47 protein-coding genes, 4 tRNA genes and 1 other annotated feature are annotated in these 53,166 nt (G+C 45.3%); of the genes, 24 read left to right on the top strand and 27 right to left on the bottom strand.

The window, feature by feature from the left end; genetic code table 11:
• Positions 1 to 100: 100 nt before the first annotated feature.
• From KI743_RS21325 to uvrY, 9 genes are all read right to left on the bottom strand, one after another.
• Entirely contained in the window at positions 101 to 1,345 is a 1,245-nt protein-coding gene (locus KI743_RS21325) for a carboxynorspermidine synthase (protein ID WP_150872030.1), read from the bottom strand.
• An 8-nt stretch (positions 1,346 to 1,353) separates the two neighbouring features.
• Complete coding sequence (locus KI743_RS21320; protein WP_285468072.1) at positions 1,354 to 4,275, bottom strand: pyridoxal phosphate-dependent class III aminotransferase; 2,922 nt, start codon at positions 4,273 to 4,275, stop codon at positions 1,354 to 1,356.
• Between the two features lie 755 nt (positions 4,276 to 5,030).
• A tRNA-Gly gene (locus tag KI743_RS21315) sits at positions 5,031 to 5,106 on the bottom strand.
• A gap of 30 nt (positions 5,107 to 5,136) precedes the next feature.
• Positions 5,137 to 5,223 (bottom strand) — tRNA-Leu (locus tag KI743_RS21310).
• A gap of 77 nt (positions 5,224 to 5,300) precedes the next feature.
• Positions 5,301 to 5,376, bottom strand: a tRNA-Gly gene (locus KI743_RS21305).
• A gap of 25 nt (positions 5,377 to 5,401) precedes the next feature.
• A tRNA-Cys gene (locus KI743_RS21300) sits at positions 5,402 to 5,475 on the bottom strand.
• Between the two features lie 269 nt (positions 5,476 to 5,744).
• Positions 5,745 to 6,302, bottom strand: a complete 558-nt coding sequence (pgsA, locus tag KI743_RS21295; RefSeq protein ID WP_032549299.1) for a CDP-diacylglycerol--glycerol-3-phosphate 3-phosphatidyltransferase — start codon at positions 6,300 to 6,302, stop codon at positions 5,745 to 5,747.
• 46 nt (positions 6,303 to 6,348) lie between these two features.
• On the bottom strand, positions 6,349 to 8,181 hold the full coding sequence (uvrC, locus tag KI743_RS21290; RefSeq protein ID WP_285468070.1) for an excinuclease ABC subunit UvrC: 1,833 nt from the start codon (positions 8,179 to 8,181) through the stop codon (positions 6,349 to 6,351).
• A 15-nt stretch (positions 8,182 to 8,196) separates the two neighbouring features.
• On the bottom strand, positions 8,197 to 8,841 hold the full coding sequence (gene uvrY / locus KI743_RS21285) for a UvrY/SirA/GacA family response regulator transcription factor (RefSeq protein WP_032549301.1): 645 nt from the start codon (positions 8,839 to 8,841) through the stop codon (positions 8,197 to 8,199).
• A gap of 439 nt (positions 8,842 to 9,280) precedes the next feature.
• Between uvrY and KI743_RS21280 the strand changes: the two genes are divergently transcribed.
• The gene (locus tag KI743_RS21280) at positions 9,281 to 11,644 is read left to right on the top strand and encodes a DNA polymerase II (RefSeq protein ID WP_285468069.1); all 2,364 of its coding nucleotides are present in this window, start codon (positions 9,281 to 9,283) and stop codon (positions 11,642 to 11,644) included.
• Between the two features lie 64 nt (positions 11,645 to 11,708).
• On the opposite strand, the gene KI743_RS21275 is transcribed toward KI743_RS21280, so the two are convergent.
• Positions 11,709 to 12,476: a nucleotidyltransferase domain-containing protein gene (locus tag KI743_RS21275; RefSeq protein ID WP_285468068.1), complete on the bottom strand. Its 768-nt coding sequence runs from the start codon at positions 12,474 to 12,476 to the stop codon at positions 11,709 to 11,711.
• 137 nt (positions 12,477 to 12,613) lie between these two features.
• Here KI743_RS21275 and yeiP point away from each other — a divergent pair, with 137 nt between their 5' ends.
• From yeiP to KI743_RS21260, 3 genes are all read left to right on the top strand, one after another.
• Positions 12,614 to 13,183, top strand: coding sequence for an elongation factor P-like protein YeiP (yeiP, locus tag KI743_RS21270; protein ID WP_032549304.1), 570 nt, complete (start codon positions 12,614 to 12,616; stop codon positions 13,181 to 13,183).
• A 9-nt stretch (positions 13,184 to 13,192) separates the two neighbouring features.
• Positions 13,193 to 13,522 (top strand): HI1450 family dsDNA-mimic protein, encoded by a 330-nt coding sequence (locus KI743_RS21265; RefSeq protein WP_032549305.1) that lies wholly within the window; start codon positions 13,193 to 13,195, stop codon positions 13,520 to 13,522.
• Between the two features lie 98 nt (positions 13,523 to 13,620).
• Entirely contained in the window at positions 13,621 to 14,103 is a 483-nt protein-coding gene (locus KI743_RS21260) for an RNA methyltransferase (protein ID WP_032549306.1), read from the top strand.
• 194 nt (positions 14,104 to 14,297) lie between these two features.
• Here KI743_RS21260 and rluB read toward each other — a convergent pair whose 3' ends face one another.
• The 3 genes from rluB to KI743_RS21245 all read right to left on the bottom strand — a co-directional run bounded on the left by rluB (position 14,298) and on the right by KI743_RS21245 (position 17,036).
• Complete coding sequence (gene rluB / locus KI743_RS21255; protein WP_032549307.1) at positions 14,298 to 15,338, bottom strand: 23S rRNA pseudouridine(2605) synthase RluB; 1,041 nt, start codon at positions 15,336 to 15,338, stop codon at positions 14,298 to 14,300.
• A gap of 160 nt (positions 15,339 to 15,498) precedes the next feature.
• On the bottom strand, positions 15,499 to 16,119 hold the full coding sequence (locus tag KI743_RS21250; RefSeq protein WP_032549308.1) for an L-threonylcarbamoyladenylate synthase: 621 nt from the start codon (positions 16,117 to 16,119) through the stop codon (positions 15,499 to 15,501).
• Positions 16,119 to 17,036: a PHP domain-containing protein gene (locus tag KI743_RS21245; RefSeq protein ID WP_285468066.1), complete on the bottom strand. Its 918-nt coding sequence runs from the start codon at positions 17,034 to 17,036 to the stop codon at positions 16,119 to 16,121. Before KI743_RS21245 ends, KI743_RS21250 begins: the two co-directional genes overlap by 1 nt.
• Before the next feature lie 118 nt (positions 17,037 to 17,154).
• Between KI743_RS21245 and KI743_RS21240 the strand changes: the two genes are divergently transcribed.
• The 7 genes from KI743_RS21240 to trpA all read left to right on the top strand — a co-directional run bounded on the left by KI743_RS21240 (position 17,155) and on the right by trpA (position 24,268).
• Positions 17,155 to 17,280, top strand: a complete 126-nt coding sequence (locus KI743_RS21240; RefSeq protein WP_032549309.1) for a trp operon leader peptide — start codon at positions 17,155 to 17,157, stop codon at positions 17,278 to 17,280.
• Positions 17,227 to 17,341 (top strand) — a sequence feature (Trp leader region). It overlaps the preceding gene by 54 nt.
• Positions 17,342 to 17,466: 125 nt before the next feature.
• A complete protein-coding gene (locus KI743_RS21235; RefSeq protein WP_285403812.1) occupies positions 17,467 to 19,062 on the top strand; it encodes an anthranilate synthase component 1 in 1,596 nt (531 codons plus the stop codon).
• A gap of 2 nt (positions 19,063 to 19,064) precedes the next feature.
• Positions 19,065 to 19,673 carry an aminodeoxychorismate/anthranilate synthase component II gene (locus tag KI743_RS21230; protein ID WP_152468520.1) on the top strand — a complete coding sequence of 203 codons (609 nt, stop codon included), beginning with the start codon at positions 19,065 to 19,067 and terminating at the stop codon, positions 19,671 to 19,673.
• A 9-nt stretch (positions 19,674 to 19,682) separates the two neighbouring features.
• A complete protein-coding gene (gene trpD, locus KI743_RS21225; RefSeq protein ID WP_285468065.1) occupies positions 19,683 to 20,681 on the top strand; it encodes an anthranilate phosphoribosyltransferase in 999 nt (332 codons plus the stop codon).
• A gap of 24 nt (positions 20,682 to 20,705) precedes the next feature.
• Entirely contained in the window at positions 20,706 to 22,133 is a 1,428-nt protein-coding gene (gene trpCF / locus KI743_RS21220) for a bifunctional indole-3-glycerol-phosphate synthase TrpC/phosphoribosylanthranilate isomerase TrpF (RefSeq protein WP_285468064.1), read from the top strand.
• A 138-nt stretch (positions 22,134 to 22,271) separates the two neighbouring features.
• On the top strand, positions 22,272 to 23,462 hold the full coding sequence (gene trpB / locus KI743_RS21215) for a tryptophan synthase subunit beta (protein ID WP_032549317.1): 1,191 nt from the start codon (positions 22,272 to 22,274) through the stop codon (positions 23,460 to 23,462).
• Positions 23,462 to 24,268, top strand: a complete 807-nt coding sequence (gene trpA / locus KI743_RS21210; RefSeq protein ID WP_285468063.1) for a tryptophan synthase subunit alpha — start codon at positions 23,462 to 23,464, stop codon at positions 24,266 to 24,268. The genes trpB and trpA overlap by 1 nt, the downstream gene beginning before the upstream one ends.
• Positions 24,269 to 24,359: 91 nt before the next feature.
• On the opposite strand, the gene KI743_RS21205 is transcribed toward trpA, so the two are convergent.
• A complete protein-coding gene (locus tag KI743_RS21205) occupies positions 24,360 to 25,154 on the bottom strand; it encodes a slipin family protein (protein WP_285468062.1) in 795 nt (264 codons plus the stop codon).
• A 66-nt stretch (positions 25,155 to 25,220) separates the two neighbouring features.
• Complete coding sequence (locus KI743_RS21200) at positions 25,221 to 26,657, bottom strand: nodulation protein NfeD (protein ID WP_285468061.1); 1,437 nt, start codon at positions 26,655 to 26,657, stop codon at positions 25,221 to 25,223.
• Positions 26,658 to 27,187: 530 nt separating this feature from the next.
• On the opposite strand from KI743_RS21200, the gene KI743_RS21195 reads away from it, so the two are divergent.
• Positions 27,188 to 28,387: a dicarboxylate/amino acid:cation symporter gene (locus tag KI743_RS21195; protein WP_253895403.1), complete on the top strand. Its 1,200-nt coding sequence runs from the start codon at positions 27,188 to 27,190 to the stop codon at positions 28,385 to 28,387.
• A 126-nt stretch (positions 28,388 to 28,513) separates the two neighbouring features.
• Here KI743_RS21195 and KI743_RS21190 read toward each other — a convergent pair whose 3' ends face one another.
• The 6 genes from KI743_RS21190 to hisC all read right to left on the bottom strand — a co-directional run bounded on the left by KI743_RS21190 (position 28,514) and on the right by hisC (position 34,847).
• Complete coding sequence (locus KI743_RS21190) at positions 28,514 to 29,095, bottom strand: TetR/AcrR family transcriptional regulator (RefSeq protein WP_285468060.1); 582 nt, start codon at positions 29,093 to 29,095, stop codon at positions 28,514 to 28,516.
• A gap of 283 nt (positions 29,096 to 29,378) precedes the next feature.
• On the bottom strand, positions 29,379 to 29,774 hold the full coding sequence (locus tag KI743_RS21185) for a phosphate ABC transporter substrate-binding protein (protein WP_285468058.1): 396 nt from the start codon (positions 29,772 to 29,774) through the stop codon (positions 29,379 to 29,381).
• A gap of 11 nt (positions 29,775 to 29,785) precedes the next feature.
• Positions 29,786 to 31,036, bottom strand: coding sequence for a hypothetical protein (locus tag KI743_RS21180; RefSeq protein ID WP_285468057.1), 1,251 nt, complete (start codon positions 31,034 to 31,036; stop codon positions 29,786 to 29,788).
• Positions 31,037 to 31,048: 12 nt separating this feature from the next.
• On the bottom strand, positions 31,049 to 32,668 hold the full coding sequence (locus KI743_RS21175) for a methyl-accepting chemotaxis protein (RefSeq protein ID WP_285468056.1): 1,620 nt from the start codon (positions 32,666 to 32,668) through the stop codon (positions 31,049 to 31,051).
• 270 nt (positions 32,669 to 32,938) lie between these two features.
• The gene (locus KI743_RS21170; protein WP_285468055.1) at positions 32,939 to 33,712 is read right to left on the bottom strand and encodes an ABC transporter substrate-binding protein; all 774 of its coding nucleotides are present in this window, start codon (positions 33,710 to 33,712) and stop codon (positions 32,939 to 32,941) included.
• A 10-nt stretch (positions 33,713 to 33,722) separates the two neighbouring features.
• Positions 33,723 to 34,847: a histidinol-phosphate transaminase gene (hisC, locus tag KI743_RS21165; protein ID WP_285468054.1), complete on the bottom strand. Its 1,125-nt coding sequence runs from the start codon at positions 34,845 to 34,847 to the stop codon at positions 33,723 to 33,725.
• Between the two features lie 181 nt (positions 34,848 to 35,028).
• Here hisC and KI743_RS21160 point away from each other — a divergent pair, with 181 nt between their 5' ends.
• The 6 genes from KI743_RS21160 to KI743_RS21135 all read left to right on the top strand — a co-directional run bounded on the left by KI743_RS21160 (position 35,029) and on the right by KI743_RS21135 (position 38,607).
• Positions 35,029 to 35,916 (top strand): LysR substrate-binding domain-containing protein, encoded by an 888-nt coding sequence (locus KI743_RS21160; protein ID WP_032549328.1) that lies wholly within the window; start codon positions 35,029 to 35,031, stop codon positions 35,914 to 35,916.
• Positions 35,917 to 36,270: 354 nt separating this feature from the next.
• Complete coding sequence (locus KI743_RS21155; protein WP_032549329.1) at positions 36,271 to 36,519, top strand: hypothetical protein; 249 nt, start codon at positions 36,271 to 36,273, stop codon at positions 36,517 to 36,519.
• Between the two features lie 109 nt (positions 36,520 to 36,628).
• A complete protein-coding gene (locus tag KI743_RS21150) occupies positions 36,629 to 37,195 on the top strand; it encodes a septation protein A (RefSeq protein WP_285468052.1) in 567 nt (188 codons plus the stop codon).
• A gap of 118 nt (positions 37,196 to 37,313) precedes the next feature.
• On the top strand, positions 37,314 to 37,709 hold the full coding sequence (gene yciA / locus KI743_RS21145) for an acyl-CoA thioester hydrolase YciA (RefSeq protein WP_150871970.1): 396 nt from the start codon (positions 37,314 to 37,316) through the stop codon (positions 37,707 to 37,709).
• Between the two features lie 204 nt (positions 37,710 to 37,913).
• Entirely contained in the window at positions 37,914 to 38,210 is a 297-nt protein-coding gene (locus tag KI743_RS21140) for a YciI family protein (protein WP_032549334.1), read from the top strand.
• 1 nt (position 38,211) lies between these two features.
• The gene (locus tag KI743_RS21135) at positions 38,212 to 38,607 is read left to right on the top strand and encodes a GspS/AspS pilotin family protein (RefSeq protein ID WP_032549335.1); all 396 of its coding nucleotides are present in this window, start codon (positions 38,212 to 38,214) and stop codon (positions 38,605 to 38,607) included.
• A 103-nt stretch (positions 38,608 to 38,710) separates the two neighbouring features.
• Here KI743_RS21135 and metE read toward each other — a convergent pair whose 3' ends face one another.
• Positions 38,711 to 41,026, bottom strand: a complete 2,316-nt coding sequence (gene metE / locus KI743_RS21130) for a 5-methyltetrahydropteroyltriglutamate--homocysteine S-methyltransferase (protein WP_285468050.1) — start codon at positions 41,024 to 41,026, stop codon at positions 38,711 to 38,713.
• A gap of 270 nt (positions 41,027 to 41,296) precedes the next feature.
• On the opposite strand from metE, the gene KI743_RS21125 reads away from it, so the two are divergent.
• Positions 41,297 to 42,208, top strand: coding sequence for a LysR substrate-binding domain-containing protein (locus KI743_RS21125; RefSeq protein WP_150871962.1), 912 nt, complete (start codon positions 41,297 to 41,299; stop codon positions 42,206 to 42,208).
• Positions 42,209 to 42,341: 133 nt separating this feature from the next.
• Here KI743_RS21125 and KI743_RS21120 read toward each other — a convergent pair whose 3' ends face one another.
• Both KI743_RS21120 and KI743_RS21115 read right to left on the bottom strand, forming a co-directional pair.
• Entirely contained in the window at positions 42,342 to 42,542 is a 201-nt protein-coding gene (locus KI743_RS21120; protein WP_150871959.1) for a DUF4250 domain-containing protein, read from the bottom strand.
• Positions 42,543 to 42,703: 161 nt separating this feature from the next.
• Positions 42,704 to 43,384: a hypothetical protein gene (locus tag KI743_RS21115; RefSeq protein ID WP_285468048.1), complete on the bottom strand. Its 681-nt coding sequence runs from the start codon at positions 43,382 to 43,384 to the stop codon at positions 42,704 to 42,706.
• Positions 43,385 to 43,630: 246 nt separating this feature from the next.
• Between KI743_RS21115 and KI743_RS21110 the strand changes: the two genes are divergently transcribed.
• Entirely contained in the window at positions 43,631 to 46,000 is a 2,370-nt protein-coding gene (locus tag KI743_RS21110) for a YgiQ family radical SAM protein (RefSeq protein WP_285468046.1), read from the top strand.
• A gap of 134 nt (positions 46,001 to 46,134) precedes the next feature.
• Here the strand turns inward: KI743_RS21110 and KI743_RS21105 are convergent, their stop codons facing one another.
• Genes KI743_RS21105 through KI743_RS21095 form a run of 3 tightly spaced genes read right to left on the bottom strand, consistent with a single transcriptional unit; the run spans position 46,135 to position 49,065 of the window.
• Positions 46,135 to 46,596, bottom strand: a complete 462-nt coding sequence (locus KI743_RS21105; protein ID WP_285468044.1) for a GtrA family protein — start codon at positions 46,594 to 46,596, stop codon at positions 46,135 to 46,137.
• Positions 46,574 to 48,049, bottom strand: a complete 1,476-nt coding sequence (locus KI743_RS21100; protein WP_285468043.1) for a glycosyltransferase family 39 protein — start codon at positions 48,047 to 48,049, stop codon at positions 46,574 to 46,576. The genes KI743_RS21105 and KI743_RS21100 overlap by 23 nt, the downstream gene beginning before the upstream one ends.
• On the bottom strand, positions 48,046 to 49,065 hold the full coding sequence (locus tag KI743_RS21095; protein WP_285468042.1) for a glycosyltransferase family 2 protein: 1,020 nt from the start codon (positions 49,063 to 49,065) through the stop codon (positions 48,046 to 48,048). The genes KI743_RS21100 and KI743_RS21095 overlap by 4 nt, the downstream gene beginning before the upstream one ends.
• Positions 49,066 to 49,194: 129 nt before the next feature.
• Here KI743_RS21095 and KI743_RS21090 point away from each other — a divergent pair, with 129 nt between their 5' ends.
• The 4 genes from KI743_RS21090 (at position 49,195) to KI743_RS21075 (ending at position 53,061) form a co-directional block, all read left to right on the top strand.
• Positions 49,195 to 49,872 (top strand): response regulator transcription factor, encoded by a 678-nt coding sequence (locus KI743_RS21090; RefSeq protein ID WP_285468041.1) that lies wholly within the window; start codon positions 49,195 to 49,197, stop codon positions 49,870 to 49,872.
• Entirely contained in the window at positions 49,869 to 51,140 is a 1,272-nt protein-coding gene (locus tag KI743_RS21085) for a HAMP domain-containing sensor histidine kinase (protein WP_285468040.1), read from the top strand. The genes KI743_RS21090 and KI743_RS21085 overlap by 4 nt, the downstream gene beginning before the upstream one ends.
• 145 nt (positions 51,141 to 51,285) lie before the next feature.
• Positions 51,286 to 52,212, top strand: coding sequence for a pyridoxal-phosphate dependent enzyme (locus tag KI743_RS21080; protein ID WP_285468039.1), 927 nt, complete (start codon positions 51,286 to 51,288; stop codon positions 52,210 to 52,212).
• Positions 52,213 to 52,323: 111 nt separating this feature from the next.
• Positions 52,324 to 53,061, top strand: coding sequence for a dienelactone hydrolase family protein (locus KI743_RS21075; protein WP_285468038.1), 738 nt, complete (start codon positions 52,324 to 52,326; stop codon positions 53,059 to 53,061).
• Positions 53,062 to 53,166 lie beyond the last annotated feature (105 nt).

The raw sequence follows: 53,166 nt of genomic DNA, 5'->3' as shown, positions 1-53,166 counted from the left end.
AATCAGAAATACCAAATACCAACAACCTATCCATAAGAATCAAGTAAGGGGAACAAACACTGTCCCCCTTATATAATCACTCTAACAAAAGGCTAGCTTCTTATTTAAGCTTATGAATAACAGGTTGACCTGGCTCTAGCTCTTGAACGTGCCAATCTAGACCGATACCCGGCATAGTTTCTAGGAACGGGTCTGGGTTCAGCTGTTCCATGTTGAACACACCTTTGTCCGCCCACTCACCACGGAAGAACTGAAGTGCAGCTGTGATTGCTGGTACACCAGTTGTGTAAGAGATCGCTTGGTGCTCTACATCTTCGTATGCCACTTCGTGGTCTGCGTTGTTGTAAATGAAAACGCTGCGCTCTTTACCGTCTTTCTTACCTTGTACCCATGTACCGATACAAGTTAGACCTGTGTAGCCCGGTGCAAGTGATGTAGGATCTGGTAGCAATGCTTTAAGAACGTGCAGAGGCTGAACCACTGTACCATCGTGCAGTGTTAGCGGATCTGGGCTCAGTAGGCCGATATCACGCATGCAGTTGAAGTAGTTTAGGTACTTGTCGCCAAAGCCCATCCAGAACTCAATGCGTTTTGCAGGGATGAACTCTTTCATTGAACGAACTTCATCGTGCGCCATTGAGTATACTTTGTGAGATCCACAGTTCGGGAAATCAAACTCTAGCATACGTGAGTGACATGGAACCTGTTTCCACTCTTCGTTTTCCCAGTAAAAAGAATCGCCTTGGATCTCAAGCATGTTTGTCTCTGGATCGAAGTTAGTTGCGAACTTCTTACCGTGGTCGCCAGCATTAACGTCCATTACATCGATAGTGTCGATCTCATCGAACAGGTGCTTAACCGCGTAAGCAGCAAATACTGAAACCACACCTGGATCGAAACCTGCACCAAGAATACCTGTGATGCCAGCTTCTGCGAACTTCTCACGGTAGCCCCACTGCCAATCGTAAGCTTGAGGAACTTGCTGACCTTCAGAACATAGGTCAACCGCTACTGACGTATCTAGGTAAGATACTTTTGCTTGATAACACGCTTCCATGATCGCCATGTTTACCCATGGAGGACCTGCGTTGATCACTAGATCAGGCTGAACTTCTTTGATTAGAGCAACAAGTGCATCAACGTCATCTGCGTTTACAGCGCGTGCTTCTAGTTTCTTAGTTGAATCTTTAAGGTTGTTTTTACCTTTAATCGATTCGATGATCTTTTCACATTTCGCGATAGTACGAGATGCGATAGTAATGTCACCCAGAACGTCGTTGTTTTGTGCCGCTTTATGTGCAACAACCCAACCTACGCCGCCTGCACCAATTTGTAGAATTGCCATAATATTTATTACCCTTGTTGTTCTGCTAGCTCAGCCGCTAGATTATGAATTTTTGTAATTAGAGATTCGAAGTCTGCCATGTCTAAGCATGGATTTAGGATGGTGAACTTCAACGCGCTCTTACCATCAACCATTGTTTCGCCCAGTACAGCGACTCCACGAGTCAGAGCCTCTAACCTTAATGTTTGGTTAAACGTGTCTAAATCCGTGACATTGCTATTAATCGCTCTAAACAGCACTGTCGATAATGCTGGTTCGGCTAATAGTTCAAAACCTTCGTGGTTTTGAATTAGATCGGAAACCTGAAGTGTTTGCGCCAACAGGTGATCATACATCTCACCCAGTTGTGCCTGCCCAACGCTCTGCATCGTCATAAAGACTTTGAGCGCATCAAAACGCTTGGTCGTTGCAATCGACTTATCAACCAAGTTCGGCAGTTCATCGTGCTCACGGTTTAAATAGTCAGCATGATGCAGTAGAAACTGGAAGTTTTGCTTATCTTTCAGCAATAGCGCGCCACAGCTGATCGTTTGGTAGAACAGCTTGTGGAAATCCACACTGACAGAATCCGCTTTCTCAATGCCTTTGAGGCGAGATTTGTGGCTGCTGAGGATCAAGGCGCCACCGTAAGCACTGTCGACATGGAACCACAGCTCTTGTTGCTGAGCGATCTGCGCAATCGACTCTAAGTCATCAATCGCTCCGTGATCGGTTGTACCTGCCGTGCCTACGACTGCGAATGGAATCAGGCCGTCGTCTTTTAGCTCTTTAATCGCTTTCTCTAACAATTCGGTTTTAATGGTACCGTTACTGTTAGTATCAACACAGCGCACCGAACTTTCGCCCAAGCCTAACAAAGAAGCCGATTTTTGGACTGTAAAGTGAGATTTTTTAGAGCAAAGGATACGTAATTTTTGTGCGTACTCTGGGAGACCGAGTTTTTGAATCGAGTGGTTATCGATTTTGTTCGCGATCCAGTCGCGTGCAAGTAGCAGCCCCATTAAATTACTTTGGGTACCGCCGCTTGTGAAAATGCCATCGCTATTTTCGCCCAGTTCGTACTTGCCGCACATCCAATCAATCACTTTCTGCTCAACATAGGTTGCCGCAGATGCCTGATCCCACGAGTCCATTGATTGATTAAGTGCCGCAATCATAGACTCAGCAGCGACAGATGCCATCAATGGTGGTGTATGCAGGTGTGCAATACAGTCAGGGTGTTGAACAAAGATGGAGTTCTTAGCAACCAAGTCAGCCGTATCTTCTACCACATCAACCAGTGAACCTTGAACGTTATCAAGATCGACTGCGTTAATTGCGGCTTCTAGTAGCTTAGGCTCGAGACCAGAATATGGGGCATCCACTTGTTCGAACACCGACTTCATTGCTTGAGTAGTTTGATTAAGAACCTTTTCAAATTCGTCGCTGCCACCTACACCTGTATGGATGAAGTGTTTTTTCCATTCACCGTTCGCACTGCCAGATTCAACATGGCTACCACCTGCTGCAAGAATCGCTTCTTCCATCACGCGAAGGGCAAAATCAATCTGTTCGAAGCTGATGATCATTGGAGGAAGAAAGCGAATAACAGAGCCTTCACGTCCACCTTTTTCAACCATCAAGCCGCGCTCAAGTGCTGCTCGCTGGATTTTAAGAGTCAGCTCGCCGTCAGCAACTGGCTCACCAAAACTGTTCTTCTCACCGTTAGGGTTTTGAATCTCAACACCTAACATCAAGCCTTTTCCACGAACTTCAGCAATACAGTCAACACGTTGCTGTAGCTTTTCTAAACCGTGGCGAAGATATTGACCCGCAATATTCGCGTGCTCAACAAGGTTGTCTCGCTCAATAATCTCTAATGCTTTCGCACCCGACACCATTGCCAATTGGTTACCACGGAAAGTACCGGTATGTTCACCCGCTTTCCAAGTATCAATACTCTTATCGAAAACCAGCAGTGACATTGGTAGGCCGCCACCTATCGCTTTAGACAGACATAGGATATCTGGATTAATACCAGACTCTTCGAATGCAAAGCGATGACCTGTTTTGCCTACACCACATTGGATTTCATCAAAAATTAGTAGGATGCCGTGCTCATCACAGATGCGTCTTAAACCACGTAACCAAGAGGCAGGCGCTGGAATCACACCACCTTCACCTTGTACTGGCTCAACGATCATCGCGGCAGGTTTCATGATACCCGCTTCGTCATCCGCGAGTAGGCGTTCGATGTATCGAAGACTTGCCTGAGCACCTTGCTCACCACCAAGACCAAATGGGCAACGAAGGTTGTATGGGAATGGCATAAAGTGCACATCAGACATCAAGCCGCTACGACGCGCTTTCGTGCCTAAGTTACCCATCATGCCCATAGTACCGTTGGTCATCCCGTGGTACGCGCCACGGAAAGCAAACATCGTGTTGCGACCAGTAGTCTGTTTCGCCAACTTGATAGCAGCTTCAACCGCATCAGCACCAGATGGGCCACAGAATTGAATCACTGAATTTTCAGCAAAGTCTTGTGGTAAGAACCCTTTAACACGATTGATAAAAGTTTCTTTCGCTTGAGTTGTGATATCTAAGGTTTGATACGGTAGACCTGAATCCAACTGAGCTTTTAATGCTTGGTTAATCTCTGGGTGGTTATAACCCAGTGCTAACGTCCCTGCACCGGCAAGGCAGTCTAGGAAAATTTGTCCACGGGTATCTTCAACCAGAGCGCCATATGCTCGTTTTATTGCAATCGGTAGACGTCTTGGGTAAGAACGGACTGCCGATTCGTTTTGCTCTTGTTCAAGCAAAATAGCGTCTGGGGTAAGATCATAAGTGCCTTCAACAACTGGAACTGAAGTTGAAAACGAGTGTGCGATAGTATTTGTATCGACTTCAAAGGCGGTAGTCATAAAAAATCCCTTGAATGTATTCATACTCCCTCCTAACAGCACATTGCTAGAAGTGAGGTATAGCTGTACGCCCGCGTAAGTCAAATGACAAACACGACAAAGCGCCGTCTAACGACAGCAAAATTTACTTAGCGTAAAATCAAGGTTCAGTAATGCTACTGTTTTGAAGGATCGGGCAAAGGTGAAGTACCGGCCCAATTGGATGTGAAAAGCTGATTCGCAGTGTTGTGTTAAGTGAGTTCAATGTTGGGTTTCCCATTAACATGGCATCAAGCGCCATAAGTATCCCGTCTATCAGTTAAAGAACTAACTGATACCTACCCTACGCAGTGTCACAATCAGCCTGAATGGTCACCGCGCGTATCCCCCAGAAGCAATCGTTGTCCATTCCGAGATTGGGCGGGAAGGTAACATAGTTTTTAACACACTATCAATAGTTTTTAATATTAGGACTATAAATACGAGGGATGAGTAAACTCGTCGCGAAACGGAATAGATCCCCGGCTCACTCGTACCTCATGCCCGAGGATGACGAAAATAACTCACAATCAGCTGTCATTTCCTAGAGCGAAGGACGAGTTCATAGGGAATCTAAAACAGCGCGTGAATTTTTCAAACATCGAAATACAAAAAGGCTCACCGTTTCCGATGAGCCTTTCTTAATTTGAAGCGACGCGGCCGGCTAGGACACGAGGTCAAGTCGTGACCTAATGGCCAAATAGCTTTACGATCTCCCGGATGCAAAAAAGGCTCATCATTTCTGATGAGCCTTTTCAATTTGGAGCGACACACGAGGTTCGAACTCGTGACCTCAACCTTGGCAAGGTTGCGCTCTACCAGCTGAGCTAGTGTCGCATTTGCTAAACTAAGTTTAGACTTTATAGATGGTGCCCCGGGCCGGACTTGAACCGGCACAGCGCGAACGCCGAGGGATTTTAAATCCCTTGTGTCTACCAATTCCACCACCAGGGCACGCAATTCTTTATTGCGATGCCGTTACGATTCGTAAACACCATCTAAATGTCGATGCCAATCAACATTACAAAACTTGGAGCGACACACGAGGTTCGAACTCGTGACCTCAACCTTGGCAAGGTTGCGCTCTACCAGCTGAGCTAGTGTCGCATAGTATTCAAACTCAAGGTTTGAATGGAGGCGCCTCCCGGAGTCGAACCGAGGTCCACGGATTTGCAATCCGCTGCATAGCCACTCTGCCAAGGCGCCTTAGTAACTCCAATCGAATCGCTCATTGCCATCCTCTTGGGTACGGGATGCATTCTACGGAATCACACGATTGAGTCAACACTATTTTTGTATTTTTAATTCGTTTGAATAGTATTTATACGAAAAGGGCTAAATAGCTAACTTAATGTACAAAAAGGTCGAAGGAATAGGCGATTAAAGTTGATCACCGTCACACTGTCACGTCATATGATTACGTCGATGGTGAAATTCAAAGATCAAAAAAGCGAGCCTAAGCTCGCTTTTCTCAATTAATGATGTTGTTCATCCAACAAATCATCTTTGGCTGCCATTAAATATTGAGCCATTGACCAGTATGTCAGGATAGTTGCGATATAAAGCGCGGCGTAACCGACCCAAATCATCCAGTCGTCATAGCGCCAAATCAGAACCCATAAGGCAAACATCTGAGATACAGTTTTAACTTTGCCTACCCAAGAAACCGCAACGCTTGCGCGCTTACCAATTTCTGCCATCCACTCTCGAAGTGCTGAAATAATAATTTCACGTGCAATCATGGTGACTGCTGGAATCGTCACCCAAATTGAGTGGTAGTGTTCAGTAATCAGAATCAGAGCCGTTGCTACGAGAACTTTATCGGCAACAGGGTCGATAAAGGCACCAAAACGAGAAGTTTGGCCTAGCTTACGCGCTAGCATGCCATCGAGCCAGTCAGTAAATCCGGCCACCCAAAAAACCATCGCAGCTGCAAAAGGAGCCCATTGATAAGGTAGGTAGAAAACGATAACGAATACTGGGATTAAGAAAAGTCTCAGTAGGGACAAAATGTTGGGTATATTCAAACGCATATTATTAGGCTCTTATCCATTGCGCGTTTATGGTGCGGGATTTTTACTATTGTTTCAATGCTTGATAAATGTTTTCTGCCAAAGAATGACTAATGCCCGGCACTTTGGCTATTTCTTCAACACTTGCACGCTTAAGCTCTTGCAGTCCACCCATATATTTCAACAGAGCTTGGCGACGTTTTGGCCCCACCCCTTCAATTCCTTCAAGCGCACTCGTGCGACGTGTTTTACCACGTTTCGCCCGGTGACCAGCGACTGCATGGTTATGGCTCTCATCACGGATATGTTGAATTAAGTGCAAAGCTGGCGCGTCAGTTGGCAAATTAAACTCTTCACCTTCCAGAGTGATTAGGGTTTCAAGACCCGGCTTACGGGTAACCCCTTTTGCAATACCCATCATTCTTGGTCGAACAGGCCAATCACCCCAGTATTGCGAAATAATCTCATGAGCACGGTTCAGTTGCCCTTTACCACCATCGATAAAGATAATGTCGGGAATCTTATCCACATCCAATTGCTTGGAGTAACGACGCTCTAACGCTTGCCCCATTGCAGCATAATCATCGCCTCCGGTGATACCCGTGATGTTGTAACGACGGTATTCCTGCTTCACTGGACCTTCTTGGTTGAATACGACACAAGAAGCGATAGTGCTCTCACCCATGGTATGACTGATATCAAAACACTCCATGCGCTTGATGGCATCCATAGACAAGACATCTTGAAGCTCTTTAAAGCGCTGATTAATCGTCATCTTATGATTAATCTTGGTCGTTATTGCCGTTAACGCATTGGTGTTCGACAACTTGAGATAACGACCTCGGGTTCCGGAAGGATTGGTATTGAAGTGGATCTTTCGACCCGCCACTTCACACAAAGCTTGTTGAATCGGAGTCACATCTTCAATCAAGTCAGCATTGAGGATCAAACGAGTTGGGATGGTTCTCGCTTCATTATGTGCCAGATAATACTGACTCAAGAAGCTTGAAAACACCTCTTCCCTAACCGTATTGTTTGGGATCTTTGGAAAATGACTGCGACTACCCAACACCTTACCCTGACGAATCATCAAGATATGAATACAAGCGACGCCGTTTTCTTGCGCAAAGCCGAGTACGTCCATATCTTCCATTGAGTCATCAGATACGTATTGTTGTTCTTGTACTCGACGAATCGCCTGAATTTGGTCGCGAAATGTCGCTGCCTGTTCAAACTTGAGTTGTTGGCTTGCCTGCTCCATTTTTTGAACCAGAGTTTCCAACACTTGATTGTCTTTCCCTTGCAAGAACAAGCGCACATAACCAATCAGTTCTGCATACTCTTCATCGGAGATGATTGAACTGACACACGGCGCGGCACATCGACCAATCTGATACATCAGACAAGGGCGAGTACGATTCGCATAAACGGTATCTTCACATTGTCGAGCTGGGAATATCTTTTGCAGCAAGTGTAAGGTTTCACGCACTGCCCCAGAATCAGGATAAGGTCCGAAATACTCACCTTTTTTCTTCTTTGCACCACGGTGCATCGACAGTCTTGGATGTTTGTGACCACTGATGAAGATGTAAGGGTAAGATTTATCATCGCGCAGCAAAACGTTGTACTTAGGTAAGTACTGCTTAATGTAGTTGTGCTCGAGGATTAGGGCTTCTGTCTCGGTATGTGTAACCGTTACGTCTATCTTTGCAATATTGCTAACCAAGGCACGCGTTTTCTCGCTATCTACTTTTTTACGAAAATAGCTAGTAAGGCGTTTCTTAAGGTTTTTTGCTTTGCCGACGTAAATAACAACAGCCTCGGCGTTATACATACGATAAACGCCAGGCTGTTCTGTTACGGTCTTTAGGAATGAGACTGAGTCAAATGAGGATGTCACTATATAATCTCAGTGCTAGAGGGTCTCGGTGTCTAGCATTCCGTGTCTAATCGCTAAGTGAGTAAGCTCTACATCACCGCTGATGTCTAGTTTACTAAACAGTCGGTAGCGGTAGCTATTCACTGTCTTAGGGCTTAGATTAAGTTGTTCTGAAATGTCCGTTACTTTCTGACCTTTGGTGATCATCATCATAATTTGAAGTTCACGCTCAGAAAGATCAGCGAATGGATTTTCAGAGGCAGGCGAGAATTGGCTCAGTGCCATCTGCTGCGCGATTTCTGGTGAAATGTAACGCTGACCGCTGTTTACCACGCGAATCGCATTGACCATTTCGTCCGGACCTGCCCCTTTAGTAAGGTAACCAGCAGCTCCAGCTTGCATCACTTTAGTTGGAAACGGATTTTCCGTATGAACAGTTAAAACGATGATTTTAATGTCTGGGTTAAAGCGCAAAATCTTCTTGGTTGCTTCTAAGCCACCAATGCCAGGCATATTCATATCCATCAAAATGACGTCTGTATTGTTAGTACGACACCACTTTGCAGCTTCTTCACCGCTTTCAGCTTCCCCTGCTACGTTCATTCCACGGACGTCTTCAATAATACGTCGTATCCCTGTGCGAACCAGCTCGTGATCATCTACAAGGAAAACATTTATCAAACTTGTATCTCCACACTATTAATTGGCTCTGCAACCACCGTATTGATTCATCTAATTGAAACAATTGAATAAAGGAACAGTGGATCGCAGCATTGCTGTACATCTTAACGTAAATCGTTAAAAAAAGCTCTGTTGAATATGTGCTGAAACACGAACTTTAGCAAGTACTTATTTACAAGAACCACAGTTATTCGACTAAGCTTTATTAAAAAACAATCAGTTAAGATGCCGACCATTTAATTTACACAAGATAAATATATTTTCAATACCGCGATTTGAACAATTGTTACAAATTCACCTTTTTGCTCGATAAGTCCCGTTATCGAGTCGCTAAAAGCAAAAAAAACTGGCTATTTTGAACGACTTTTGTATCAGCCTCGACACTAAGTGCTAGAATCGCATCTTGTTTTAACAGCAGTAAATATTACAGGCGACGATATTGGATATTCAGCAAGGCTTTGTGCTGACAAGACAAGCAAGAGACTTTTCAGGTCAGACTCAAATTGATATTTGGGTCAGCACCCCGAATGGGCCAACTTTGCTTACCGTTAAAGGCGAGCGCCCAATCTTCTTCATTGAGCAATCGAATATCGACGCTTGCACTAAACTCGCCAAGGAAGCGGGGATCGAGTGTGAGATAAAAGCCTTGGAACTCACCAACTTCTCACACACGCCGCTAGCTGGTTGCTACACACGACTGGTCCGCGAAAGCAACACCTTAAACCAAGCCTTCAATCAAGAGTCTATCACTACGTTTGAAGCGGATATTCGTCTCGCCGATCGCTTCCTAATGGAAAGGTTCATTAAAGGCAGCATTGAATTTACTGGAAACATCACTTCTCGAACTCAGCACCAGCGTGTCACTAACACTAAATGTCGAGCAGGTGATTACTTACCTACCCTATCCGTCGTCTCATTAGATATCGAGTGCTCAGAGAAAGGTATCCTCTACTCTATCGGCCTTGATAGCCCAATGGACAGTCGCGTCATCATGGTAGGCCCAGAGCAGGAAACCGATACGCCTATTCAGTGGGTTAAAGACGAGGCGGCACTGTTAGAAGCCATGATTGATTGGTTTAAACGTTACGACCCGGACGTCATTATCGGTTGGAACGTGATTGATTTTGATTTCCGACTGCTTCACAAGCGCGCTGAATGGAACAAAATAAAGCTCAATATTGGTCGCGATAGTCAACCTAGCTTCTTCCGCAGTTCTGCTCAAAGTCAGCAAGGGTTTATCACTATCCCTGGACGTGTGGTTTTAGACGGTATCGATATGCTCAAAACCGCAACCTACCACTTCAGGTCTTGGTCTCTAGAATCGGTTTCTCAAGAGCTACTTGGTGAAGGTAAAGACATCCACAATGTGCATGACCGCATGGATGAAATTAATCGAATGTTTAAGTTCGATAAACCCTCACTTGCCAAGTACAACCTTCAAGACTGCGTGTTGGTTAATCGCATCTTTAAACATACACATCTTATTGAGTTTGCTATTGAACGATCTCGCTTAACTGGTGTTGAGCTGGATAAAGTTGGTGGCTCTGTGGCGGCTTTTACTAACCTCTATTTGCCTCAGATTCATCGAGCTGGCTACATTGCTCCAAACTTACAGCCTGAGAACTGGATTGCTAGTCCGGGCGGCTATGTCATGGACTCTATACCCAATCTCTATGACTCAGTATTGGTCCTCGACTTTAAGAGCCTATACCCATCCATCATTCGATCTTTCCTGATTGATCCAATGGGCTTGATCGAAGGATTGAAACAAGAGATTGGCCGCGATGATGACCAAGCCGTAGAGGGGTTTCGGGGTGGACAGTTCCATCGAAATAAACATTTTCTACCTGAAATGATCGAAACCTTGTGGGCTGCGCGTGATGTTGCAAAAAAGAACAATGAAAAGGCCTTCTCGCAAGCGATCAAAATCATCATGAACTCATTCTATGGGGTTTTGGGCTCATCCGGTTGCCGCTTCTTCGATACTCGTTTGGCGTCATCGATTACCATGCGCGGGCATGAGATCATGAAACAAACCAAGGTACTTATCGAAGAGAAAGGTTATCAGGTTATCTATGGTGACACTGACTCCACATTCGTGTCTCTGAATGGTAGCTACAGTCAAGAAGATGCGGATGAGATCGGGCAATCACTCGTCGCGTATATCAACGCTTGGTGGACACAACACCTCAAAGACAAATACAACCTGACTTCTATTCTTGAACTGGAGTACGAGACTCACTATCGCAAATTTTTGATGCCAACCATTCGTGGTTCAGAGACAGGCTCAAAAAAACGCTATGCAGGTCTGATTGGCGAAGAAGGCAGCGAGAAAATTGTCTTCAAAGGGCTAGAAAGTGCACGTACTGACTGGACGCCACTCGCCCAACGCTTTCAGCAGACTTTGTATGAGATGGTTTTCCATGACCAAGACCCAACCGACTACGTTCGTAATTTTGTCGATGAGACAGCGGCTGGCAAACACGACGACTTGCTGGTTTATCAAAAACGGCTAAGACGAAAACTGCACGAATATCAGAAGAACATCCCGCCTCAAGTAAGAGCGGCACGCATGGCTGATGACATTAATGAACAGTTAGGGCGTCCGCTGCAATACCAAAACAAAGGGCGCATCGAGTATTTAATTACCTTAAACGGCCCTGAACCCAAAGAATACTTGAAGAGTGGTATCGACTATCAACATTACATCGATAAACAGCTTAAACCTGTCGCGGAAGCGATATTGCCGTTTATCGGACTCGATTTTGAACAAGTCAGCGGCCAACAACTAGGGTTGTTCTAGATTCACTTATCCCAAATAAAAAAGCAGAAGCGCCGTGCTTCTGCTCTCTTTCATTCACTGGCTTCTAACCAATCCTAAACTCGGTCTTCTCGTACTGCTTTACTAACCACTCCCCAAAGCCATCAAGAATACCAATTACAGAACGCTTCGGTACCGGTTTACCTGCGAGCAGTATCCCTAAGCGTTGAATCTCAATCTCTCGATCTGGATGATACTTTAGAAACTGTTGACCACATTCGCGTGGATCGTCATACCAATACTTATCTCGGTACATGATCAGCGAGTAACTGGCTCTAAGTAGCTTTTTCGTAATGATAACTTGCGCGGCAATCTGCTCTTCCGGCGTCGCGGCTCGGGCAATCTTGTTACGATAAACCGCTAACCAGTTTTCAACGTCCATATTCCAATGCTTAGCAATCTCCCAACTGGTCTCGAAGTCGCCATAGCAATCTGAAAGATCCTCGCCATGTACGCATACCGCTAGATGCTTAAGCATAAAGCCCCAAGTGAAGATATTCTCGAAGTCGACAATTTCACTGACTAGCGCTGTTTTAATAGAGACTTGCGTTACCTGAGGAAAGCTCTTTTGGAAGCGCCATTTAATCGTATTGAGTAGCGTGGTTCTTTGATCGGCAAACGAACGGTGCGTGACTACAACAACATCAAGATTAGAATGCCCAGGTTGTGCCGTTTTCCTCGCGACACTGCCATAGATGTAAACGCTGTGCAGATTCGAACCTAAGCCACTTTTTAAAAATGTAATCAGGTCGTTTACCACAGGTTGAAACTCAGGCTGGAAAGGCACTTTCGGGTCAATAACAGGTAGCTGCATAAGTGAGTTCGTCAATAAATTGAATGATTTAACTATTTCTCTATGATCGCTTAGGAGACTTTATGATTCAAGCTATTCCTATTTATAGGTTCTCCGAGATATAATCATCGGATAGAACCAATAAGGATAAACACAAAATGCCTAGAGCAAGTGAAATTAAAAAAGGTTTTGCGATCGACGTAGATGGCAAAACGCTTCTAGTTAAAGATATCGAAATCACAACACCAGGCGGTCGTGGTGGTCAAAAGATCTACCGTTTCCGTGGTAACGACGTAGCAACAGGCGTAAAAGCTGAAGTTCGCCATAAGGCTGACGAAATCGTTGAAACTATCGATGTGACTAAGCGCGCTGTAATGTTCTCTTACGTTGATGGCAACGAGTACATCTTCATGGACAACGAAGATTACACGCAGTACATCTTTAACGGCGAGATGATCGAAGACGAGCTTCTATTCATCAACGAAGAAACTCAAGGTATGTACGCAATCCTAATCGATGGTAACGCTGCAACACTTGAGCTTCCAACTTCTGTTGAGCTTGTTATCGAAGAGACAGACCCGTCAATCAAAGGCGCTTCTGCATCTGCTCGTACTAAGCCAGCTCGTTTCGCAACAGGCCTAACCGTTCAAGTTCCAGAGTACATCGCAACGGGTGATAAAGTTGTGATCAACACTGCTGAACGTAAATACATGAACCGCGCAAGCTAAGATACTGATATGACCGAAGCTAATGACTTAATGTCTTATGATGATGCAATCGACACTGCATACGACATCTTCCTAGAGATGGCACCGGATAACCTAGAGCCTGCAGACGTGATTCTATTCACTGCACAGTTCGAAGATCGCGGCGCTGCTGAACTTGTTGAAACGGGTGACGATTGGGTCGGTCATGTTGGCTTTGAAGTCGACAAAGAGATCTACGCTGAAATTCGCATTGGTCTAGTAAACGAAGAAGACGACGTTTTAGATGACGTTTTCGCGCGTATGCTGATCAGCCGCGACCCAGACCATAAGTTCTGCCACATGCTGTGGAAGCGTGACTAGAACTTAAGATTGTGCTGCTCTATTCAACGAGCACACTAATATCTTAGCCGAGCTCCGTGCTCGGCTAATTTTTGTCACCGATTTCACCATTACCAATTATGACCAAAGCAAAAACTGATACTCAGTCAAAAGGCTATGCCTGTATTGGCTTGGTAAACCCAAAAACACCAGAAAACGTAGGCTCGGTTATGCGTGCAGCAGGCTGTTACGGCGCAAATTCTGTGTTCTATACAGGTACGCGCTACGACCACGCACGTCAATTCCATACCGATACTAAAGAGAAGCACTTAGAACTTCCGTTGATTGGTGTTGAAGACCTAAAAGACATTATTCCTGTAGGGTGCGTACCTGTTGCTGTTGATTTGATTGAAGGCGCTAAGCCTCTGCCTGAATACAAGCACCCTCCTCGCGCGTTCTATATTTTCGGCCCTGAAGATGGCACATTGAAGAAAGAGATCACCGATTTCTGTCGCGAGACGATTTACGTTCCAACCAATGGTTGCATGAACTTAGCCGCAGCGGTGAACGTGATTCTTTATGATCGCATGGCAAAAGGCGATAACTTCTCGAATCATAAATAAAAAATGAGATACGAGACACGAAGAGATTTATAGCTTCACGAAACCAAAGTAAGAAAAGCGTAAAACACAAGACAGTTGATCACTGCAGCGCTTTTCGCTACTCGATTACTCTCATCTCGCATCTTCCCCTTCTTTTGGACGTAAAAAAACCTGCTAAGTTAGCAGGTTTTTTAGTATTCAAAAGAAGTCGCTAATTATTGACGAGTTCTTGGCTTAGCTGGCTTGTTCGGGCGGTTCGTGTTGTTGCCACGAGAACCATTTCCTGAACGAGAGTTGCTTGGCTTACCCTTGCTGCTCGGTGCGCTGCGACCTGCATCTGGCGTTGTGGTGCCGCGAGTTGCTGGCTTCTTGCGCTTAGGTTGGTTGCTACGGCCTTTTGGTGCATTTGCACGCTCTTCGTGACGCTTAACAGCACGACGAATCTTCTGGCTACGGGAACGCTCACGTTTACGTGATGTGTTCGAAGGATCAAGGTCTAGTAGCGTCTCTTTCTCAGGCTTAAGCTCTACCAGTTGACGTAGGTAGTTTACCTCTTGAAGATCGAGCTCTTTCCAACCGCCACGAGGCAGTTTCTTGTCTAGATAGATATCACCGTAACGAACACGCTTTAGACGGCTCACTGTCGTTTCTTGTGATTCCCAAAGACGACGAACCTCACGGTTACGACCTTCGTTAATCGCTACGTAGAAAGTATGGTTCATACCTTCGCCACCAGCGTAAACGACGTCTTCGAAACGTGCCATGCCATCTTCTAGCTCAACACCGCGTACTAGGTTCTTAACCTTCTGTTCAGTCACTTCACCGAACACACGTACTAGGTACTCACGCTCAACCTGACGGCTTGGGTGCATTAGACGGTTTGCTAGCTCACCATCGGTTGTGAAAAGTAGAAGACCTGATGTGTTCGCATCAAGACGACCTACCGAGATCCAACGTGAACCGCGGATTTTAGGTAGACGATCAAACACAGTACGACGACCTTCTGGGTCGTGGCGAGTACAAAGCTCACCTTCTGGCTTGTAGTAAGCAAGTACGCGACAAACCACTTCTTCAGACGCTTTACCTGATACAGTGTGACCATCAATACGAATCACTGAGTTTTCATCTTCTAGACGCTCACCCAATTTCGCGACTTGGCCGTTAACGCTTACACGACCTGCTCTGATTAAAGCTTCCAGCTCACGACGAGAGCCGTGACCAGCTCGCGCTAAAACCTTCTGTAATTTTTCGCTCATTTACTCTTTTCTACCTAATTGTCGTCTTCACAGACGTCGAATGAAATATACGCGACCAAAATCGCGGTCGCGCATTATCGCAAAGAACCTTTGAAAAATCACTCGTTATTTACACATTACCGTCGAATGCACAGTAACATGATGTGAACGAGTTTCAGGGTTACTCGAACGGTTCTGGATCGCCTGAACCAACACGAACGACTACTGGATCATCATCGCTAAAGTCAACTACCGTGGTTGGTTGCTCACCTAAGTAACCGCCATTAAGAATTACGTCAACTGCATGTTCTAGACGATCACGGATCTCTTCAGGATCAGATTCCGTTGTCTCGTTACCCGGTAGAATCAAAGACGTTGACATCAAAGGTTCGCCCAGTGCTTCCAATAGATCGAGTGCAATCTTGTTATCCGGAACACGAATACCAATGGTCTTTCTCTTCGAGTTCATTAGACGACGTGGCACCTCTTTCGTTCCTTTAAAGATGAACGTGTAAGGGCCCGGCGTGTGAGCTTTTAATAGACGAAATGCCGTGTTATCAACACGTGCATAAAGAGAAAGCTCAGAAAGATCGCGACAAAGCAACGTGAAGTTATGCTTATCATCGATTTTACGAATCTGACAGATACGATCTAATGCTTGTTTGTTTTCAAGCTGACAGCCAAGAGCATAACCCGAGTCTGTTGGATAAACCACAACACCGCCATTACGGACAATTGCAACCGCTTGATTAATCAAACGAGCTTGTGGGTTATCTGGGTGTACATAAAAAAACTGGCTCATTATTTTTCCTCATTATCGAGTCTCTCGACTCTATCTTCAGAAGGAGCTTGTTCGTCTGGTAATGTTTCAGGTGACGAAAACGTTTGAAACTCCCAATCTTTCCATACTTCTTCGACTCCAGAAGGCAGCCAAAGATTGCGCCCTAACTCCATCCAAGGAGACGGGTAATGAAAATCACTGCCTTGAGAGGCTAATAGTTTGTATTGTATAGCATAATCCGCAAGAGTGCGTCTTTCTTGTTGCGCCTGTTGCGGTTGAGCCACTTCCATCGCATCACCGTTCGCTTCAACAAATGCAGTCAATAGACGTTTCACCCATTTAGCAGTAAAGCCATAGCGCCCCGGATGAGCAAGTACCGCTTGTCCGCCAGCAGCATGGATTGCCGTGACCGCATCACTCATGCTGCACCATGTTGGTGGCACATAGCCCGGGTTATTGCGCGTTAAGAACTTCTTAAACACTTGCTGCATGGTCTTCGCGTAGCCATTGTCAACCAGCCACTTAGCAAAGTGAGCTCGGGTAATAGGCGCATCACCGGCAATCGCTTTCACTTCTTCTAACACACCTTCGCGCGTCGCTTTTTCCAGTCGCTGGGCGATCAGCTCCGCTCTGCCGATACGATGCTGTTTCTGCTGTTCAATTAACGCACTGAGTTCTGGTGATTCTGGGTCGACATTCAAACCAACAATATGGATGTCTTTGTTCTGCCAAACGGTTGAAATTTCGATACCGTTAATCAATTGAATTGGCAGCTTATTATCAAGGATATAACGATGCGCCTCATCAAGGGCATCAACTGTGTCATGATCGGTAATAGCCAGAACTTCAATATTGAAGCTCAACGCACGGTCAATCAGTTCAGGTGGTGTAAGTCGACCATCTGAAGCTGTGGTATGGCTATGTAGATCAATTCTCATATTTTCTGTTCATTATTTTTGCATTTAACACGATATTTGCTTTATTGGGCTTGACTTGCGAGCCTTGAACTAGTTAACTAGTACACAAATACGAAGTACCTTTATTTATAGGCTCACTATGTTACAAGAATTTAACCAGCACCATAAAGATAAAGTTTTAGAACTTTCTTCAGTAGAAGCAAGTTCAGAGCTTAATTGGTGGCGCACTTGGACAGGTTCTTGGTGGGCTAACGTGTACTTCTAATTAAACAGATTGTTTATAAAAAGTTTATCACTAAGCCCGCTTTCATAGCGGGCTTTTTAATTTGTCGGACATCTCACATTCAACTGACTAACAAATCAACGAATTGACCAGATTCTAGATTGGGCGAACGGTATCTTTATGCGACTATGTACGGCAGGAAATTTAAAGAATCATAAAGGAGGTCTTGTGAACAAGGCCATTGAAATCAAAAAGCTGGGAACTATTGATGTCATCAATGCGACAGTTCCTTACTCGCAAGATCCAACAAGCGTGTTCCACACATTGTGTGAAAATAAAACGGACAGCTTGTTGCTAGAATCTGCTGAGATTGAGTCTAAGCAAAACCTCACTAGCCTACTGCTTATCGATTCTGCCGTGCGTATCGTATGCGAAGGCCATCAGGTCACTTTCCAAGCTCTGACAGATAACGGTCAACATCTGATCGAACACCTAAATGCGAACGTGAAATCAGACATTGAATCTGAACTGAAAGACAATGTACTGACTCTGACCTTTACTCAACCAAGCATTAACCTAGACGAAGACTCTCGCCTAAGAGAAGCTTCTTCATTCGATGCACTTCGTTTAGTTCAGCACAGCTTTACACAAGACCCAGACAACAAGCACGCGCTTTTCATGGCGGGTCTATTTGCATACGACATCGTGGCAAACTTCGAGCCACTTGGCGATGCAGAAGCGACTAATAACTGCCCTGACTTTGTCTTCTACGTGGCTGAAACGCTACTTCGTTTTGACCATCAACAGAACGAAGGTCTGCTTCACGCGAGCGTTTTCTCAGAAGATCAAACAATCAAAACTCGCCTGACTGAACGTTTAGCGGATATCCAAACTCAATGCCAATCACTAAAAGAGATTGCAGAAGTCACTCCGCTTGATAACGTTGAAGCTGTACCAAGTGTTTCTGACGAAGATTTTTGCCAGACTGTTCGTGACCTAAAAGAGTACGTGGTAAAAGGCGATGTATTCCAAGTGGTTCCTTCTCGTCGCTTTACTCTGCCTTGCCCAGCACCACTAGCAGCGTACAAAGAGCTGAAGCAGAGCAACCCAAGCCCTTACATGTTCTACATGCAAGATGAGCTGTTTACTCTGTTTGGAGCTTCACCAGAAAGTGCTCTGAAATACGAGAAAGAGACCAACCAAGTAGAAATCTACCCTATCGCCGGTACTCGCCGTCGTGGTAAGCGTCCGAATGGTCAAATCGACTTCGATCTAGATAGCCGCATTGAATTAGAGCTGCGCACCGATAAAAAAGAGAACGCCGAGCACATGATGCTGGTTGACCTAGCGCGAAACGACGTTGCACGTATCTCTGAAGCAGGCACTCGCCACGTAGCAGACCTATTGAAAGTGGACCGTTACAGCCACGTAATGCACCTCGTTTCTCGCGTTGTAGGCCAACTTCGTGAAGACCTTGATGCTCTGCACGCTTACCAAGCTTGTATGAACATGGGCACGCTAACAGGCGCACCTAAGATTCGTGCAATGCAGCTGATTCGTGATGTTGAACAGACTCGTCGTGGCAGCTATGGCGGCGCAGTAGGCTACCTAACGGGTGAAGGCACTCTAGATACTTGTATCGTGATTCGCTCAGCTTACGTTGAAAACGGTATTGCTCAAGTTCAAGCTGGCGCAGGTGTGGTATTCGATTCAGACCCACAGGCAGAAGCCGACGAAACTCGCGGTAAAGCTCAGGCCGTCATCTCTGCGATTCAAGCAGCGCACACTGCATCTAAGCCAACCTCTAGCAAGCAGGAGTCTTAATCATGGCTGATATCGTATTTATTGATAACTTTGACTCGTTCACTTACAACCTAGTAGACCAGTTCCGTTCACTAGGCCACAACGTGAAGATCTACCGTAATAACATCCCTGCAGAAGCGGTAGAAGCAGCGATTAATGAGCTAGAAAACCCAGTTGCGTTGCTTTCTCCGGGCCCAGGTGCTCCTGCTGACGCTGGCTGTATGCCAGAGCTGATTCAACGCTTAAAAGGCAAAGTACCGATGATTGGTATTTGTCTTGGTCACCAAGCAATTGTAGAAGCATACGGCGGTAAGGTTGCAGGCGCTGGCGAAATCATTCATGGTAAGGTTTCGATGATGGAACACGACAATCACGCGACTTACCAAGGTCTTCCTTCTCCGCTTGCAATTGCGCGCTACCACTCTTTGGTTGCGACTCACGTACCGGAAAGCCTAACGATTACCGCTGAAGTCGATGATTTGGTGATGTCGGTTGTCCAAGAGCAAGACAAGGTGTGTGGTTTCCAATTCCACCCTGAATCCATCATGACAACATACGGCGCAACTCTATTGGCGAACGCCATTGAATGGGCTTTAGAAAAGAACACAACTCTTGAGAAGAATGGAAAATAGGACACGATCATGGAACAGATTATTAATAAGCTTTACGACCAACAATCTCTTACTCAAGAAGAAAGCCAACAGCTTTTCGACATCATCATTAAAGGCGAACTTGACCCTATTTTGATGGCGTCAGTACTGACTGCACTAAAGATAAAAGGTGAAACACCGGATGAGATCTCAGGCGCAGCGAAAGCACTGCTAGCAAACGCAAACCCTTTCCCACGCCCTGATTACGATTTTGCAGATATCGTAGGTACAGGTGGTGATGGCCATGACACGATCAACATATCTACAACTTCAGCATTCGTTGCAGCAGCGTGTGGTCTAAAGATTGCGAAACACGGTAACCGCAGCGTATCAAGCAAATCGGGTTCATCGGATCTTCTTGATAAGTTTGGTATTAACCTAGCGATGAGCGCAGAAGACACTCGCTCTGCCGTTGATAAGCTTGGCGTTGCTTTCCTATTTGCACCGCAATACCACGGTGGTGTACGTCACGCGATGCCAGTACGTCAAACAATGAAAACTCGCACCATCTTTAACATCCTTGGTCCATTAATTAACCCAGCTCGCCCTAACATCGAACTGATGGGTGTTTACAGCAAAGAGCTAGTGCGCCCTATTGCTGAAACCATGCTGCAAATGGGTATGAAGCGTGCAGCTGTGGTTCACGGCAGTGGTCTAGATGAAGTTGCAATTCACGGTGAAACCATCGTTGCAGAGATCAAAGATGGTCAGATTCATGAATACATTGTGTCTCCTGAAGATTTCGGCCTCAATCAGCATCCGCTAGAAGCAATCAAAGGCGGTACGCCAGACGAGAACAAAGCTATCACCACAAATATCCTAACAGGTAAAGGGACTGAAGCTCAGACGGGTGCAGTAGCGGTTAACGTTGCTCTACTGATGCGTCTATTTGGTCATGAAGATCTAAAAGCCAACGCAGCGAAGGCAATGGAAGCAATGAACTCTGGCAAAGCGTATGAGCTTGTAAAGCAACTTGCCGACCACGCATAACGAACAAGATTTGAGACTACAAAGATGACACAGACAAACGAAAAGTTATCAACTCACGTTTCTGTAAAAGAAGCAGAAATGGCAGAAGTATTAGCAAAAATTGTTCGCGACAAGTATCAATGGGTTGAAGCGCGTAAAAAGCAGCAACCGCTAAATGAGTTCAAAGATGCGCTAATCGCTTCAGACCGCAGCTTCTATGATGCACTAAGCCAAGAGCAAACCGTATTCATCACTGAGTGTAAAAAGGCGTCACCTTCTAAAGGCTTGATTCGTGATGACTTCGACCTTGAATACATTGCATCGGTATACAACAACCATGCAAATGCGATTTCGGTACTGACTGATGAGAAGTACTTCCAAGGAGATTTCGAATTCTTGCCTAAAGTACGCAGCATCGCTAAGCAACCAATCCTATGTAAAGACTTCATGGTCGATACTTATCAGGTTTACTTAGCTCGTCACTACTCGGCAGACGCTATCCTACTGATGCTATCTGTACTAAACGATGATGAGTACCGTGCTCTCGCTGAAGTTGCTCACTCGTTAGGCATGGGCGTGCTAACAGAGGTTAGTAACGAAGAAGAGCTGCACCGTGCTGTCGGATTAGACGCGAAAGTAATTGGCATCAACAACCGTAACCTTCGTGACCTAAGCACAGATCTGAACCGTACCAAAGAACTGGCGCCTCTGCTTCGTGAGTTAGCACCAAACGCAGTCGTGATATCAGAGTCTGGTATCTACACTCATCAGCAAGTGCGTGACTTAGCGACATTTGCAGACGGCTTCCTTATCGGTAGCTCATTGATGGCAGAAGAGAATCTAGAGCTTGCCGTTCGCAAAGTAACATTGGGTGAAAACAAAGTTTGTGGCTTAACTCACCCTGACGATGCAGCTAAAGCTTACCAAGCCGGCGCGGTATTCGGTGGTCTAATTTTTGTTGAGGCGTCTAAGCGTTGTGTTGACCTAGAGGCAGCACGCTTGACCATGAGTGGTGCACCACTTAAGTACATTGGCGTCTTCCAAAACCATGACCAAGCTAGCGTTGTCAATGCCGTGAAAGAGCTTGGTTTATACGGTGTTCAGCTTCATGGTGAAGAATCACAACAATATGTGAGTGAACTTGCAAATCAGCTACCAGAACATGTGGAGATTTGGAAGGCTTACGGTGTCGAAGACTCGCTGCCGACGCTGTTAGAAAGCAATGTGTCTCGCCATCTGCTTGATGCAAAGGTAGGCTCTCAGACTGGTGGAACAGGTCAAGTCTTCGACTGGCAACTGATCAACGATCAGAGCTCTGTGATGTTAGCGGGTGGTTTGAACCCAGATAATGCACAGCAAGCGGCCGCTTTAGGCTGTTTAGGGCTCGACCTCAACTCAGGTGTTGAGAGTGCTCCGGGTAAGAAAGATGCAGACAAACTCAACAAAGCGTTTGCTGCCATTCGCCAATACTGAGTGACTAGCCCAACTTAAGAACAGATGATTCACTGTAGATAGCCTACAGACCCTATTTCAGAGCATCGCAATGAGGTGCTCTACAAGATTAAAGACATTGGTATCCAGACATACCAAGCAAATTGAAGGAATAACACGATGGCTAAACTTGATGCCTACTTTGGTGAATACGGTGGTCAATACGTACCACAGATTCTAGTGCCAGCCCTAGAGCAACTGGAACAAGCGTTTATCGACGCTCAAGCGGACCCAGAATTCCGTAGTGAGTTCATGACACTGCTTCAAGAGTACGCAGGTCGTCCAACAGCACTGACGCTAACTCGTAACCTAACGAAAGGCACTAAGACCAAGCTTTACCTAAAGCGTGAAGACTTACTGCACGGTGGCGCGCACAAAACCAACCAAGTGCTTGGTCAAGCTCTGCTTGCAAAACGCATGGGTAAAGAAGAGATCATCGCTGAAACTGGCGCAGGTCAACACGGTGTAGCAACCGCTCTGGCTTGTGCTCTGCTTGGCCTTAAGTGTCGTGTTTACATGGGTGCAAAAGACGTTGAGCGCCAAAGCCCGAACGTATTTCGTATGAAGCTAATGGGCGCAGAAGTCATCCCTGTGCACTCTGGCTCTGCAACGCTAAAAGATGCGTGTAACGAAGCACTACGTGACTGGTCTGCAACTTACGAAGATGCGCACTACCTACTAGGTACGGCAGCTGGCCCTCACCCGTTCCCAACCATCGTTCGTGATTTCCAACGCATGATTGGCGAAGAAACCAAGAACCAAATTCTAGCTCGTGAAGGTCGCCTACCTGACGCAGTTATTGCTTGTGTGGGTGGTGGTTCAAATGCAATCGGTATGTTTGCTGATTTCATCGAAGAAGAGAGCGTTCGCCTAATCGGTGTTGAGCCAGCGGGTAAAGGTATCGATACTGACCAACACGGTGCACCGCTTAAGCATGGTAAAACGGGCATCTTCTTTGGTATGAAGGCGCCGCTAATGCAAGACCCTAACGGTCAGGTTGAAGAGTCTTACTCTGTATCAGCAGGTCTAGACTTCCCTTCTGTTGGTCCTCAGCACGCACACCTTAATGCAATTGGCCGTGCAGAATACGACAACGTAACCGATGATGAAGCACTAGAAGCCTTCCAAGAGATCGCGCGCAACGAAGGCATCATCCCTGCACTTGAGTCTTCTCACGCTGTTGCACACGCACTGAAAATGGCTCGTGAGAACCCAGAAAAAGAACAACTATTGGTTGTAAACCTATCAGGTCGTGGTGACAAAGACATCTTCACCGTACACGCCATCTTAGAAGAAAAAGGAGCTATCTAATGAACCGTTATGAGAAGATGTTTACGCGCCTAAACGAGAATAACCAAGGCGCATTTGTACCGTTCGTAACGGTTTGCGATCCAAACGCAGAGCAGTCTTACAAGATCATGGAAACCCTAGTTGAATCAGGTGCCGATGCACTAGAGCTGGGTATTCCATTCTCTGATCCGCTAGCAGATGGCCCAACTATCCAAGGTGCCAACATCCGTGCTCTGGATTCAGGCGCAACTCCTGATATCTGTTTTGAGCAGATTGGTAAGATTCGCGCGAAATATCCAGAGCTGCCGATTGGCCTTCTAATGTATGCAAACCTTGTGTACTCTCGCGGTATTGAAGACTTCTACGAGCGCTGTTCAAAAGCTGGTATTGATTCTGTTCTGATTGCTGACGTTCCAACTAACGAGAGCGCAGAATTTGTTGCGGCTGCTGAGAAGTTCGGTATCCATCCAATCTTCATCGCACCACCAACGGCAAGCGATGAAACATTGAAGCAAGTGGCTGAGCTTGGCGGTGGTTACACTTACCTACTTTCTCGTGCCGGTGTAACGGGTGCAGAGACAAAAGCAAACATGCCTGTTGGACACATGCTTGATCGTCTAAACCAATTCAACGCGCCACCAGCGCTACTCGGTTTTGGTATTTCAGCACCTGAGCAAGTGAAAGAAGCGATTGAAGCAGGCGCTGCAGGTGCGATTTCTGGTTCAGCGGTTGTAAAAATCATCGAACAGAACGTAGAACAGCCACAAATCATGCTTGATAAACTGGCTGACTTCATTGCTCCAATGAAAGCGGCAACGCAAAAGTAGTCGCCAACAAAGCGTTCGCTAAAGGTGATTAAAGCCACTTTAAGAAGTAAAAAGCGCTCGAGTATGGGCGCTTTTTTATTGCTCTCAAAACTTAATCACTCTTCATTGCTTTCTTAATTGCGGCTTCATTCAATGAAGCCTTAATGGGATCGGTTATCTTATCCACCAAGTCGACTGGCATTGGGAATACAATCGTTGTAGTTCTCTCGTTAGCGACTTCTGTTAACGTCTGCATATATCGCAATTGAATCGCATTAGGTGACTTGTTCAATACATCCGCTGCTTCTTGTAATTTAGTCGACGCTTCTAGCTCACCCGTTGCATGTATCACCTTAGCACGGCGAGAGCGCTCCGCTTCTGCTTGTTTCGCGAGAGCTCGAACCATACTGTCATCTAGGTCGACATGTTTAATTTCAACATTGGCGATTTTAATCCCCCAGTTATCAGTGTGCTGATCGAGTATCGCTTGCAGGTCTTTGTTGAGTTCTTCCCGCTCTGACAAAAGCTCATCCAGTTCATGCTGACCCAGCACGGAACGCAGCGTAGTTTGAGAGAGTTGGCTTGTCGCCTCCAGATAGTTCTCGACATTGTTTATAGCCATCTTAGGATCGAGCACGCGGAAGTAGACTACAGCGTTCACCTTCACCGACACGTTATCTCTGGTGATCAAGTCTTGTGTTGGTACATCTAAAACAATGGTACGTAAGTCGACTCGCACGATTTGTTGTATGAAAGGAATGATGACAATCAGACCCGGCCCTTTCACTCTATAAAAACGACCTAAGAAAAACACCACTGCACGCTCGTATTCGCGCAGCACTTTGAACATGCTAGCTATCAACAAGATAACAAGCACAACCACAATACCTATCGTGTGTATAAACATAACCGCCCCCTTACTGGTAACGATAACTAAGGAGATTTCATTGGGTCATCTCTCCACCCATTTCGCCTATTTAGACCGAGTCGATGAACCTCCGACATGATCTTCGACATCCACTGCTTCAATATCTAGCGCTTCTACATCTAATGAAAGACCTGTTAGCTTAGTCACTCTGATACTTTGTCCAACTTGCAGCTTATCGGTACATTTGGCTTGCCAGATTTCACCTTCAACCAAAACTCTACCTGCTCCCGGAAAGCCACTGACAACTTTGCCCGTCTCACCGACTACCGCTTCCATGCCCGTTGTCACTCGCTGATTTCTCACTCGAACTAACATGGATATCGTCACCACAAAAAAGCCGACAGAGAATAGGCTGATGCCAATGATTAATGGTAAAGCAATTTGATAGCCGGGCACTTCGGTATCCATCAACATGATGGAACCGAGTGAAAACGCCGCTACACCACCTAAACCGAAAATGCCGAAGCTTGGACTGAAAGCTTCAGCAATCATCAGCGCGATCCCAAGCAGTATTAACGCTAGACCAGCGTAACTGACAGGCAGCATTTGCAATGAATACATCGCCAACAGCAAACAGATACCACCAAGCACACCCGGTAGACCGACTCCAGGGTTATAAAATTCAAGAAGTAAGCCGTAAATACCGATGAGCATAAGAATGTAGGCAACGTTAGGATTGGTGATCACTGACAGCAGACTGAAACGCCAATCTTGCTCCCGCTCTACAAAGGAGACCTGATTGAGCTGAATTTCCTGATTAATGCCATTAATGATGACTGTGCGTCCATTGGTCATCTCGACCAGCTGCTGTAAATCGCTCGCAATAAAATCAATCACATTTAACTCAAGTGCATTTTCTGAGTCCAAGCTAGCCGCCTCTCTTACCGCTTTTTCAGCCCATTCCTCATTGCGATTGTGCAGTTTCGCCAAGCTGACGATATAAGCTGCAGCATCGTTGATGACTTTTTTCTCCATCGCTGTGGTTGCTTTTACTTGGTCAGAATTCTCTTGCTTAGTATCGTCCTGCTCACTCGATTTCGATTTTTCATCTTGATTAGAGTCGTCTTGCGGAGACAAAGGATCGGAAGGTGCTTTCCCTCCCCCAAGCGATACGGGTGTTGCAGCGCCTAAATTGGTTCCGGGAGCCATAGAAGCGATGTGACTGGCAAGTAAGATATAAGTACCAGCACTAGCGGCTCGCGAGCCAGCAGGCCCAACCCAAGTCGCGATAGGAACCGGTGATGTAGTGATGGAGCGAATGATGTCACGCATCGACGAATCCAACCCGCCGGGCGTATTTATTTTTAATATGACGAGCTTGGCTTGCTCATCATGAGCTTGTTCTATTTCTCTCGTGAGATAATCGCTGGTCGCCGGACCTATCCCTCCATTCACCTCTATGACCCAAACATCGTCGGCTTGAGAATTTGCAGAGCTGAACAGCAGAAGAAACGCAAACAGACACTTCAATATAAAAGCCATGCCTCTCTCCTTACAACTGAGATGCTAGATAGACGTTTTATTTTAAAGCGCAGAGGTAACATCTTGGTAATAACTCGATACCTTAAGCATAGTTCAGGCTAAATTTCGCACAACAAACATACTAATCTCGAACCACACTAGAACGCTTAAAAAAAGCGCACAAATGAAACGCAAATGTTAAAGACTGTGTATTAACATCCTCAACTTGAAAGCATTCACAAAACACACAGGGGTCAGGTTTTTATAAATTAAACAAATAACACCACATCAAACAACCAAAGCAAACGTTTGCTTTAGAGCAAAAGATCGCCAAATAACATTAATGTCACGTTTTTTGATGCATTTTCGTCTCTGCTCATATTGATAAATGTAACAGATAAGTGTAAAACTCATCACGAAATATTCATCCAATGGTACGACGTACATTGGCATGTAGTTCTAGGAATTTTACATTTTGTAGCACAGAGGTAACGGAAGTGTTAAAAGAAAAGAGTTTACTAGGCAATATCGGCATTCAAGTCGTTATTGCTATGATCGTGGGTACTGTAGTGGGTGCCATGATGGGCGAGAGCGCAACTATGTTCGCTCCTCTAGGTGCGATCTTTATCAATTTAATCAAGATGCTGGTTATCCCATTGGTAGCAGTTGCACTGATCTCAGGCGCGGCAGGCCTAGGCAATAGCTCATCTGCGGGTAAAGTAGGTATCACTACTCTAGGTTACTTTGCACTGACTTCTGCACTGGCTGTTGCCCTTGCATTGATCATGGGTGAAGTATTCGAACCAGGACGCGGTATCGACGTTTCTGGTGTTGAAGGTATGTTCTCATCTGAGTATGCATCGAAAGGCGAACTTCCAACTTTCTGGGCTACCATCACAGGTATGATCCCAACCAACGTTTTCCAGTCTTTAAACGAAGCAAACATCCTTCAGATTCTAGTATTCTGCCTGTTCTTTGGTATCGCAATCTCTAAGCAAGCAAAAGAGAAGCGTGAGCCAATCATCAACGGTGTAAACGCTATCGTTGACGCTATGGTATGGATGATCAACAAAGTAATGATCATCGCGCCTCTTGGCGTATTTGGTCTGATGGCTGAAGCGGTAGGTACGTTCGGTTTTGGCGCACTAATGGTTGTATTCAAACTGTTCGTTGTTTACGTAGCTGCAATCCTAGTATTCGGCTTCGTTGCTTACCCACTGATGATTCAAATCTTCACAAAAACATCAGCGAAGAAATTCCTGACAGCAATGAAGAAGCCTCAAGCAGTAGCACTTTCAACAGCGTCTTCAATGGCAACTCTACCTGTAACTATGGATACAGTAGAGAACGAGCTGGGTGTTCGTAACTCAACTGCATCATTCGTACTGCCTCTAGGCGCGACTATCAACATGTCTGGTAACGCGATTTACTACGGCCTAGTTGCTATCTTCTTTGCACAGCTATTCAACATCGACCTATCAATGGGCGCGTATATCGCAATCATCGTGACATCAACTCTTGGTGCTGTAGGCCAAGCGGGTGTTCCAGGTCCATCATTCCTAGTTGTAGCCGTTCTGCTAGCAGCAGGTATTCCAATCGAAGGTCTACCACTACTGTTCGCTCTTGACCGTATCTTCGACATGATTCGTACAGCTCTGAACATCACTGGTGATGCAGCGTGTGCAGTTATCGTTGACTCGCTAATCAAAGACGAAGAGAAAGAAGCTGAGCTACAGAAGCAGCAAGCGTAATTTCGATTCCATCGATAAGCAAAAAGCCACTCTATGAGTGGCTTTTTTTGTTCTAAGGGAAGTAAATAGTTGAAAAGGCGTAAACTGCTTTGCTTCCGATTATCTCGAAATGACGTATAAAGCAACTCAATATGTATGGCTACTTTCGGTCTTGAGTAAACTTGCTATTACTTCTTGATATTGGTTTAAGTTAAAGGTAGAACGGTCAGAGTTAAATTTTTTCTGCCTTGACTCTAAATAGGGTTGAGAAACCAGTGAGTTCATCAACATTTGGTAGTAGTGAAAATTCGATTCGTTACAGCCATCAACTAAATAAAGGAGGTTTTCAAGAGTTTTGTGATAGGTGAAACCGAACTTAGATTCTTTTAATCTTTGTACATTATCGTGATTGAATGAACTGCCACCAAGAGTAAAGAATAAAAATATATTGGGTGCACTTTCCCAAAAATCAATTAGCTCAGCGATTAACTGTTGTAACTGTACCCCTTCTACTCTTTGATATTTGGAAAACTGCTCTTCAAAACGATGAGTATGCTCTTCGATGAGCTGATCAAATAATTGCTCTTTATTATTAAAGTAATAGAGAATTAACGCAGGGCTCACTCCTGCAGATTTAGCAATAGAGCGAATAGATACTTTATTATAAGGCTGACAAATAAATAACTTTTCTGCTGCGTTTAATATTTCTTCTCTTTTTTCATTAGGCATCAGACTGTATTCCACCCGCTTGTTTACATATACAACACATCTTATAACTCGAATAAACAATCTCAATATGGAACAAAAACATTTAGAACACGGTTAAGTAACCTGCATGATGAAGGCAACATTTAAAAAATGCTCTTAAAATGTAATCAAAATTAAGCTGAGTAATTACTCCAACAAACAATAACATAGAAGTTTGCAATACCATGTAAGGGTTCAGTAAGAGCCATTGTTTCAACGTAAGCCAATGTAAGAGTGGCGCTCAAATTGAGCGCCACTTTTAAGTCTAGAGTTTCAAAATCACTTTAACTGAACTATCAACTAAGGATTCATCAATATAAGCAATGGTATTCGAGGAGCTTGCAACCATGTCCTTTGCAAGGCTCTCCTGCCCTACTGATGTAGGTGGTTGACCTTTACCTGTAAATACTCGCTTAGCCCAATATGCTTGCAACTGAGCCTCTGTCTTTTGAGTAATGGCTTGATGGAACTCTGTTTTCATTGGATGCCCATCTTCCAAGTCAACCGCTTCAATTTGCAGTGACTTCGCTTTACCCAAATACAACTTCTTCACTGTGGATGCATCAAGCTCACTCATCGACGGGCTTCCAACTACAACGATGCCTGCGAACGCATTTACACTGCTAAGAAGAGCAGCGGCTAATAATGTTTTTTTCAACATGACTCTCTTCCTTAAAATACAGCGTCAACTTTCAAAGTGTACAAGATGTTTTCGTCGTTCTTATATTCCGATGCTATGCCGCCATAAGTTGAACCCAAGCCAGTCAGGTAGCTAATGTCACCTTTCAGGGCAATATTTGGAAGGAAGTCCCAACGTGCACCGATGCTGTACGTAGTGCGTTGTGTATTTAGCTTATCAGCCAATGCTTTTGCTGAGCCATATGCGTATCTCGCAGATACACTGTTTGGATTTTGAAGTAGATTTGCAAGCTGGCGGTCTGCCGTTGCGTTTCGCTCGTCATCGTCTTGTGTTTCCATGTGTGAAACTGTCACGTATGGCGTTACTTCATTCAAGCGGTACGCCGCTGTTAGGTATGCAGCATCAACGTCGTAGTAAAAACCTTCAACCGTTGTGCGAGTCACTTCAGAAACCAGCATTAGGTTGCCATTTTCGTATCGACCCCCAACACCGTAGAACTTAGCTTTGTCATCATCAAACGTTGAATTTAGCACTGACTGGTTGTTTTCGTTCCAGTTCGTAGAAGAGCTAATCACAGACTGTGCGTAAACGGCACGAAGCGTCCAAGTGTCATCAGTCCAATTGACTACACCACCAGCAATATCATCAAACTGTGTATCAGCGTTGTAGCTATGCTTTGATACCGATAGCTTTTGTGAACCGGCAAAACCTTGGAATGAAAGCGTACTGTCATCCAGTTCCATATCGTAAATGAAGTCACCACCAGTGAGAGAGGTTAAAACCACTGAGCCGTATACTTCGTTAGGAACTCTCACGCCAACCTGGGCATAACCGACTTCTAAATAGTCAGAGTACATGAACAGTGGCAAACGTAACTTACCGCCACGAACAGTCAAGTTAGGTGTCACTTTGTGGCTTAAGAATGCCCACTCTACATCTGGAGACCAGTTCTCTTTTTTATTGCCACGAGCGACCATTTGAACAACCGCAGAAGTCGATTCATTAACTTCGAACTCACCTTGCAAACCGAACAAAGAACCTTCATCAAAACGCACTTTATTTTCCGACTTCATGAAGCCATGGTTTTGATTACCTAATTGCATGTTTAAAGACGCAAAGCCATTGAAGCTAAACTTATCGGCAATTGAGTTTTGCTCTTTCGCTTCAAGGATCGCGACCTTTTTCTCTAGCTCAGCCAATTTTTGCTCATCTGCAGCTTGTGTTGCGAACGACGCCGCAAGCGCTACTGCCACAGGCAATAAGCGAAATGGGGAGTGAGTCATTATTGTTCTCCGTTATACTTTGAATTGTGAAGTGGATTTGCTCAGCTCTGTAACGATGTCACTGAGTTGGTGACTCAGAGCTTCTAATTGATCGGTAGACTGAGATACTTGGTGAGAGCACTGTCTAAAATCATCCATATGGGTATGAATCTGTTTTGAAGCGCGAGCCTGATGTTCTGTCGTACTCGCTATCTGACGATTAAGCTCGGTAATTTCCTCAACCTGCCCACTGATTTCGAGTAAGTAGTCCCCCGCGTTTTGCGCATCTCCAACGGCCTGGGACGAGCTTGCAAGCCCTTGGTCCATAGCACCTACCGCCGCATTTGAGCCAGATTTTAGTTCACCAAGTAAGGCATTAATCTCTGTCGCAGATTGCTGGGTGTTATTGGCGAGGACACGTACTTCATCAGAAACGACGGCAAAACCGCGCCCATGGTCCCCCGCGCGAGCGGCTTCAATGGCAGCATTGAGTGCGAGTAGATTGGTTTGCTCCGCAACGCTTTGTATCGTGCTCAAGATTGAGCCAACGTTGCTCGCATTCTTGTCCAACTGTTTTAACTTAGTTGCCGTATCACGGATGTTGCTTGCCAGCTCTTCTATTTCCTGGCTTGTTTTCAATACAACTTGAGTACCCGTTTGCGCACTTGCATTCGCTTTCTGTGCTTGTGAATCAGCATGTGATGCAAAGCCAACAACTTGTTCAATGAGAGCGATGATGTTGTTAACCGCATCAGTCACTTCTTCAATATGGTCACGTTGAGTGCTGTTTAACGCCAAGGTTTGATGGGATTCACTGCGAATCTTATCGCTCACAACTTCCAGCTCCTGCCCAATACTCAAAGTGCTTGCGATGATCCCTTGAAGCTTTTCAATAAATTGGTTAACGCTTTGCACTAAGGTTGCAATTTCATCTTTGCCTGAGTAATCAATTCGGACCGTCAGGTCGCCATCACCTGTGGCAATGGCTTGCATTTTTTCGGTTACCAACAGGATTGAGCTAATAACAGATTTGAAGATTGCATAACCGACAGCAAAAACAGACAAGAGAAAGAAAACCCCAAGCCAAACTGATTGTTGGGCAGCATCATTTGCGGCGTTCTCTGAGTGCAAAATGGTATCAACGACATTTTGGCTCGCTGATGCACGTAGCTGGTCGCTTAACGCAAGTAACGAGTCATAATCCGCGCTGAGCTTATTCGACCTAACCGTTAAGTTATCAAACGAGTCATTTAAATTAATGAAATCTGAACTCAACGCATATGCAGATTCGGTGTATTTTTTTAGCGAAAGTGACAATTGATTAAACGCATCAGCTTGTGAAGGTAGAACTATCGCTCCCTTATTTGCTTCGACTTGTAAATCAGCGGATATTTGGCGTGCATAATCGATAGCCTGCTCGTCTTCCATGATCACAGCGGCTTCAAATTGTTGTCGCACATTTGGTAACAGAGAGTTTATTTTTGTGGCATGCTCTAATGCAGGGTAATAACTTAACTCTAATTGAGTGAGTCGCTGACTATTATCACGGTGAATAAAGACATTGATGGTAATTATCGCCGCTAAACTGAGCGAGATAATTGATAAAAGAACGACGAATTGTACTTTTATATTGATATAACGAGACAGCAGCATATGGTTCTATTTAATTATCGCAAATTGACAATTATGTTACCGTCAGATCACTTCCTTCAGTGAATGGATTCACTAAACAAATGACACGTTATGTTCAAACTAGGTTTAATCAATGATTATAATTTTGTTAAAGCCTCGCTTACCCATCACCCAAAGAAAAACCCCGAGGACTTGAGCTCTCGGGGTTTATTATTCGATATTAAATTACTAGCATTTCCACTATGCACATATTAATCGTTTAAATTGTTTTATAAATTTGATACTTCAAATTTACAGATCACTACCATAGATATCAAAAGAGAAATACTTAGCGGCAATCTTATCGTAGGTGCCGTTCGCTCGAATCTCTTCGATGGCATTATTGAACTGCTCCGCTAATTTTGCATCTTGTTTTCTTAACGCCAGCGCAGTGCCTTCACCGATATAAGCTTTATCGGTTACCGCTTTACCTTTGAATTCGAAACCCTTTCCTTCTGTTTTATCTAGGAACGCAAGTGATAGCTGGTCTGAGTTACCAAACGTGACGTCTAAACGACCGTTCTGAAGATCAAGGTAGACTTCATCTTGGCCAGTATAACGCTTGATGGTTGCGACACTGCCGAACTTGTCGGTCACGTAACGATCATGAATAGTCCCTTGCTGCACGCCGATGGTTTTACCCGCTAAGCCATCTTGGTCAATATCAAATGTCGCGCTTTTAGCGGCAACGAATACTGCCGGGGTTTGATAGTACTTATCCGTAAACAGGATCTTACGCTTACGCTCTTCCGTAATACGCATCGACGCCATAATCACATCTGACTTTCTTGCCAGTAGGCTGGGAATCAGTGAATCCCAGCTTTGCGATACCCAAGTACAGTCCAATTTCGCTTGCTCACATAAGGCATCGGCTATCTCAATATCGAACCCAACCGGCACACCGTCGCTGTTTTTGTAGTTAAAAGGTGGATAGGTAAAATCTGAGGCCAAGCGAACCTCTTTCGCCTGTACGGCGGTACCAAGTAGAGCAGCTGCGCAAGTGAGTCCTAGTAGTATCTTTTTCATCATTGCCATCCTAGATATGATCTTTATCGAGTTGAAGTTGAGGTTCTGTATTCTGAGTGTGTTGTCTCTGACGTAATTCTTTCTGGTAGTGATTAAGTGACGCTATCACTTCATCCATGCTCTCTTTACTGCCAATACTGATGCGAACGCAATTACGTAACGCAGGCTCATGATGTTGATTCCTGGTTACAATGCCATTTTTCGCCAATACGCTAAACAATTGGTGTTCAGGCTTGTGCTTCAGCAACACAAAGTTGGTCGACGACGGGTAAACTTGCTCAATGAAATCAAACTCTGCCAATTGAATTGCAAAGCGATTACGTACTTCAACCAAGTCTAATGTCGAATCTCGCATTGCTGAAACTCGCTCGTCAGACAGTGCCTCTAGTACTATTTGCGATGAGCAATCCGGCATTGGGTATGGCGGTATCAGCTTCGCGACATACTGCATCACATTTGGGCTAGCCAAGATAAACCCGCAACGCACGGCAGCTAGTCCAAACGCCTTAGACAAAGTGCGAATCACCACTAAGTGTGGATAGCGCTCAATTAGGTTTACGGCTGATGTCTGCGGTTCAAACTCAATATACGCTTCATCAACTACCACGAGTGATTTGCCTTGCGTACCTTCAAGAACTTCTACCAGATCCGATTTAGGGATCACATTGCCAGTTGGGTTGTTTGGTGAACAAAGGAAAACGATATTCGCTAACTCCGCTTTCTTTATCACGTCGGCAGTATCTAAACTGAAATCTTCCTTAAGCGGCGAATCTAGTGTTTCAATCGCCAACGCATCAGCACAAAACTCATACATTGCGTAGGTTGGAGAGCAAATTAGTATCTTGTCTTGAGCAGGTTTACAGAATGTTCTGATTAATAGATCAATCGCTTCATCCGCTCCACGCACCGCAACCGTGTCAGCATCCGTTTCACAATACGCTTGGTATGCTTTCGCTATGTCTTGCGGCAAAAAGTCAGGGTAGCGGTTATGCCCTACTTCGCCCGGAAACAGTGAGCTCTCTAACTCGTTTGCATTTAACCAAACACGCCCATCACCACCAATTCTTCTCGCCGATTGGTAAGGTATTAATTTTTTTACTGCCTGAGGCACTAAGCTATCGATAAAAGATATCAAGAGGCGTTCCTTTCCACATAATCAGAATGTTATCACCACCGATTTCATATTCAATATATTCGACATATCCAGATATTTAATCATAAATGATGATTAAGTATTTACATTCAAACAGAACACTATTGATAAATGAATCGAAATAATTACATAATAGCCATGATAAAAAGTCATAGGTATATATATGAATCATTCGCTGCCTTCCACCAAAACCTTGCTCGCCTTTCTATCAACAGCAAGGCACTTGAATTTTACCCATGCCGCTCATGAACTAAACGTCACGCAAGGGGCTGTTAGCCGTCAGGTTTTAGCCTTTGAAGACAGCTTAGGGTGTGATCTTTTTTATCGTCATGCTCGTGGCCTATCGTTAACACCTAAAGGTGAAGAGTTGGTTCCACTCATTCAAGCAACCATCCAACAGCTGCAATCTGCTCTGAATCAAGTATCGAGCTCTCCTTCAAAAATAAAACTCAATGCCCCAAGCTGTATTACCTCTTGGCTGCTACCCAAATTGATGTCGTTTCAACAGGCTTACCCTGAGATTGATGTAGAGCTAACATCCACTATCAAGCACGTCTTTGAGCCGAGCTTTGACCCATTTGACGCTGTAATTACCTATGGTAAAAAACCAAACCAACACTCAATCGTCAGCCAACTGTTGTTTAACGAGCAACTTGCGCCAATATGCCAATCGCAGATTATTGTTAAAGAGCACCTGACAGAGATTGATTCCAGCATCATCAAACCACACAAGCTGTCCCAATACACTTGGCTGCACGCTAATAATGAGCAAAGTGACTGGCGATTGTGGTTGGAGCATATCGGCAGCAATGAACTTTCAAGCAAAAATAACCAGCAATTTGCGACACTTGATCAGGCAATGAACGCGGCAATTCAGGGGTTCGGTATTGCCATTGGTGATATCACGCTTGCAAAACAAGACATCGATTTAGGCAGATTAGTGAAAGTGAGCGAAGGCAGTGTGTTCTCAGGAAATGGTTATTTCTTGTTGCAACCGAAGAACCGCCAGAATACTTCGCTATCCACTCTGGTTGATTGGTTGGTTGATTAGCTCTGATGGAATAGAAACGGATCGGCTATGAATAGACGGTAAACCCCGCACGGAAAGCATAGAACTTACAGGTTGCCGACATTTTTCAAAATGAGAATCGATTTATTCTCAAATTGATGCGGAATATTGCCTCTAAAAATAAAACTATTCTTCTCGCAACACGTATTGTTATGTTGAAAGCAGACGAAGCATTCTTTTAACTGAATGAAAATATGAAACAAATCACTCTTTCGAGTTAAAAAGATCCATCCTCGACATGAAAATGGCATTCGAATTGCTTTGTCATAGACAACCCAACCAATATAAAGCAGGTTGCACTTTTTTCTCATTGCAGCTTGTCACGGAGGATAGGCTATGACCTTACAAAGACATACGTATTACGGCTTGATTCACCATGGGATTAAAACACTACTAATGGATCGTATTGGCCACTTTACTGAACGCGAATATCATGAGTATTTGGATCTCACTACGGGGAAATCTACTTGCTTTATGATGAGTGAAGAAGAGCTCGAACAAACACTCGACAACCTCAAAAGTGAAGGTTACTTGGAAGACATTAAACAACTTATCCCACGTTACCAAACTGCATGTACGCGGTGACAAGATCACTCAATCAAACATTTCATTTTCAAGTGCTTCGGTCTATTTTGCATCGAGGCACTTTTAGCTAGACTGAATAGAAGTACCTCAATAGGATGTTCGGTCTAACATGAAGCAAATTATCGACTTTATCCCGCTTATTATCTTCTTTGCTCTGTATAAGATGTATGACATCTATACCGCGACAGGGGCATTGATCGCCGCAACCGCCATTCAAATTGCATTGACTTACCTACTCTACAAAAAAGTGGAGAAGATGCAGGTCGTCACCTTCGCTATGGTTGCTGTATTCGGTGGTATGACGATATTCCTGCATGACGATAACTTTATTAAGTGGAAAGTCACCATTGTTTACGCACTGTTCGCTATTGGTTTGACTGTAAGCCAACTAATGGGAAAACCGGCAATTAAGGGGATGCTTGGAAAAGAGCTCACTCTGCCTGATTCTGTATGGCGTAACATCAACTGGGCATGGACGGCATTTTTCGTGTTATGCGCCGCTTTAAATGTCTATGTTGCCTTCAATTTATCACTCGACGTATGGGTGAATTTCAAAGTATTTGGTCTTTTGGTCGCAACCATTACATTTACTTTGTTGACAGGTTTATACATCTACAAAAGCTTACCTAAAGACAAACAACAGCCCCTTTCTGGGAAAAATCGAGACGAGGAGTAATGGTCGAATGAGATCTCAATCTCATTTTTTGTTACAATCTTGCACATTATTTCGTTCACAGTGGTCACTAGGATAAACGCCGGCCACTGACTTATTGATGTTTTGGGAATCCCTTATAATGAGTCACACTTCTGATGCGCCAAAAGGCCAACTTCTTCTTCGCACCCTTGCTATGCCTGCCGACACCAATGCCAATGGCGATGTCTTCGGTGGCTGGATTATGTCTCAACTCGATTTGGCTGGCGGCATTTTGGCGAAAGAAATCTCATGCGGCCGCATCGTAACGGTATCGGTTTCAAGCATCACGTTCAAAAAGCCTGTGAAGGTGGGTGACGTGGTATGTGTTTACGGCGAATGTACCAAAATCGGTCGCACTTCAATGAGCATCGACTTGGCGGTATGGGTTAAGCCCGTTCGTGACCACGGTATCGAAGACCGTTTTATGGTCTGTGACGCGACCTTTAACTATGTCGCTATCGATTCTGAAGGCAAGCCTCGCGCTATTGCGAAGTAGTCCAACAACTTAACAATCCAATAGCCAATTAATATCGGGTCTTTAGAGCGTTTTCTATTCAGCTTTTAAAGACCTACCCTCTTCGACGCGCATCAATTCACACTTTCTTCTTTTTCCCCCTTCCAAATACAATTAGTTCGCGTAAATTAGCTACATAGCTCATCGAGCCTCTTTTTTGTGAAGTATAAATAAGGATATACCAATATGTGGTACGTGATTTTCTCTCAAGACGTCGAAAACTCATTGGAAAAGCGCTTAAGCGTTCGCCCTCAACATTTAGAGCGCCTACAAACACTTCACGATGAAGGCCGTTTATTGACTGCTGGCCCAATGCCTGCAATCGATTCAGACAATCCAGGCGAAGCTGGTTTTACAGGCTCAACGGTTATTGCAGAATTTAATTCACTAGAAGAAGCGCAAGCTTGGGCAGATGCAGACCCATATATTGAAGCTGGCGTCTATGCTAATGTAATTGTAAAACCATTTAAGAAAGTATTTTAAAGTGAAAAAGTGGATTATCGGATCACTGGCTGCGCTCGTCCTAGCGGGCTGTAGTTCAAGTGACCAAGACAAACAACGTCAATTAGAGATGATGGCGCAACACCGTGCAGGTGTTCTATCAGCTGGCCTGCCGATCGAATACGGCCCGTTGAAAGTAATGCGTGTCTTGGCGAAGAACACCGTGATTGAAATCATGATGATCTACAACCAAGATGCTCAAGGCGCAAAGCCGCTGAATCAAGTATTGAAAAGCAGCGTGAATAGCTACTGTACCAGCTCAGAAGTAAGAGCCAACCTAGATATGGGCTTGGCGTACAACATCAAGATTCGCAATACGCGTGGTCAATTGATGGTCGAGCAGCTTATCAGCAAGCAAACTTGCGAAAGCGGTAGCTAATTCGAGATTCGAGCAAATGTTAATAACAGAAGCCTCGCGATTGCGAGGCTTTTTTATGCAATTAAGGCTTCAGATATACACCCTTAATCTAGCTTTACTTGTCTTACACTTCTTCAGCTTCCCACTCTTTTCGCAATGCTTTCGTCGCTGAAACAAGGTTTGCTAATGCAGTTTCGGTTTCTTCCCAGTTACGGGTTTTGAGGCCGCAGTCTGGGTTAGCCCATAAACGCTCTGCTGGGATCTTCTCTGCTGCCTTCTTAAGTAAGCCAACAATCCACTCCTCTGATGGAATGTTTGGCGAGTGAATATCATAAACACCAGGGCCAATCTCATTCGGATAATTGAACTCTTCAAACGCTTTGAGCAACTCCATGTTTGAGCGAGAAGTTTCAATGGTAATAACATCGGCATCTAGTGCTGCAACTGACTCGATGATCTCATTAAATTCGCTGTAACACATGTGGGTATGAATCTGAGTTTCTGGCTTCGCGCTTGCAGCAGAGACTTTAAACGCATCCACAGCCCACTCTAAATACTCCGCATGATCGGCTTTCTTCAAAGGTAAACCTTCACGGATCGCAGGTTCATCAATCTGAATAATGTTAATGCCGGCATCTTGCAAATCAGACACTTCATCACGCAGTGCAAACGCCAACTGGTTAGCAATCTCTTTACGGGAAATATCTTCTCGAGGAAAAGTCCAACACAAGATTGTCACAGGCCCGGTCAACATGCCTTTCATCTGCTTAGAGGTCAGCGACTGGGCGTAAGTCGACCACTCAACGGTGACTGGGTTTTCTCGCTCAATATCAGCAACAACGATGGCTGGCTTCACACAACGAGAGCCGTAACTTTGAACCCATCCAAACTTGGTCGTCTGGAAACCAGCTAAGTTTTCAGCAAAGTACTCAACCATGTCATTACGTTCTGCTTCCCCGTGAACAAGCACATCAAGATCAAGCGCTTCTTGGCGTTTAACGGCGTCTGCAATGTGCCCTTTCAATGCTTGTTTGTATTCACTTTCATTCAGCTTTCCTGCGCGATAAGCACTGCGTTGAACTCGTATTTCTCCAGTTTGCGGGAAAGAACCTATCGTTGTTGTCGGTAACAATGGTAAACCTAGTACTTCAGACTGGTGAGCCGCACGCTCTGTATAAGGTGCACTTCGCTCGCCAATTGCTTTCGTCAGTGTTTTCAATCTCGCTTGAACATGTGGCTTATTCACGTGGGTCGCTTGCTTACGTGCTTCAATCGGTAAGCTGTAAGTTTCACAGGCTAATATCGCTTTCTGATCGCCATCTAACGCAGCACCTAACAAGCTCACTTCAGCCACTTTTTGCTTGGCGAATGCAAACCAACTCTTCACCTCTTCAGTTAATGTCTCTTCAAGCTCTAAGTCGACTGGGCTGTGCAGTAGAGAACAAGAGCTTGCGACCCATAACCTCTCTCCTAACGACTCTTTGATAGATTGAAGCGATGTCAGTTGAGAAGCCAAATCAGCGCGCCATACGTTGCGCCCATTAATGACTCCCGCAGAAAGCACCCAATCTTGAGGTAGCTTCTCAACGACGTCGTTCAACTGCTGAGAAGCAGCAGCTAAATCAATATGCAGGCCGTTTACCGGAAGGTCGATAATCTTATCTAACGTATCGCTCACGGAATCAAAGTAGGTCGTTAGCAGGAGCTTTACGTCGCCCTGAATCACTTGGTAAGCCAGCTTGAATGATTCTGACCATTTGGTTTCTAGCTCCAAGGCAAGAATCGGTTCATCGATCTGTACCCACTCAACGCCCAACTTCGCTAACTTCGCCAGAATTCCCTGATATGCGGTTAGCAAGCGAGGCAACAAACTCAAACGATCAAACCCCTCTTCCACTTCCTTACCTAGGTAAAGGTATGACAGTGGCCCTAACAATACTGGTTTCACTTTATGGCCCGCTTTAATCGCCTGATTGACCTCATCAAAAAGTTGCGGCCAGCTAACCTCAAAAGAGTCGTCCTGGCTGAACTCAGGCACAATGTAGTGATAATTGGTGTTAAACCATTTGGTCATGTCTGATGCCGCGGCGCCATCTTGGTCATGGTTATGATTTGAACCACAACAACTGCTCTGAGATTGGCCGCGACCAACACGGAACAGCGTATCCAAATCAGGGAAGCCTTGATCATGACGCTTTGGCACATGACCAAGAAGCAACGTAGTAGCAAGAACATGATCGTACCAAGCGAAATCGCCAGCCGTGACAAAACTTAAATTGGCGTCCGATTGAACTTGCCAATTACGTTCGCGCAACTGACTGCCGACAGCCTTGAGTTCCGTTTGATCGATTTCCCCACGCCAATACTTTTCCAAAGCGAATTTGAGTTCTCGTTTTTCGCCAATACGTGGGTAGCCTAAAATATGAGTCGTTGTTGTCATGAGCCTATTCCTTAATCACTATTTTAAATCCGGTCAGACGCTGAATAATTTCGATAAAAGGCGTCTGGATGGCTAAACTATCTCGCCAAACGTATTTGTGAACAATCTCCAAATATTCAACTTGTTTATTATAAAACCTCATGTTCATTAATTCACACATGAGAAAACCGAAAACATTTAGACGTCCAGATGTTTACACATCCACAAAAACGGCGTAGGGTAGTTATTAAGAAATATTGAACATCAGCTTAGGAACTATGAGGATTACTCATGATAGAGCTCAAACATCTGCGAACATTGACCACATTGCGTGATAGCGGCTCTCTAACAGCGACCGCGACATCACTACACTTAACGCAATCTGCGTTATCGCATCAATTGAAAGATCTTGAGGCTCGCGTGGGTGGGCAGCTTTTTCTGCGTAAAACTCGTCCAGTGAAGTTCACCTCCGAGGGTGAAATACTGCTCAGACTGGCGGATGAGGTGTTACCGAAACTGGCAAAGGCGGAGAATGAACTGGCTAGTCTTAAGGAAGATGTTAACGGCAGGCTCCATATGGCGATTGAATGCCACTCCTGTTTTCAATGGTTAATGCCAGCACTTAAAGAGTATCAAGTGACTTGGCCAAGCGTGACCCTCGACTTCTCATCTGGCTTTGGCTTTGAGCCTTTACCTGCTTTGATGGCAGGAGAACTGGATCTAGTGATCACCTCCGATATCCAGCCTAGATCTGAAGTTCACTATGAGCCGCTGTTCGATTTTGAGATGCGCCTGATCACAGCAATTAACTCTCCCCTTGCTGAGAAAAAAGCAATTCAACCAGAAGACTTGGTCGATCTAACGATGCTCTCCTACCCTGTTCAGAAACAGCGTCTAGATGTGGTAAAGCACTTTCTTCAACCAGCGGGGATCGAACCTAAGAAATGGAAACAGGCTGACAATACATTGATGCTTGTACAAATGGTATCTGCAGGATTAGGTGTAGCAGCACTACCGAACTGGGCAATCAGTGAGTTTTCAAGACAAGGATTGATTGCTAGCAAACCGCTCGGGAAAGGGCTATCTCGTCGCCTATTTGCAGCGGTAAGAAATTCAGACAAAGACAAACGCTACTTACAAGCCTTCTTCAGCACTGCAAGACAACAAAGTAAGAGTCACCTCGATGGAATCAAAGTCGTCTAACCATATAAGCCTTATTTTTTACAAAATACGCAGTTTTAAAAGTTCCAAAAACAACAAAGCCACAGACTGAGCATCTGTGGCTTTTTAAGCTCTTTAAACTGTTACCATGTTAAACCGTTACCGCGCTAAGCAGTTATCTCGGATAGGATTTGAATTGATTGGTCAATGGATCGTATTGGTAGCCGAGCATATCCAGTTTGCCCACCACGCTTTCGATATCCATTTCATACATGCTGACAAGCTCTTCAAAACTATCACATTCAAGGCGTAACTTTTCGTTGACGATCCCTAATAGAATAATGCTATCTAGGCTTTTGACGTTGCTTAAATCCATCTCCTACTCCTTACGAACACATCGACTGATTTAAGTTTAGAACGACAATGGTAAACCCGCTTATTAACAGATCACATTTCTCGCTCAATCAAAGAACAATTCGCAACTTTCTAAAGTTCCCAAATTGCTATAGTGCCTAAATTGCTGAAGTTCATAAATTGCTAAAGCGCCCAGATTGGCTCTAAGCCCACAACCGACGCGATCAGCATCAACAAGGCAACAGCAAGTTGGATTTTTTCAGGTGTTTTCGCGAACAACAGGTGCCAACACCAAACCACAATCGATGAAATCAACAGGGCAAAGCTGAACAGTAGCGACGGAACCATAGGCTCCAATACTGCATCAGAAAGCGAGTAAACGCCTAGCACAGTAGCCAACACCACCAGCATACCGCTCAAGATACCAGCAACCGGCAAAATACGATGGAATGCCTGAAGGCGCGTTCGTGCAATCGTCAGCAATAGATGAGAGAAGGCGCTACCTAGTAGAACTGTAAGAAGCAGAGATGAGATTAAGCCAACTAGAGTTGCCTTTTCGCTCGCTTGAATACCCACATAAGAGAGTGCCAAACCACAGGCCAGATACATCACCCAGATAGGGCCAGCATCACGAGTCTTCTTAGTCTGAACTTGAGAGAAGAAATAGAAGATGGCAAATACCACTAAGAAAGCTTCGACCTTGAGTGATGCAACTGCCAACCAAAGTACGCCGATAGCTGGCAATACCTTATGAATACGACCACGCTGGCCTGGGCAGATATCCCCTTTCACTAAGATCAGCGTAAGGACGAGTTGTGCACCCAATAACATAGGCGCAAGTTGAAGTAATACAGATTCGATCATTGGGATCTACTTATATGGACTTATTTTCGCAGAATGATATCAAAAACTGCTTGGAACACTAATCAAAATCATCAATTTGCTCACTGTCTCGTATCCTTGGTCTATGCTCTTTCCAAGAATCTCCTCCCGACATAGCGATACATAGTTTATTGAGGGAAAGACACTAGAACTATCAGGGGCATGTTCTACTGGCTAGTCAGGGCGCATGTCGCTATAATTCCCGCCTCAAAAATCAGAGGTCGAAATATGTACAGCGATATCACTCCTATTCACGAACACAAAAAATACTGGGCCGAATGCTACGGCACAGCTCCCTTTTTACCAACCAGTAGAAAGGAAATGGATGCTCTTGGATGGGACAGCTGCGACATTATCATCGTAACGGGCGACGCTTATGTCGATCACCCTAGCTTTGGTATGGCGATCATCGGCCGTTTGCTTGAAGCACAAGGCTTCCGCGTAGGTATTATTGCTCAACCAAAATGGGACAATAAAGATGCCTTCATGAAGCTAGGTAAACCAAACCTATTCTTCGGCATTACTGCGGGCAACATGGACTCCATGATCAACCGTTATACCTCTGACCGTAAATTACGTCACGATGATGCCTACACGCCAAATAACGAAGGTGGTAAGCGTCCTGACCGTGCAACACTGGTTTACTCACAGCGTTGTCGTGAAGCTTACAAAGGCACACCGATTGTTCTAGGTGGTATTGAAGCAAGTCTTCGCCGCGTAGCTCACTACGATTACTGGTCTGACAAAGTTCGTCGTTCTGTTCTTTTCGATGCAAAAGCAGACATCCTTCTATTTGGTAACGCAGAGCGCGCATTGGTTGAAGTTGCACACCGCTTAGCCGATGGTGAAGATATCGCGAACATGACTAACATTCGTGGTACTGCGGTCAACTTGCCTGCTGCGCCAGAAGGTTACAAGATCATCGACTCTTCTCGTATCGAAAAGCCGAACAAAGCCTATGTACCGGTTAACCCATACGAGGTTGAAACCCAGTGTGATACGAAGAAAGACGAAGAGCCAAAAGCGCAGCCAATTACTATCCGCCCTTCTCGCCATGATGCGAAAACAACAGCGGTTCGTATCCCTGCATTTGAAAAGCTAAACAATGACCGCATTCTTTACGCTCACGCTAGCCGCATTCTGCACTTAGAGACGAACCCATACTCTGGTCGTGCTCTGATTCAACGTCACGGTGATCGCGAACTTTGGGTAAACCAAGCGCCAATCCCTCTCACAACAGAGGAGATGGACTATGTATTCGGCCTTGCATACAAGCGTGTCCCTCACCCTATGTATGGCAAAGCGAAGATTCCTGCTTACGACATGATCAAAACGTCAGTGAACATCATGCGCGGCTGTTTCGGTGGTTGTTCTTTCTGTTCAATTACCGAGCACGAAGGTCGTATCATCCAGAACCGCTCAAAAGAGTCTATCTTGGATGAAATCGAAGACATTAAAGAGAAAGTACCTGGCTTTACAGGCACTATCTCTGACTTGGGTGGCCCAACTGCGAACATGTACCGCTTAGGCTGTTCGGACCCGAAAGCGGAAGTGAACTGTCGTCGTCCATCGTGTGTGTTCCCTAAGATCTGTGAGAAATTAAACACAGACCACAAACACACTATCGACCTGTACCGCTCTGCACGTAAAGTGGAAGGCGTTAAGAAGATCATGATCGCGTCTGGCGTTCGTTACGACCTAGCGATTGAGTCTCCAGAATACGTACGTGAGTTGGTTACACACCACGTTGGTGGCTATCTGAAAATTGCACCAGAGCATACCGAAAAAGGCCCTCTTGATCTGATGATGAAGCCGGGTATGGGTACTTACGACCGCTTTAAAGAGATGTTCGAGAAGTACAGTGCTGAAGCGGGCAAGAAACAGTATCTGATCCCTTACTTCATCTCGGCTCACCCGGGTACAGAAGATGAAGACATGCTTAACCTCGCGCTTTGGCTGAAGAAGCACAACTATGAGTGTGACCAAGTTCAGAACTTCTACCCATCACCAATGTGTAACGCGACGTCGATGTACTACTCAGAGACCAACCCTCTGAAACGCGTTAAATACAAGAAGCGTGAAGATATTCCTGTGCCAAAAGGTGACCGTCAACGTCGTCTGCACAAAGCACTATTGCGTTACCACGATCCAGAGAACTGGAAACTGATTCGCGAAGCACTAATCGACATGGGGAAGAAGCACCTAATCGGTGATAAGCCGGGTTGTTTGGTGCCAGAAGAAGACTTTGATGCACAAACACCAGCACAACGTCGTAAGTCTGGTCGTCACGGTGCTCACCGTTTCGCGACCAAGCACAGTAAATCTCAACCGGGTCTTGGCGGCGAGAAGCCACGTAACCATTCAGGCAAAAAGCCAAGTGGTAAGAAGCCTAATAGTAACAACGGCCAAAGTAATGGTCATCAGGGCAACGGAAATGGCGGCGGCAACGGTCGTAAACCAGCGAGCGGTTTCATTAAGAAAGGTCCGGGCGGACAATCTCAAGGAAACGGCAAACCAAACCGCAACAAAGCGGGCAATGGCCAAGGTGGCAAACCTTCTGGTAACGGAAAGAACCGCCAACGTGCGGCGCAGCGCTAACTCTTAATAACAACGAGAGCTTTCAGTAGCGAAGTTAACTTTAAGTAGTTAAACGACAACCCTTCGCTTTAAATGACAAAAGTCCAAGTGATTTCCCCACTTGGACTTTTTTGTTTCTGTGGCTAGATGAGTGGCTAAGCTTGAGTTTGTTTAAACACCCAAGCCTTGCTGAGTAAGTAGTTACTGACCATTCCAACCAACACCCCGACCGCCATAGCCAAAAACAGCGAGCCATAGAATTCAGGCAGTATTAATATGAGAGCCATAAAACAGATTAAGTTGGGTACGGCCGATATCATTGCGGAGGTCATGAATTTTTGCCATTGCTTAAAATCATCCCTGCGTGACCCTGTCCCTTGGTATTCGAACGTTAGCACTCGGTTACCAATCCAAGTGCTGGTTGCCGCGACTAGAAAGGCCAACACCCTTGCCCACATCACCGACAAATCACCCACAAAATGAAATAGAGCGAAAGCGACACAATCGACAACAAACCCACCAGCACCAACACATGCAAACTTAATTAGCTGATGATGAGACCTCAATACTCTTTCGATACTTGAGGTCATCGTTCTAAAGTGAAATGGCATTTTCATCGAGAATCTTTACGGCAACGGGTTCAGCAACTGCTGTCGGACTCATTGGCTTACAACTGAATAACGCGCGTTTCTGTTTATCAACGGGTTCTCGCACACAGCTTAATGCATTCTGTGCAATGACCGACTCAACCTCTGCCTTCTTGCCAATCAAGTAGAACTTATCACTCGTATCTGCCTCTGAGATATCGGTGATTTTTTTTGCTTGCCCTAAGCTATAGAACTGACCAGAGAATGGACGCTTACCGATGTAGTGACTTGGGGCGTCGTCTTCAATATGGTTGAAGATAATCCGGTCACTCTTCTCGTTCGCCTTACCTAAATTCAAATACACCATGGCTATCATCAGCAATACAGGCAACACTAGCGCGACACTTGAGAACCACTTCTTATCTTTCTCTACCACCAGCATTGCCACAAGCAGACCTAACGCTGGAATACCCGGTAACACGTAAGCAGGGAGAATATTTCCCGCCATAGTGAACAGCAGCAGTGGTGAAATCAGCCAACAAATTAGGAACGAAAATAAGCCACTGTTGGTTTGATTTTGCTCTTTGATCTTCTGGCGACGAGCAAACGCCAGTATTGGCAGTACAATCGACCAAGGGGCTGCCGCTTGAATCCAGAATACCCAAATCATACCTCGAGCTTCGTCGTGAGCGGAACCATAGAGGTCGCCTTCCCAACCGCTTACAACAAAACGCTTGAAGTGTTCGCCAACGATGAAGTAATCGATAAAACCCGGTGTCGCCATTTCTGCCATGATGTACCAAGGCAGAGCAATCGCCATCATTAACACCAAACCAGAGACAATTGGAAAACGCTGCCACAAGGCTTTGAATGCACCAATCAATCCATGTTGTAAAACAAGCCACGGGAAAACCGCGATACCCATGATCACAATCGCGACAGGACCTTTGGCAAGCAGACCGCAAGCAAGACCAATGAAACCGACATAGCCCCAAGCATTATTAATACGCTTGCTGCCCTCTCCTTTCCAACACAGGTAGAAGCCGAGCATAGCGATGGTCATGGCCAGTGTAAGAGCAATATCCGTCATCACCGCACCCGCAGCAATCGAGAAAATGCCACATGTTGCCAATACCACAGCAGCAACCAATGCGCTCTGCCCGGTACGTTTAGCAAAATAGGCGATCAATAAGATAGTGAATACGCCCGCTAACCAATGAGGAGCACGAACTGCGAATTCACTCAAACCAAACAGCTCGATGCCGGCTGCACTCATCCAAGTAAACAGTGGCGGCTTACCCCAAAAAGGCACACCGTAGTCAAACTGAGGTGTGAGCCAGTTGCCGGTTTCAACCATCAGGCGAGCCATTTCGCCGTAACGTGCTTCAGTAGTATCCATCAACGGATACGTCGCCAGTGACAGCAACCTAAGAATTAGCGCGAAGGCTAATAAATACCACAGGTGCGTTCTGTTCAGGCTCATGCTGATTCCTCTAATTTATACGTTGTTTTGAGTGCCGGTTTATCGACAACAGATTGAATGAGATACAAAGGACGATTTTTAGTTTCGATGAAGATACGGCCAATGTATTCGCCCATCAGACCAATACTAAGAAGCTGGATACCACCAAGCGCTAGCTGGACAACCATCATCGACGGATAACCCGTAATCGGCTCACCAAACATCAAGGTTTTAAAGATGATAAACATGCCGTAAACGAAGGCACTGAGAGCGACCATACTGCCAAGCGCGGTTGCGATACGCAGTGGTCGAATAGAGAAAGAGGTGATGCCATCCATCGCCAAGCCAAGTAGCTTGAGGTAGTTCCATTTGGTCTCACCACAAAAGCGTGCATCGCGTTTGAATTGCACTGTGGTTTGCTTAAAGCCTGGCCAAGAGAAGATGCCTTTCATGTAGCGATTACGCTCTGGAAGCTGATTGATGTGGTCGACAACTTCACGGCTTAGCAGGCGAAAATCTCCAACGTTCTCAGGTACATCGATTTTTGCTGCGGCGTTCATTACGCGATAAAAACTTGCTGCTGAGAACTTCTTAAACCAAGTCTCGCCATCACGCTGACTGCGCTGCATATTGACAACGTCATAACCTTCTCGCCATTTAGAAACCATATCTGGAATCAGTTCTGGCGGATCTTGTAAGTCCGCATCCAATAAGATCACCGCTTGACCACGGCAATGTTCTAAACCTGCGCTCATCGCAGACTCTTTACCAAAATTACGTGATAGACCAATGACTGAAATAGAGCTCGCAATTGACTTAAACGACTCCACCACAGCCAAGCTATTGTCTTTGCTACCATCATCGACATAGACGATCTCACTCGAGATGGGCAGTTCATCAAGTACCTTAGTTAAGCGCGAGTGGAACTCGGGCAGTACTTCCTCTTCATTAAAGAAAGGCACAATGATAGACAGCGAGATTGCCGGGCTAATTTGAGGTTCGCTTGAGCGGCGCGAATTGATGTGAAGTTCAGTCATAATACGGTCTTCTATTTTTTGATTCCGTAAGCAGACTAACTACCGCACCATGAAAGTTATGTTATTGACATATTTTTCACGTCAATTCAGGATGATCGTTATAACAAATAAGTCCTAATGGGTAATGAGATGAAACGAGTATTGCTGGTAGAAGATAACCGTGAAATTGCAGGTGTACTGTTCGACTACTTTGAGTGTATTGGCATGGAACTAGATTATGCTGATAATGGCGAACTCGGCTTACAACTCGCTATGGATAACTCTTTCGATATCATTATCCTAGACCTGATGCTGCCTCGGATGGATGGACTCACTGTCTGCAACAAACTGCGTGAGAACGGCAACACCACCCCTATTCTGATGCTTACTGCACTAGATAGCCGAGACGACATGCTCGCTGGTTTTGAACATGGTGCCGATGATTACCTGACCAAGCCGTTTGACCTCGATATCCTAGAAGCTCGAATGAAAGCCCTAGTTCGCCGATACCACGGCGCCGTAGCATCGAGTAAGTTGGTATTTGGTGAAATCAGCATTGACCAAAAGACGCGTAAAGCCTATCGACAAGACAAGCTATTGGCTCTCAATCCAACCACTTATACCATCCTTGAAATGTTATGTAAGAGTGCGCCGGATGTGGTTACCCGTGAGGATATCTCCTATAAGCTTTGGGAAGAAGACGAACCCAATAACGATGTCTTGCGCAGCCACATTTATCAGCTAAGAAACCAACTAGACAAACCTTTTGACCAACAGATGCTGATTACCGTACCCAAGGTCGGTTTTAGATTGGAGTCCAACTCGTGATATTAAGTGTACTGAGCAGCACCAAAAGCCTAACCGGTCGACTCGCCCTATTCTTTGGGTTGATGGCCGTTATCATTACAGCCTTTGTCTATGCGGTCTTTATCGCTGCTCTGTACCTATCGGAAGACCGAGTCGGTGAAAGGCGTATCCTTATCGACCGGAACTATGCCGTCACCCTCTTTGAAGCCGGAGCACAAGGTGAAGTCCGCATTGATGACCTCACCACCGCTTTCAATGACCCTGCTCTGGTGCCTGATCGCTATCAAAAGTATATCGATAACAAAGAGAGTTTCATTGGCGAAGTCGGTGATGAACCGCATTCGCGCATGGTGTATATCGGTGAGTATTCACACGATGGGGTAACCTATCCGCTTATCTTACTCTCTGAAATAGACCGAATAGAGTTTGACGTCACAGAGCTTCTCTATGCGACCTCCTTTGTTCTTACATTGTTGGCGATTCTGATCTTCAGCTTTGGAGCACTGCTGTACCGCCTCTCTCAACGATTAATCGAGCCATTTAATTCACTGGCAAAACAGTTAGAGAACAATAAAAATAACCTCAATCAGGAATTTTCCGTCCAAGATGGTGCAGCGATTGAGTTTCGCCAACTTACAAACCAGCTCAATGAGTACCGTCGTGAAATCAATGCGCTAGTAAAACGTGAACAGGCTTTTGCTCGCTACTCTAGTCATGAACTGCGCACGCCTCTTACCGTTGCGCGAGGTTCGAACAAGCTGCTTCTACGTAGCCAAATGACAGAATTCCAACATCGCCAAGTAAAACGTGTCGACGATGCAGTTTCTCAAATGTCCGAAATGGTTGACGCGCTGCTAGGGCTAGTTCGTTATGAACGAAATCAAGACGACGCGCCAATTCGTCTGTTCAGCCAGCAAGAGCTCGAACAGATCATTGCGAAGAACTCTGCACAAGCGAGCGAAAAGCAAGTAGATGTGACACTGGAAGTGGAAGGTGAGCCCAGTATTCGAGCCACCAGCGCGATACTTAATATGTTGATTGGCAACCTACTGAGAAACGCCATTGCTGCTACCAACCGTGGCAAAGTGGAAATCACCCTGACCCAACATTTGATCAGTATCCATGACCAAGGTGAAGGGTTGACTGAACAGTACAACCCAAGTGGGCACGGCTTGGGGTTGCTAATCGTGGAAGATCTCTGTAACCGATACCATTGGGATTTTGAACTCATTAACCATCAAGACGGTGGCTGCGTCGCACTGGTGGTATTTGACCAACAACCACAATAATTCCAACCTCACACTAAACACACAAGACCCGATGTTTGGGTGAACTATCCACCCAAACATTGATTCAAACGGTTTACTTGCACTATCAGTTATCTGATACTGCGCCTCCAAATGTTCAACATATGCCCCGTGGCATCCATCCAACATGAAACTCAACAATAGCCCTATCACACAACATCAATTCAATGGCCGCACTTTCTTTTTAAAGCGTGATGATCAATTGCACTCCCATTTTTGTGGTAACAAAGCGCGTAAGTTCATGCAGCTTCTTGAAGAGGAGCATCCGAACATCACGACATTGATCTGCTACGGTTCTGCCCAAGCAAACTCATTGTTGTCACTGGCTGCACTGGCGAAGATAAAGGGCTGGAATTTGGAGTTTTACGTTGATCACTTACCTCAATGGTTGATTGATAAACCGATAGGAAACTACCGTGGTGCGTTAGACCTTGGCGCCAAGGTGATCAGCATGCAAGTAGTCGCTAGTGACTTGCACCCAAGAGATTATATTGAACAAGTCAGACAGCCGGGGCCTGAGTGTATCGTGCTACCAGAAGGTGGACGCAGCAAGATGTCTGAGTATGGCGTAAAACAGCTCGCAATGGAGATCTTAAGCTGGACACGTTTCGAACCTAAGTATGACTTTGTCATCGCCCTACCAGCTGGCACGGGGAGCACCGCACTTTATCTCCACAAACATCTTAAAGTGCACAACATTCCCGTCATTACCTGTGCTTGTGTTGGTGGTAGTGACTACCTGACAAAACAGTTTGAAGAACTGGGTGAAAACGATCACCCACAAATTCTTCCTCTGGAGACCAAGCATCACTTCGGTAAACTCTATCAACGAGATTACCAAATGTGGCTCGACCTTTTAGAAGAAACCGATGTCGAGTTCGATCTACTTTACGACCCTTTGATGTGGCAATGTTTAGAGCAATGGCAACAAGATAACCCAGACAAAACACTGATCTATATTCATCAAGGTGGCTTGCTCGGCAACGAATCTATGCTGCCTCGTTATCAACGTAAATACCCAGAAATGACTGCCAACCAAACACTGGATTGGTAGTCAGTTTAAGTATTGCCTTCGAAGTAATATCTCGTTTTTATGTTGTCAGCCATGCAGCGGTAAAGTTCTTTTCTATACTTTCCATTGGGAAAATACCGACAGGAAGGACCTATGCAAATTCGAACGGCTCTATCTTTACTCAGTGCAGCACTCTGCACGCCTGTTATCGCAGGCGAGAACATACCCTATACCGTCGATGGCCTTGAATACGAAGGTTATTGGAGCGAATCCAGTGACAACGCACCATTGGTGTTGCTTGTTCATGACTGGGATGGCTTGACTGACTACGAAAAAAAGCGAGCAGAGATGCTCAATGAACTGGGTTACAACGTATTTGCTGTCGACCTTTTTGGTAAAGGCATTCGACCAACCGAAGTGAAAGACAAAAAGCAGCACACTGGAGAGCTCTATAAAGACAGAGAGAAAATGCGTTCTCTACTCATGGGCGCTGCAGCTCAAGCTGAGAAACTGGGTGGTAATCTCGATAACAACGTCATGATGGGATACTGTTTTGGCGGCGCTGCCGTCTTAGAAGCGGCTCGGGCTGCGATTCCATCTAAAGCCTATGTCTCTTTCCATGGCGGCCTATCAACACCTGACGGGCAAGACTACTCCCAAACACCGTCCCAAGTCGTCATTTTCCACGGTACTGCGGATGCCATGATCTCTATGGCGGATTTTGGCAGCCTAGCTGAACAACTGGAATCAGCGAACGTTGAACATGAAATGCTGACGTATAGCGGCGCTCCTCATGCATTCACAGTGTTTGGCTCTATGAACTATCAACTCGAAGCCGACCAGAAGTCTTGGGCTCGCTTTACCGAAGTGCTTGAGTCCGCGACACAATAACTCCACATCCAACATCCCATATACAAAAAAGCGCCTCTCAATCATTTGGAGGCGCTTTTTGGTATCTCATTGTTTCACCGAGCTTTTCGTATCTCGTATCTCGTA

The organism is Vibrio sp. D420a, assembly GCF_030248625.1.
Taxonomy (GTDB): domain Bacteria; phylum Pseudomonadota; class Gammaproteobacteria; order Enterobacterales; family Vibrionaceae; genus Vibrio; species Vibrio fortis_A.
Note: the sequence above shows the minus strand (reverse complement) of the source record. Positions and strands in the feature narration are given on the sequence as shown.

What these genes read in the sequence shown, in the direction of transcription:
- KI743_RS21325 (WP_150872030.1), bottom strand. Translation starts at nt 1,345, where the DNA reads ATGGCAATTCTACAAATTGGTGCAGGCGGCGTAGGTTGGGTTGTTGCA.
- KI743_RS21320 (WP_285468072.1), bottom strand. Translation starts at nt 4,275, where the DNA reads ATGAATACATTCAAGGGATTTTTTATGACTACCGCCTTTGAAGTCGAT.
- pgsA (WP_032549299.1), bottom strand. Translation starts at nt 6,302, where the DNA reads ATGCGTTTGAATATACCCAACATTTTGTCCCTACTGAGACTTTTCTTA.
- KI743_RS21275 (WP_285468068.1), bottom strand. Translation starts at nt 12,476, where the DNA reads ATGCAGCTACCTGTTATTGACCCGAAAGTGCCTTTCCAGCCTGAGTTT.
- yeiP (WP_032549304.1), top strand. Translation starts at nt 12,614, where the DNA reads ATGCCTAGAGCAAGTGAAATTAAAAAAGGTTTTGCGATCGACGTAGAT.
- KI743_RS21265 (WP_032549305.1), top strand. Translation starts at nt 13,193, where the DNA reads ATGACCGAAGCTAATGACTTAATGTCTTATGATGATGCAATCGACACT.
- KI743_RS21260 (WP_032549306.1), top strand. Translation starts at nt 13,621, where the DNA reads ATGACCAAAGCAAAAACTGATACTCAGTCAAAAGGCTATGCCTGTATT.
- rluB (WP_032549307.1), bottom strand. Translation starts at nt 15,338, where the DNA reads ATGAGCGAAAAATTACAGAAGGTTTTAGCGCGAGCTGGTCACGGCTCT.
- KI743_RS21250 (WP_032549308.1), bottom strand. Translation starts at nt 16,119, where the DNA reads ATGAGCCAGTTTTTTTATGTACACCCAGATAACCCACAAGCTCGTTTG.
- KI743_RS21245 (WP_285468066.1), bottom strand. Translation starts at nt 17,036, where the DNA reads ATGAGAATTGATCTACATAGCCATACCACAGCTTCAGATGGTCGACTT.
- KI743_RS21240 (WP_032549309.1), top strand. Translation starts at nt 17,155, where the DNA reads ATGTTACAAGAATTTAACCAGCACCATAAAGATAAAGTTTTAGAACTT.
- KI743_RS21230 (WP_152468520.1), top strand. Translation starts at nt 19,065, where the DNA reads ATGGCTGATATCGTATTTATTGATAACTTTGACTCGTTCACTTACAAC.
- trpD (WP_285468065.1), top strand. Translation starts at nt 19,683, where the DNA reads ATGGAACAGATTATTAATAAGCTTTACGACCAACAATCTCTTACTCAA.
- trpCF (WP_285468064.1), top strand. Translation starts at nt 20,706, where the DNA reads ATGACACAGACAAACGAAAAGTTATCAACTCACGTTTCTGTAAAAGAA.
- trpB (WP_032549317.1), top strand. Translation starts at nt 22,272, where the DNA reads ATGGCTAAACTTGATGCCTACTTTGGTGAATACGGTGGTCAATACGTA.
- trpA (WP_285468063.1), top strand. Translation starts at nt 23,462, where the DNA reads ATGAACCGTTATGAGAAGATGTTTACGCGCCTAAACGAGAATAACCAA.
- KI743_RS21205 (WP_285468062.1), bottom strand. Translation starts at nt 25,154, where the DNA reads ATGTTTATACACACGATAGGTATTGTGGTTGTGCTTGTTATCTTGTTG.
- KI743_RS21200 (WP_285468061.1), bottom strand. Translation starts at nt 26,657, where the DNA reads ATGGCTTTTATATTGAAGTGTCTGTTTGCGTTTCTTCTGCTGTTCAGC.
- KI743_RS21195 (WP_253895403.1), top strand. Translation starts at nt 27,188, where the DNA reads ATGATCGTGGGTACTGTAGTGGGTGCCATGATGGGCGAGAGCGCAACT.
- KI743_RS21190 (WP_285468060.1), bottom strand. Translation starts at nt 29,095, where the DNA reads ATGCCTAATGAAAAAAGAGAAGAAATATTAAACGCAGCAGAAAAGTTA.
- KI743_RS21185 (WP_285468058.1), bottom strand. Translation starts at nt 29,774, where the DNA reads ATGTTGAAAAAAACATTATTAGCCGCTGCTCTTCTTAGCAGTGTAAAT.
- KI743_RS21180 (WP_285468057.1), bottom strand. Translation starts at nt 31,036, where the DNA reads ATGACTCACTCCCCATTTCGCTTATTGCCTGTGGCAGTAGCGCTTGCG.
- KI743_RS21175 (WP_285468056.1), bottom strand. Translation starts at nt 32,668, where the DNA reads ATGCTGCTGTCTCGTTATATCAATATAAAAGTACAATTCGTCGTTCTT.
- KI743_RS21170 (WP_285468055.1), bottom strand. Translation starts at nt 33,712, where the DNA reads ATGAAAAAGATACTACTAGGACTCACTTGCGCAGCTGCTCTACTTGGT.
- KI743_RS21160 (WP_032549328.1), top strand. Translation starts at nt 35,029, where the DNA reads ATGAATCATTCGCTGCCTTCCACCAAAACCTTGCTCGCCTTTCTATCA.
- KI743_RS21155 (WP_032549329.1), top strand. Translation starts at nt 36,271, where the DNA reads ATGACCTTACAAAGACATACGTATTACGGCTTGATTCACCATGGGATT.
- KI743_RS21150 (WP_285468052.1), top strand. Translation starts at nt 36,629, where the DNA reads ATGAAGCAAATTATCGACTTTATCCCGCTTATTATCTTCTTTGCTCTG.
- yciA (WP_150871970.1), top strand. Translation starts at nt 37,314, where the DNA reads ATGAGTCACACTTCTGATGCGCCAAAAGGCCAACTTCTTCTTCGCACC.
- KI743_RS21140 (WP_032549334.1), top strand. Translation starts at nt 37,914, where the DNA reads ATGTGGTACGTGATTTTCTCTCAAGACGTCGAAAACTCATTGGAAAAG.
- metE (WP_285468050.1), bottom strand. Translation starts at nt 41,026, where the DNA reads ATGACAACAACGACTCATATTTTAGGCTACCCACGTATTGGCGAAAAA.
- KI743_RS21125 (WP_150871962.1), top strand. Translation starts at nt 41,297, where the DNA reads ATGATAGAGCTCAAACATCTGCGAACATTGACCACATTGCGTGATAGC.
- KI743_RS21120 (WP_150871959.1), bottom strand. Translation starts at nt 42,542, where the DNA reads ATGGATTTAAGCAACGTCAAAAGCCTAGATAGCATTATTCTATTAGGG.
- KI743_RS21115 (WP_285468048.1), bottom strand. Translation starts at nt 43,384, where the DNA reads ATGATCGAATCTGTATTACTTCAACTTGCGCCTATGTTATTGGGTGCA.
- KI743_RS21110 (WP_285468046.1), top strand. Translation starts at nt 43,631, where the DNA reads ATGTACAGCGATATCACTCCTATTCACGAACACAAAAAATACTGGGCC.
- KI743_RS21105 (WP_285468044.1), bottom strand. Translation starts at nt 46,596, where the DNA reads ATGAAAATGCCATTTCACTTTAGAACGATGACCTCAAGTATCGAAAGA.
- KI743_RS21100 (WP_285468043.1), bottom strand. Translation starts at nt 48,049, where the DNA reads ATGAGCCTGAACAGAACGCACCTGTGGTATTTATTAGCCTTCGCGCTA.
- KI743_RS21095 (WP_285468042.1), bottom strand. Translation starts at nt 49,065, where the DNA reads ATGACTGAACTTCACATCAATTCGCGCCGCTCAAGCGAACCTCAAATT.
- KI743_RS21090 (WP_285468041.1), top strand. Translation starts at nt 49,195, where the DNA reads ATGAAACGAGTATTGCTGGTAGAAGATAACCGTGAAATTGCAGGTGTA.
- KI743_RS21080 (WP_285468039.1), top strand. Translation starts at nt 51,286, where the DNA reads ATGAAACTCAACAATAGCCCTATCACACAACATCAATTCAATGGCCGC.
- KI743_RS21075 (WP_285468038.1), top strand. Translation starts at nt 52,324, where the DNA reads ATGCAAATTCGAACGGCTCTATCTTTACTCAGTGCAGCACTCTGCACG.